We start from the raw sequence: 57203 nt of genomic DNA, 5'->3' as shown, positions 1-57203 counted from the left end.
TGATGCAGCCGATCCGCCACCAGGTGGTCCAGATATTTCTGTCCCACCATGCCATTGCCAATCACCACTAACCGTTCCTGTTTCATCACGACCTCCATCGGATCCGGTGTCTCAGCTCAGGCATTGCTGCCGGCGACCTGGGCGGACCGCTGCGTCAGCGCTTCCTGGTAAAGCTCTTCTTCACGGGCTTTGTGCGCGGCGGAGAAACGCACGGCGATGGCGCACAAGGCACTGACCAGCACCAAAGCGCCGAGGAGGAACAAGGTGTGCTGCACTTCCCCCACCCACAGCAGCAGGAAGCCGGCGGCCACCGCGCCGACGTTACCGCCGGCGCCGATAATGCCGGCCACGCCGCCGAGCGCCTGACGGTCGATGAACGGCACCAGGGCGTAGGTCGCGCCGCAGGCCATATGGGTGAACAGTCCGAAGGCCAGCATCGACAGCACCGCCAGTTGGAAACTGTCCATCAGCGAGAACAGCAGCAATCCCAGCCCCTCACCGACGATGAGCACGAACAGCACCAGGGCGCGCGCGTCCAGGCCTCCCCGGCGCGCCACCTGATCGGAAACCCAGCCGCCGAGCGCCCGGGCGAACAGGGCCAGCAAGCCAAAGCTGCCGGCCACCAGCCCGGCGGTTTTCAATGACAGGTCGAAGTTATCGAGAAAATAAATGGCGACCACGTTGTGCATGAAAATCTCAACGCCAAAGCACGCGCCGTAGGTGACGAACAACATCCATACCCGATAGTTGCCGGCGGCCAGTTTGAAGCTGTCCCACCCGCCCTTCTTGCCGGTGTCCGGCATGGTCCCGGCGGCACGCAGCTCGCTGTAGTTACCGTCCATGCAATCCTGGGTGAAACGCCAGTAAAGGAACGCCATCACCAGCATCAACACACCGGGCACCAGCAAGGCCAGGCGCCAACCAAACGCTTCACCAACGCCAAACATCAACACCGCGCCAAGCACCAGCGGCATGAGCGCCTGGGCGGCGCCACCACCGGCGTTGCCCCAGCCCGCCGCCGCCGCATTGGCGGTGCCCACCACATTGGGCGCGTACATGATCGAAGTGTGGTACTGGGTGATCACGAAGCTGGCGCCCACGGCGCCGATCAGCAGGCGGAAGAACAGGAAGCTCTCGTAGCTTTGCGCCGCCGCCACGCCGAACACCGGAATGGCACCGAGCAGCATCAAGCCGGTGTAGGTCTTGCGCGGCCCGTACCGGTCACAAAGAGGGCCGATGATGAGCCGGACCAGGATGGTGATCGCCACGGCGGCGATGTTGATGTTGGCGATCTGCTTGGTGGTCAGATCGAATTCACCGCGAATCACCGGCATCAACGGAGCGCAGGCGAACCACGCGAAGAAGCAGACGAAGAACGCCATCCAGGTCAGATGGAATACCCGGGTCTGTACCAGGCGCAGATCAAAAAGTTGCAATCGGGTTGCTTTATCAGTGTGCATGGTCTGAATTCCTCACCAGAACACACCGCAACTCGCAAGGACCATGCCACGGCCGCCAAGGGCCCCGGAGGATGGCGACGGGCGGCCGTCCACACGCCCCTGCTTTCAAAGCTTTTATTTATAAAACAAGGGATTAGATCGGCCGCATCGGCTACAGCCAACGCCGTCAAGGGCACATCGGGGACAGTCCGGCACCGCCGGTCCGTCCCGGACGATGCCCATATCGGGTGCAGATTTCATGCACCCGGTGCGTGCACCCGGTGCATCGCGGCGGGCTACGCCGCCGTCCGTGGCCGGCCAATGCCGGTAACCCGGCTGTAACCCAGCATCAGGAAGCCAAACAGGAACATCAGCACCCCGTACACCGCCGCCGGCACCGACATCGCCTCGGATTGCAACAGGGTCAAGGTGATCATCAGCCCCAGGGTGCCGTTCTTGATCCCCAGTTCGATCGCCACAGTAAACGCCTGGGGCCGGTCCAGCCCGATCAGCCGCCCTCCCAGCATGCCCAGCGCCAGGCCGATAACATTCAGCAGAATCACCGCCGCCCCGCCCTGTTTGAGCAATACCAGTGCTTCCCCGCCGAGATCAATCAGCAACAGCGCAATCACCACCACCAGCACCAGCAACCCGAACACGCTCACCAGTTTTTCGCCTTTCTCCGCCCAGTCACGACGGAAATGGCGCAAGGTCATGCCCAGGATCACCGGAACCAGGATGATGACGAACAGAGTGATGATGGTGCGCAGCACCGGTAGTTCCAGCACCCGCTCGCTGTCCTGAAAATGACCGAGCGCCCAGCTGGTGAACATCGGCAGAGTGACAATGGTGATCAGGCTCGCCGCCACCGTGAGGACAATGGACAGCGCCACGTCACCCCGGCCGAGAAAGGCAAACAGATTGGAAGTGGTGCCGCCGGGACAGGCCGCGATCACCACCAGCCCCACCGCCAGCGCCGGCGACAAATCCAACCACAGCGCCAGCCCCACGCCGATCATCGGCAACAACAGGATCTGGGCCGCCAATCCATACAAGGTGGCCCGGGGCGCCACCAGCACTTCGCGAAAATCCTTCGGGGTCAGGGTCAACCCCATGCCCACCATGATCAAAAACAGGGCCGCCGGCAGCCCCACCGCAATCAATGTTGCCTGATCCATGCGCTCGTCCTCTTGTCATTATTAGGACGATCGTACCTTTACCTCGCAAACATGGCCACGCCGGCTCATTTGACCGCGTGATTCTGCATCCGATATTCCCAGGTATCGTTGGCATGCGTTGCGAAACCGATCCAGCCGGCTGGCGGATTGCGCGCGTAACGGGGCTCGCCGGGATGCGGCGTCTCGCCGGGCGCGGTCAGCGCCACCGGTTGTGCGTCATTGAACTGGTACAACCAGGAGCTACCGACCGGGGGGCAGACTGCGTTCGACTTCGCGCAGCGCCGCCGGCGCCATCGGTTTACCGTCCTCGTCATGGACCACCAGATCGGCGCCGATGCGATAACGGCCCAGGAATTTACCCTCGTCATCATAGCGGATCACGGTGACCTCGCCGGTGTCCTCGTCCACCCGGAACCAGCGGCCCACCGGTTGATCGTCCCGGTAGAAGCCCTGTGCCAGCCAGGTGTCCCCGCGACGGCTGGAGGAAGCCCCATGCTGCTTACCCTTGCGGTAGTGGGACACCCGGCGCACGCCCTCGTCGGTGACAAAAATCTGCTCCCCATCTCGCTGGTAGTCGGGCAACAGATTCCGGTCCTGCCGTATCAGATCACCGTCTTCATTGAAGCGTTCCCGGAGCGACCAGGTTCCGGCCCGGTCGAAGGTGAGACGTTCCACCAAGTGACCGTTCTTGAGCGTCTCGCTGATCTGGACGTCATCATTGGCTTCCACGCGGGCAACGATGTTGCCCCGCGGGTCGTAGTTCAGCCGCACATCCGCCAGGCCGCCCTTTTCGGCGGGCCGGGTGTAGATGCGGGACCGTAGCGACCCGTCTTCCCGGTAGTACTTCGCCCGGTCGGTGCGTTCGCCCTTGTCCGGCAGCGCCTCCATGGCCAGGCTGCCGTCCTCATGGAAGGCCTTGACCACCTGGTAGCCCTCAGGCAAGTAGTCACGAATTTCCCGGGCATTGCCATTGTTCCAGTAGAAGATGGACTGGCCAGTGATTCTTCCCTGGTCATCATAGTGGCCTTCCAGTTCCACCTGGCCGTTAGCGTGGTAATAGGTGAAGGCGCCGCGACGGTTGCGGTTGTGAAGCAGGAGCACCGCTTCCGGATCAGCGACCTGGCTCTTGAAAAACAGGGTGCCGTCGGGCTTGTCGATCACCACCCGCCAGCCTGAGTCCGTTTGCTCAAGAGGCCAGTGCAACCGAAAGGCCGGCTCGCCGTCAGTAAAAAACCAGTCCCTGTCCAGGGCGCGGGTATCGGCGCTGGCCAACGCGCTCAGCAAGAGGGCCGGCAGACCGGCCAGCATCGCTAATCGGAGCATCATGGGTGTCCTTCCTTGAATCAGAACAGTCGGGATCGGGGAATCAGGGACGCACCTTGCCGCGCAACGCCTTGGTGTGGCCGTGCCGCGTTTTCTTGTCCATGCGTTTATTGCGCGCCGACTTCGACGGACGAGTGGGCCTGCGTTTCTTGTGCACCACGGTGGCGTCGAGAATCAATGCACGTAAGCGCTGCAGCGCATCGTCCAGATTCTTTTCCTGGGTCCGGTACCGCTGCGCCTTGATCACGATGACACCGTCGGCGGTGATGCGCTGGTCGCCCAAGGCAAGCAGCCGTTCCTTGTAAAACTCGGGCAGGGTCGACGACCGCACGTCGAAGCGCAAATGGATGGCGGAAGACACTTTGTTGACGTTCTGACCACCCGCGCCCTGGGCACGGATGGGATGCCATTCGATCTCCGCTTCGGGGATGGTCACGTTGTTGGAGATTTTCAGCATGGGAACGAGCTCTCAACGTGTTCGGGGGCGTGATCCTATAGCGCGGTGGCAAGAAAGCGATCCAAAGCGTTGGCGAACGCCTGGACCTGGCGCTTGTCCAGTGCGGAAGGGCCGCCGCTGGCGAGACCGGCGGAACGCATTTCTTCCATGAAGTCGCGACGGTTGAGATGCTCGCGCACCGTCTCCTTGGTGTAAAGGGTGCCGCGTGGGTTTAGGCCGATGGCGCCCGCCGCCACGATCCGGTCCGCCAGCGGCACGTCCGCGGTAATCACCAGATCACCGGGACTGACTTGTTCGGCGATGTAATCGTCGGCGGCATCAAAACCAGAGGGAACCTGGATCAGACGGATAAACGGGGAACGGGGCACGCGCATGGCATGGTTCGCCACCAGCCGGGTGTGCAGATGACGGCGCTGGGCGGCGCGAAACAACACCTCCTTGATCGCGCCGGGACAAGCGTCCGCGTCCACCCAGATACACGGCGCCGCCTCACTCACAGGCGCATCTCAATGCCGGCTTGCTGCATGTATTGCTTGGCTTCGGCAATGCTGTACTCGCCGAAGTGGAAGATCGACGCCGCCAGCACCGCATCGGCGCCGCCCTGGATCACGCCATCCACCAGGTGCTGCAGATTGCCGACACCGCCGGAGGCAATCACCGGCACCGGCACGGCATCGGCAATGGCCCGGGTCAGGGCGATATCAAAACCGTTTTTGGTGCCGTCGCGATCCATGCTGGTCAGCAGGATTTCACCGGCGCCGTAATCGGTCATGCGTCGCGCCCATTCCACCGCGTCAATACCGGTGGGCTTGCGGCCCCCGTGGGTGAAAATCTCCCAGCGATTGTTCTCGCTTTCGCCGCTGACTTTCTTGGCATCGATGGCCACCACGATGCACTGGGAGCCGAACCGCTGCGCGGCCTCATGGACGAATTCCGGATTCTTCACCGCCGCCGAATTGATACTGACTTTGTCGGCGCCGGCGTTGAGCAGATTGCGGATATCTTCCAGGGTGCGCACGCCACCGCCCACGGTGAGCGGGATGAACACCTGACTGGCCATGCGCTCCACGGTTTCCAGGGTGGTATCGCGCTCCTGGTGACTGGCGGTGATATCCAGGAAGGTAATCTCGTCCGCCCCGGCCTCGTTGTAGCGGCGCGCCACCTCCACCGGGTCACCGGCGTCGCGGATATCGACGAACTGGACGCCCTTGACCACGCGGCCGGCGTCCACGTCGAGGCAGGGGATGATGCGTTTGGCAAGGCTCATGGTTGTCTCCGCGCTCAGGCGCCGGTGAGCTGGTCGGACAGCGCCTGGCCTTCGGCGAAGTCCAGGGTGTTCTCATAAATGGCACGGCCGGTGATGGCGCCGCTGATGCCCTGGTCCGCCACCGCGCACAGGTTGCGCACGTCGTCCAGATTGGTGATACCACCGGAGGCGATCACCGGGATACTCATGGATTGGGCCAGCCGCACGGTCGCTTCCACGTTCACGCCCTGCAGCATGCCATCACGGCTGATGTCGGTGTAAACGATGGCGGAGACGCCGTCGTTCTCGAATTGCCGGGCCAGGTCGATCACATCCACATCGGTGACGTTGGCCCAGCCGTCGGTGGCCACCTTGCCGTCCTTGGCGTCCAGGCCGACGATGATGTGGCCGGGAAAGCGCTGGCACATTGCCTTGACGAAGGCCGGCTCGTTGACGGCCTTGGTACCGATGATCACCCACTGCACCCCGGCGTCCAGGTAGGCCTGGATGATTTCCGGGGTACGGATGCCGCCGCCAATCTGGATCGGCAGATCCGGGTGGGCCTTGGCGATGGCCTTGACGATCTCGCCGTTCACCGGCTCGCCGGCAAAGGCGCCGTTCAGATCCACCAGGTGCAAGCGGCGGGCACCGCGTTCCACCCAGTGAGTGGCGACGGCCACCGGGTCTTCGGAGAACACGGTGTCGTCTTCCATGCGCCCTTGTTTGAGGCGTACGCACTTACCGTCTTTAAGGTCGATGGCGGGAATCAGTTGCATCAAAGTCTCTTTCTATCAACGTGTATCGGCGTTTTGTCGGCACGGCGACGATCAGGGTTGCCAGCGCAGGAAGTTTTCCAACAGTTGCAGGCCGGCGTCGGCGCTTTTCTCCGGATGGAACTGCACCGCGAAGACATTTTTCTTGATCACCGCGGCGGCGAAATCGCGACCGTAGTGACACATTCCGGAAATATTTTCTTCCGGCACGTCCACGGCACAGTAGCTGTGCACGAAATAAAAACGGCTGTTGTCGGCGATGCCCGCCCACATCGGGTGCGGGTGCATCTGGCGCACCTCGTTCCAACCCATATGCGGCACTTTCAGGCGGTTTCCGGTTTCCCCGTACTGCTCACCGAAATGCGCCACCCGGCCGTTGAAGACGCCCAGGCAGTCGACGCCGTCGTTTTCCTCACTGTGATCCAGCAGCGCCTGCATGCCCACACAAACGCCGAGCAACGGCTTGCGCGCATCGATCACATCAAGAATGGCCCGGTCCAGCCCGGTCTCGGTGATCACCCGGATACAGTCACGAATGGCGCCGACACCGGGAAACACCACCCGGTCCGCGTGGCGGACCTGGTCCGGGTCACCGGTAACCACGATGCGTTGACCGGAAGCCACTTTCTCCAGCGCCTTGCCGGCGGAGTGCAGATTCCCCATGCCGTAATCGACCACGGCGACGGTTTCACTCATACCTGGGTTCCTCATTCGGTTTCCGTCAAGGTGCCCTTGGTGCTGGGAGTGATGTCACCCATGCGAGGATCCCTCTCCACCGCCACACGCAGCGCGCGGCCAAAGGCCTTGAACACGGTTTCCGCCTGGTGGTGAGCGTTCTTGCCGCGCAGGTTGTCCACGTGCACGGTGATCATGGCGTGGTTCACCAGGCCCTGGAAGAACTCGTGGAACAGATCCACGTCAAAGCCGCCGATCATGCCGCGAGTAAACGGCACGTGCATTTCCAGGCCGGGACGGCCGGACAGGTCGATCACCACCCGGGACAGGGCTTCGTCCAGGGGCACATAGGCGTGGCCATAACGGCGAATGCCTTTCTTGTCGCCCCAGGCCCGGGACAGCGCCTGCCCCAGGGTGATACCGATATCCTCCACAGTGTGGTGGGCATCGATATGCAAATCCCCGTTGGCGACGATATCCAGGTCGATCAGACCGTGGCGTGCCACCTGATCCAGCATGTGCTCCAGAAACGGCAGGCCGGTGTCCAGCTTACAGGCGCCGGTGCCATCCAGATTCACGGCGACCCGGATCTGGGTTTCCAGTGTGTTGCGCTCGACAGTGGCGCGACGTTCGCTCATCGGTACCTCCAATCTTGAGGCGGGTAGTATACTAGGGAACCGACCCTTTAGCCTACGTGGCCCGCCGAGACCGGCGGGGTACGGACGTTTTTTCATCGCCTCCGGGAGACCGCATGCCGATTCAACTCCAGATTCACGCCGCCAGTGACAGCGTCAACGACACTTTCGCCAAAACCCTGCGCGATGATCCCGACCACGCCCGGGCGCTGCGCCAAGCCATCGCCGCGGGGCACGCCATCGCCGGCGCCCATTTCAACGGCCAGCCGGTAGCGGTGGCCGCCCTGGACGGCGAGGCGCTGCTGTGGATGGTGGTGCATCCGTCCACCCGGGGACGTGGTGTTGGCAAGGATTTTCTGCGGCTGCTGGAACAGCACCAGGGCGCGCCCTTGTCACTGCCGCCGGAGTGCCGCCGGCCGGACTGAATCGCCGCCGCGGGACAGCGCTGAATTTGCTTGCCGAGACACCCGATTTGGCCCTATAAAATCGTCCGTTACGGCTGAATGGTGCTGTCCTGCGTTGAAACTGATCACCTTTGATCCCTTCCGCACCCTGGGGTTGGCTTCGGTTCGCTACATCAAACCGGAACACGCCGCCGCCCACGTGAGCGAGCTGAGTGACGCCGACTGGCTGCTGTTCCCGGCGTACTGGCAGTTGCACGGCCTGCACTACGTATTGCAGCGGCCGATTTTCCCCAGCCCGGCCTCCTATCATCTGGGCCACGACAAGATCGAAATGACCCGGGCCCTGGAACTGGCCTGTCCCCAGCATCTGCCGGCCACCGAGGTACTGCCCTCCGACAGCACTTCGGTGAGTCGGATCCTGGACACTTGGACGTTCCCGTTCGTGGGCAAACAGGTCCGTTCCAGCCGCGGCGAGGGCGTCTTCCTGATCGAGAACCGCCCGCAATTACAGGCGTTCGCCGCGCAAAACGATGTGCTCTACATCCAGAAGCTGCTGCCGATCGTGCGCGATCTGCGCGTGGTGGTGGTGGGCCGGAAGGTGATCGCCGCTTACTGGCGCGAGGGCGAGGGGTTCCTCAATAACGTGGCACGCGGCGGCCGTGTGCGTCATGACCTGCCAGTGCCGGAGGCCGCGGTGGAATTGGTGCACGACCTGGCCCTGCGCCTGGGTATCGATTACGCCGGCTTCGACGTGGCCTGGGTGGACGGCGATCCTTATGTGCTGGAGTTCAACCGCTTGTTCGGCAATCAGGGCATGCCCGATCTGCCGCAGCGCATCGCCTCGGCCATGAACGATTATCTGCTCGGCGAAACGCCGTCCTCGCCGGCTGGCCCGGAACCCAACCCGTCGCCCATCACCGCTTCCGCCTGACTGCGCAGCAGCGCCTGGTAGCGATAGGCCAATTGCTCCACCGGCTGTAGCCGCACCTGGCGCTCACCGGACATCACGGTCAGCGCCCGTTCCGGCTGGTACAGGGCTTTCACATCCAGCTCGCCACGGGTGAGCTGGCTTTCCGGCACCTGTAACCGGCCGGGCACACCGGCCACGCACAGCGCCCAGCTTTCCTCTTCACCGAAGTCATCACACACCAGCGCCTTGAACTCCAACGCCGGCGCCTGATGCGACTTGCGGCGCGGCCCCTGCAACCGCGCCAGGCGCAGGAACAGCAAGCCCGCGCACAGCGCGGCGAAGGAGGTGGACGACAACGGTTGCCCCGGGAAACGCACCAGCGCGCGGTCACCCAGTCCACGCTCCACCTGGCCGCCGTACAGGCGCGCCACTTCACTGAGCAGATGGTGATAGTCGTCCAGCAAGGCCCGCAGGGCATCGGCGGTATAGCGTTGCCGGAAGTGATCGAAATTGACGATGCTCAGACGCAGATCGCTGCCGCCCGGCCCGCCACTGCCTTGCGGACGCTGGAACACGATGGACGGTGGCGCGCCGTCCATCACTTCAGCATCGCCGCTGTCCAGCCCCGTTCCCGGCGTTTCGCCGTCGGCCCTGGCGGGCAGGCCCCGCTGAATTCGCCGCCACATAACTTCCCCGGCCACTCGCAGCAACAGCACGCCCAGCACCACCAGTACATAGCCGGATTCCAGCCCCTCGCGGGCGGCGCTCGGGCGGGCCGCCAGCACCAGGGCGCCGGCCGGCTCGCCATCCGCCAACGCCACCGGAACCTCCACTCTCACCGTGGCCGCCGACGGCAGCTCGCCGCCGGCCAGCGGCTGCCGGGCCACACTGAGGAAGCGCGCCTCACTGACCGTGTCCAGAGCGCGGGTCTCACGGGCGATGACATTGAGGCTGATAAGGTCGTCACCGACCATGGACTCGGCCGCGCGCAGGGCGGTCTGCCGAGCCAGGGAGGTCAGTTCCTGCCGCTGTTGCGCCTCCAGACGGGCGGAAAAGTGCTCAAGAAAGTAGACGCCGATCACCAGCGCCATCAGCAGCATGGTGGCCAGTTCCACCAGCAGAACGCGCTCCTGGCGCAGCCACGGGCGCCATCGTTGCCAAAGGGACATGATCCGTATTTCCTGTTGGGCGAATCGCGGGGCCGAGTATACCCGTTTAAAGAGCCGTCGGGCTTGCCTCTGGCGCCAAACCGGGCTGCCGCTGGCCGGCGCTTTTTGCTACGCTACGCCGACCTTTTACCCGGGTCCAAGGAACACAACTAGTGCGCGAGATCATTCTGATCCAGGTGTCCGGCAACGACCGGCCTGGCTTGACCGCGGCCTTCACCGCGATACTGGGCCGCTACCAGGTGAACGTACTGGATATCGGCCAGGCGGTGATCCACGACACCCTGTCCCTGGGCATTCTGGTGGAGGTACCACCGGAAGGGGAAGCGTCGCCGCTGCTCAAGGACCTGTTGTTCGAAGCCCACAAACGTAATATTTCGGTGCGGTTCCGTCCCATCGACGAGGACCGCTACGAGGAATGGGTGTCCGGCCAGGGCAAGGACCGTCATATCATCACCCTGCTGTCACGCAAGATCACCGCCGAGCAGTTGGCCGAGGTCACCACCGTGGTGGCCGACAATGGCCTCAACATCGACAGCATGACCCGTCTGTCCGGCCGGGTTCGCCTGGAAGGCGAGCTGGAAAACCCGGACACCCGCGCCTGCGTGGAAATTTCCGTGCGCGGCGAGCCCCGGGACGCGGCGGCCATGCGCGCCGCTTTTCTGTCCATCGCCAACGAACGCAACCTGGATATCGCCTTCCAGCGTGACAGTGCTTTCCGCCGCAATCGGCGGCTGGTGGTGTTCGACATGGACTCCACCCTGATCCGCTCGGAAGTGATCGATGAACTGGCCGCCGAGGCCGGCGTCGGCGAGCAGGTGGCCGCCATCACCGAACGGGCCATGCGCGGCGAGCTGGACTTCAATGAGAGCTTCCGCTCTCGCGTGGCCCTGCTCAAGGGGCTGGACGAAAGCGCTTTGGAACGGGTGCGCGACCGCCTGGAGCTGACCGAAGGGGCCCAGCGCCTGATCCCCACCCTCAAAGCCCTGGGCTACCGCACCGCCATTCTGTCCGGCGGCTTTACCTGGTTCGGCGAATGGCTCAAGCGCACTTTGAACATCGACTACGTTTACGCCAACGAACTGGAAATCGAGGACGGCAAGGTCACCGGCCGGGTGGTGGGCCAGATCGTCAACGGCGAACGCAAGGCGGAACTGCTCAAACAGATCGCCAAGCAGGAAAACATCAACCTGGAGCAGGTTATCGCCGTGGGCGACGGCGCCAACGATCTGCCCATGCTGGGCGCTGCCGGTCTCGGTATCGCCTTCCGTGCCAAGCCGCTGGTGAAGAAGAACGCCGAGCAATCCATCTCCACGCTGGGCCTGGACGGCATCCTCTATCTGATCGGGGTGCGCGACAAGGATCAGGCCGAACTACTGAACTGACCAGAACCCCGCCACACCGGTCGTGGCTCATGAGCCCCCCCACCGCGTCCCACGGCTGGGGCTACGAAGCCGCTGTAGGAGCTTGCCCTGCAAGCGAATTGAGCTCCCGGCCCGAGAGATTCGCTTGCAGGGCAAGCTCCTACAGCTACCTTGTAGTGCTCTCTGAGTCCACGCCCCGATGGGCGAGCACCCCGCAGCAATCCTTGTAATGAGACTGATTCGCGTTTAATGTATGTTTTCAACGCCTGTTCCCAGGCATCGCACTTTCGCCAATCACCTGTCTCTGCCCATGCCCGCCACCGACATCGATTCGTCCCATCTGGCCGAGCTGTATCGTGACCATCATGGCTGGCTACATCTTTGGTTGCGGCGCAAGCTGGGTTGCACCGAGCAGGCCGCCGATATTGCCCAGGACACCTTCGTGCGGGTGCTGGTGCGCGGAAAGCCGGTCACCGACGAAGCGCCGCGGGCTTTTCTCGGCACCATCGCCAAGGGGCTGGTGGTCGATTTCTGGCGCCGCGGCGCTCTGGAAAAAGCCTACCTGGAAGCCTTGGCACAGTTGCCTCGGGAATACGCGCCCTCCGCCGAAACCCGTAACGAGGCCCTGCAAATGCTGGAGCGGGTGGCGGCCATGCTGGACGGCCTGAAGACCCGGGTACGTCGAGCCTTCCTGCTTTATCAGCTGGGCGGCCAGAATCATCGCCAAGTGGCGGAGCAACTGGGCGTCTCCACCCGCACCGCCGAGCGTTATGTGGCCGAAGCCCTGATGCATTGCTACCGGCTGCGCTTCGAACAGGGCGGCGCCTGACCATGCCCCACGACCGGACCCTGCCGGAATCGGTGGTGCACACCGCCATCCAATGGCAATTGCGCCTGGATGGCACCGATGATCGCCAGGCCCTGCGGCGGAGCATCCGCGACTGGTGCGAACGCCATCCCGACCATGCTCTGGCCTGGGAACGTCTGTGCGATCTGCGTGGCGAATTCCGTTCACTGCTGGATACCCTGCCGGACAAGGACATGGCGTTGCCGGTACTGAACAACGCCGGTGCCGATCTGCATCGGCGCCGCGCACTGAAGAGTTTGCTTGCGCTGTTGGTCGGCGTGCCCGGCGGCTGGCTTGCCTACAAGCACTCTCCGCTACACGCCGACTACCGCACCGGGGCCGGTGAACAGCAGCGCCTGACTCTGGACGACGGCACCCACATCCAGCTCAATACCCGCTCGTCCCTGGATGTGCGCTACAGCGACAGCGAGCGGCGCCTGGTGCTGAATCACGGCGAAATGTGGGTGGAAAGCGGAGCGGACTCCGGCTATGCCCTGCCCCGCCCCCTGCGGGTGGAACATCGTTTCGGTCACTGCGAGGCCGGGCAGGCCCGGTTTCTGTTACGGGACCACCAGGGCGATTTCGCCACCCTCTGGGTGGAGCAGGGCGAGGTTATCGCCATCACCGCCACCGGCCAACAGCAGCGTTGCGCCTCCGGTGAGCGCTGGCGGCTGGGCGACTTCGCCATCACTCCGCTGGCCACACCGACGCAGCCGCCAACCGCCTGGACGCGCGGCATGCTGGTGGTGGACAACATGCGCCTGGAAGCATTCGTCGCCGAGCTGGCCCGTTACCGTAGCGGGCACACCGGTTGCGATCCAGCGGTGGCGGATTTACGCCTCTCCGGCGTGTTCCAGTTGGACCATCCCGACGCCTTGATGGATGACCTCGGCCGCCTGCTGCCGGTGGAAGTGGTCTGGCGTACGCCCTGGTGGGTCCGGGTGGTGGCCCGGGCATGACGCCAGGGCGCCATCGGGGGAATAAAAAAGTTTGTCGGTTTTTCCCCCGTCGTTCGGTTAACGGGATGACACGTCCTTAAACGACAACGGAACGACACCATGCTTTTCTCTTTTTCTCATCACTCCGGCGGCCGCCAATGGCGCCGGCACGCCCTGGCTTCCGCGTTTGCACTGGCCCTTTGCGGTCCGGCGCTGGCCGCTGAATCCGTCCAGACACCGGCCCCCGGCGCCCTAAGCGACGTCCGCATTGGCGCCGGCCCGCTGGCGCCCGCGCTGAGCCGGTTCGCCCAGCAGACCGGCATCACCCTCTCCTTTTCCCCGGACCTGGTCAAACAACGGCGCACCCAGGGCCTGCACCAGCCCGCCTCGGTGGCGGAAGCGCTGGCGCAGTTACTGGCCGGCACCGGGCTCACCGTGGAGCAGGGCCGCAGCGGTTATGTGGTGGTGCCTGTTCAACAAGATGCCCGGCCGCACTTACTGGAACCGGTCACCGTGCGGGGGCAACCCGGCGGCGCCAATGGCGTCGCTCCGGTGGACGGCTATCAGGCCCGCTACAGCCGTACCGCCAGCAAAACCGACACCCCTGTTCTGGAAACAGCGCAGAGTATCAGCGTGGTCACCGCCGACCAGATCGCCGACCGCAAAGCCACCAGTGTCGAGGAAGCGGTGGCTTACACCGCCGGGGTCAGTGTCGGCGGCTCCGGCCTGGATCCGCGTTTCGACCAGATCAATGTGCGCGGCTACCCGGCCACTACCAACGCCGACTTCCTGGACGGGCTGCGCCAGCCCAACACCGGCTGGCTGTCCTACTACACCAGTGAACCCTATGCGCTGGAGCGGGTGGAAATTCTCAAGGGCCCCGCTTCGGTGTTGTACGGCCAGATCAGCCCCGGCGGCATGGTCAACCGGGTCAGCAAAAGACCCAGCCTGTCGGCGCGCAAGGAAGTGGAATTGCAGGCCGGTAACAATGATCACCTGCAGGGCCAGTTCGATGTCGGCGGCAAGCTGGACCAGAACGCGGATGTGCTTTACCGGCTGGTCGGTGTCGCCCGTGACGCCGAAACCGATATCGAGCAAATAGACAATGACATCACCCTGCTGGCGCCATCCCTGAGCTGGCGCATCGACGATGACACCCACCTCACGCTGCTGGCGCAGTACAGCGACCGCCTCACCAGCGGCTCGCCGCGGCCCTACCAGCAAGGCGACACCCTGACCCGTTTCTGGCCCGGCGACGAGGATTTCGACAAGCTCGATCAGCAGCAATGGACGCTCGGCTATGAATTCGAGCACGCCTTCACCGATCACGTGCGCCTTCAACACAATCTGCGCTACGGCAACGTTGATACCATCAACCAGTATCTCGGTGTCACCGGCGTCGACAGCAGCGACCCGAATCTGCTGCAGCGATCCAGCTACGGCATTTACGAAACCATGGAGTCGGTGACTTCCGATACCCGTCTGGTCACCGAACTGAGCACCGGCCTGGTCCGGCATACCTTGCTCACCGGTGTCGACTACACCTGGCTGAATTACGACGTGGTCTACGCCTCCGGTCCGGCGCCCTCCATCGACATTGCCAACCCGGACTATCGCCAACCGGTGCCCAAGCCCACCACCGGCACGGTGTTTACCGATCAAACCGGGACCTCCCACCGCGGCGGTCTGTACCTGATGGATCAAATGGCGCTCGATAACTGGCGCCTGTCCGCCGGGATCCGCCAGGACTGGAGCGCCACCGACAAGAAAAACCATCTCGCCGGCAGCCACGACAAAAGCCACAACGACAAAACCACCGGTCAGGCCGGCGTCCTCTATCTGTTCGATTCCGGCGTTGCCCCCTACGCCAGCTACGCCCAGTCCTTCCTCCCCGAGAACGGCGCCAACCTCTACGGTGAGGACTACAAACCCACCGAGGGCGAACAGTTCGAACTGGGCGTGAAATACCAGCCGCCGGGCAGCCGCACCCTGCTCACCGCGTCGGTTTATCAACTCACCCAAACCAACGTGCTCACCCGTGATCCCGACAATGCACTGAATCATCTGCAAACCGGCGAGGAGCGTTCCCGGGGTGTCGAACTGGAAGCGGTTTCCGACATCAACGAGGCGCTGCGCATGACCGCGAGCTATGCGTTCAACGACGCCGAGGTGACCAAAAGCAATGACGGCGACGAAGGCAAGGATCCGATCAACCGGCCCCGCCATCTGGCCAGCCTGTGGCTGGAGTATCGCCAGTACGGCGGCGTTCTGGATGGCCTCGGCGTGGCCGGCGGCGCCCGCTATGTGGGCAGCAGCTACAGCGACAGCAATAACGACGACAAGAACGAGGCCTACACGCTGGTGGATCTCGGCGCCCACTATGATCTGCACGGCGCACTCGCTGGCTTCCGTATCGGCGTCAACGCCAAAAATGTGTTCGACAAACAATACATCGCCTGCGAGGCCGGCTACTGCTATCGCGGCGAAGGCCGCAGCGTGATCGGCAGCGTCAGCTATCGCTGGTAGGAGCACCCCATGTCTGTTGTTTTTATTCTCCGCGGTGGCTTGATCGCCCTGCTCTGCTGCACCGGGCTGGTAGCGTTAAACGCCTCCGCCGGCGACACTCCGGTAACCTTGAGCGGCACTCGGGAATGGCGGCTCACCAATACCGAGGGGCACCCGTACCGCATCATGATCAGCGAACCGGAAGGGGAACTGCCCTACACCGGCGGCTATCCGGTGCTGTATGTACTGGACGCCAACGCCTATTTCGCATCGCTGCACGAAGCAAAACGGGCGCAAAAGGCGTACCGGAAGGCCATCATTGTCGGCATCGGTTACCCCGGCGATAAACCGCTCAACTTCCTGCGCCGTTCCTATGATTTTTCACCACCGGTTCCCGAGGATCGCAATGACCCGCCCCAGGGCGGCCAGGATCAATTGCTGGATTTCATTGAGCGGACTCTGATGCCAAAAGTAGCGAAGCACTACACCGTGGACGAGGATCAACAAAGCCTCTATGGCCATTCATTTGGCGGCATGTTCGCGGTTTACGCGCTGTTCACCCGGCCGGGGCTGTTCGATCACATCGTTTCCGCCAGCCCCAGCCTGTGGTGGCACGATCAATATCTGTTGCCACCGGAGCGGCGTTTCATCAAACAGGTGATGGATCGAAAGATCGATGTCACGCATACCAGTCTGGCGTTGATCGTGGCGGAGCGGGATTCGCCTCAGGAAGTGCAAAACACCGTGGCGCTGCAAAAGCGATTGCAACCACTATCCGCGCAGGGGCTGCGCAGCAGCGTCACCGTGATCGAGAACGAGGATCACATGTCGGTGCCGTTCCGCATCGAGAACCGGGTGTTACGCGAAGTGCTGACCGCGCGGCGGCGGTAAGCGTTAAAACCTCTGTAGGAGCTTGCCTTGCAAGCGAATTCCCGGGGAGCTGGGGAGCGAACCAATTCGCTTGCAAGGCAAGCTCCTACAGCGGCTTCGTAGCCCTCTTTGTGGGAGTATCAGCTTCGCAGCATCGCCAGCAAACCACCACGACGGCGGCTGGCCGGGGCCGGCGAGAACTCCAGGGTGTCGTCATCGATGCGCCCGAACCGTAACGCCGGCAGATCCTTGAAGTAGTTGTTCAGCACCTGCCAGGGCGCCTTGCTGCCCTGGCGGGGCAGGCGATCGGCGGCGCGCTGCACATAGCCGGATTGCAGGCCGACGAAATTATCGTCGGTATCGCAGCCTTCCTCGTCACGCGCCGTCACCCGTTCAATACCATTGCGCGCCATATGGTTGAGCAGGCGGCACACGTACTCGCTGACCAGGTCCGCTTTCAGGGTCCAGGAGGAATTGGTGTAGCCGAACACCAGCGCCATGTTGGGCACGTCACGCAGCATCAGTCCGCGATACACCAGGGTGTCCTTGGGCACTACGTCTTCGCCGTCCACGGTCAGGCTGGCGCCGCCCAGCAGCTGCAGGTCCAGACCGGTGGCGGTGATGATGATGTCGGCTTCCAGTTCCTTGCCGGATTTCAGACGGATGCCGTTCTCGGTGAAGGTATCGATATGATCGGTCACCACGTCCGCCATGCCCTTGCGCAGCACCTTGAACAAATCGCCGTTGGGGACCGCGCACAGGCGTTCGTCCCAGGGGTTGTACTGGGGCTTGAAGTGGGTCATGTCGAACTCGGAGCCCAACTGACGGCGGGCGGCGGCCAGCAAGGCGCGACGCACCAGCCTCGGCCGCTGCTTGGACAGCTTGAACACCATGCGTTGCAGCGCGATATTGCGCGCCCGGGCCAGACGGTACACCGCCATTTCCGGCAGGAACCGGCGCAGATTGACGGAGATCGGGTCTTCCTGCGGTACCGTGGCCACGTAGGTGGGCGAGCGCTGCAGCATGGTGATGCTGCCCGCTTTCTCCGCCATCGCCGGTACCAGCGTCACGGCGGTGGCGCCACTGCCGATCACCACCACTTTCTTGCCGGAGTAATCCAGGTCCTCGGGCCATTTCTGCGGATGGATCAGTTGACCTTTGAAGTCGTCCACGCCGGGGAAGTCCGGGGTATAGCCGGCATCGTAGTTGTAGTAACCGGTGCAGCAATACAGGAACTGGCAGGTGACCTGCTCGGCACTGCCGTCTTCCTCGCGGACCAGGTCCACGGTCCAGCGGTTCCGTGATGAGGACCAGCGCGCGCCGGTCATCTTGCGGCCGTAGCGGATTTTGTCCTCGACCTTGTGTTCCTTGGCGGTGTCGACGATGTAGTTGCGGATCGACGGCCCGTCCGCCAGCACCTTGGCTTCGGTCCAGGGACGGAAGTTATAGCCCAGGGTGAACATGTCCGAGTCGGAACGGATCCCCGGATAACGAAACAGGTCCCAGGTGCCCCCCATGCGCTCACGACGCTCGATGATGGCGTAGCTGCGCTCCGGGCATTGGCGGCTCAAATGACAGGCGGCGCCGATACCGGACAGACCGGCGCCAATAATCAGAACATCGAAGTGGTTGTTGGACATGATTCTCTCCGCCGAATGGGCTGAGCCGTCCTCCTCGCGCGGGCGGGGCAGCGGCTCGTGACATTGGCCCATAATGCGGGTATCCCAAGGGGGACCGGAAGGTCGGATGGTGCCGAATCATCGGCGCTACGGCCAAGCGGGTGGCCCAATCGGGGCGCTGCGGCCAATGTCCATGACATTGGCCGATGTAAAGGATGTTTGCGCCATCAGGACGCCGGAACCGGACCGGCGCCGGAGTCATTCCGACCGCCGATCACCCCGGAGAAAGCTCAGGCGGGAAGGGAAAGTTGTTCCAGAGCCTGCCGCAGCATTTTCGGCTTCAGTTCAAACACACGGCGGGTACGCTGCCGGCACTCCGTCATCACCCTCTCTTCGCGACGGGCCGCCAGTTGGCGCGCACAGACCAAGGCTTCGCGGAGTTCCGCATCCCCGGTTTTCTTGAGGCGACGTTTGAGTTGATCTCCAAGCATATGCAGATCGTGCAAGTCACCGAGCTGGCTGCCCAACTTGCGGACCCGTTTTATATCCACCTCGGCGTCCGCCAGCGTGCCACCCAGCGGCTCCAGTTGATACTGCAGGTATTTCACGTCACGGCGCAGGCGGTGCCAGTCCTCGTCCTTGCCTTCGGACAGCGTCTCCAGAGCCTGCTGACGTAAATGCCGGTACAGAGTGACGTAACCCTTACGGATTACATCCTGATCATCCCCCTTGCGCTTAAGCGCCTGCCAGGCGTCCAGGTCTTCCTGGAACACCAGCGGCAGCGCGTCCGGAACCGGCGGCGCCACCGGATCGCTTTGCTCCTCCGCCAGCCAGGCAATCACCCGCTCCAGGGCTTCCAGCTCATAATCCCGCCGCGTGGTCTGCTTCAACGCGGTCAATGTCTCCTCGGTGACCTGGCGATCACGGGAAGCGGCCAGCAGCTTGGCGCCGGCACGCAGCGCCTTATCCTGTTTCTGCGCGCGCTTGCTCTCACCCTGGGTGGACATTAGTTGCCACAACGCGCGCTGCCGCTTGATCAGCACGCGCAGGGAATGGACCTGTTCCGGTGTCAATTGCTGTTGATCCATCAACGATGCAAGGGCCTGACAATCCTGGTCACAGGCCACGGCCACCAGCCGTTCCAACATGGGGGAACTCATGGATACCTCCGGGGAGTGCAAAAAGCCGCTCGATTATGGCAGGCCCCCGGCGGGATTACCGTGACAAGGAGATGACAGTGACCGCCGTACCTGCCAGCCAGTAGGTCACACTCTGCCCGCCAGTTTCTTGACCGTCATCAAAAGACCCGCCGCCCCGCCGCCCTAGGCTGAAGGGTCCAATCAGCGAGGAGCGCCCCATGGAGTTCGAATTCTCCGAATACAGCCGCCAGGTCCAGGACGTGATGCACCAGTTCATGCAACGCCGGGTGCTGCCCCGCAACGCGGAATGGCACCGGCTGGCCAACGCCGGAGAATACCCTCTCCCGGTGATTGATCCGCTCAAGCGCCAGGCCCGGGAAGACGGCCTGTGGAATCTGTTCCTGCCGGAACTGCGCGAGGAAGAATCCGGTACCCGTCTGGACAATCTGGACTACGCGCCGCTGGCGGAAATCATGGGACGCATCCCGTGGGCCGCGGAAGTGTTCAACTGCAGCGCTCCGGACACCGGCAACATGGAGTTACTGCACCGCTTCGCCACCCCGGCGCAGTACCACCGCTGGCTGCGCCCCCTGCTGGAAGGCGAGGTGCGATCCTGTTTCGCCATGAGCGAGCCGGACGTGGCCTCCTCCGACGCCACCAACATCGCCACCACTCTGCGCCGGGATGGCGATCACTATGTACTGGACGGCCGCAAATGGTTCATCACCGGCGCCGCCCACCCCCGCTGCGATTTCGCCATCGTACTGGCGCGCTGCGATGACCATGACGGCAGCGGCCCCCACCACCAGCATTCCATGATCATGGTGCCTCTCAATACCCCGGGCGTGAGCGTGGAACGCAACATTCCCATCCTGCAGCACCACTCCCCGGAAGGTCACTGCGAGTTGTTGTTTCGTCAGGTGCGGCTGCCCGCCGAGTTCCTGCTTGGCGAGCCCGGCGCCGGCTTCGCCATGGCCCAGGCCCGGCTCGGCCCGGGCCGCGTGCACCACTGCATGCGCACCATCGGGCAATGCGAACTGGCCCTGGAGATGATGTGCGAGCGGGCGCTGGAACGGCGCGCCTTCGGCAAGTTCCTGTGCGATTTCGACAACATCCGCGACTGGATCGCCGAGAGCCGGCTGGAGATCGACCAGGCCCGTTTGCTGGTTCTTCAGGCGGCCTGGCGGATGGACCGCCACGGCAACCCGGCCGCCAGGGTGGCGGTATCCGCCATCAAGGTGGTGGCCGCGCGCCTGCAGACCCGGGTACTGGACCGGGCCATGCAGATCTTCGGTGCCATGGGCCTCAGCCCCGATACACCGCTCGCCTATCTGTGGACCTGGGGCCGCGCCCTGCGCTTCATGGACGGCCCGGATGAAGTGCACCTGCGTACCGTGGCCCGGGAAGAACTGCGCCGGGCCCGGGAGAATCGCGGCGCCACGGCGGTGTATTTCACGCTGTGATGCCTGGCGACGGCAGAGCGCTCCGCGGTTAGCGGCTTGTATGCGCATTGTGGTGCGCATACACTTCGGGGACGTTACCCACAGCGCTCATGGAGGCTGCAATGCACGAAATCTACGACACCACGGCCCCCAAAAAAGCAGCCAATTTGTCCATCAACAGCGATCTTCTCAACAAGACCCGGGCCCTCAATATCAATCTGTCGGCCACTTTGGAGAGAGCACTCAGGGAGGAACTGGCCCGACACGAAAGCGCCCGCTGGGTCGAAGAGAACCGGGCAGCAATCACGAAGTATAACGAGAGCGTTGAACAGCACGGCTGTTTCGGAGACGAATTCCGGGAATTCTGATGGCCCAGTTCGATGTTTACCACAACCCGAACCATACCAGCAGAGCCCTCTACCCCTACCTGGTGGATATACAGAGTCCCATTCTGGCGGATCTGGCCACGCGTATCGTCATTCCGTTGGCCAAGCGCTCGGCCTTTGGCGACCAGCCCATGCGGGGACTGACCCCGGAAATCCATTTTGAAGATGAAGTGCTACTGTTGCTGACGCCCCAGATTTCTTCCCTGCCGGTGAGGCGTCTCGATGCCCCTGTCGGTTCCCTTGTGCATTTCAGGAACAGCATTATCGCGGCCCTGGATTTCGCGGTTACCGGTATTTAGCGTTAAACGTTAATGGGACATTCGAATCAGGTGAACTGGTCGATGTGCGTTTCCCGCCGACAATGGTGGCAGCGGAAGAACGAAATTTCCCGCAGGGATTCCGGAGCGCCGTCGTTCCTGAAATCACGGCGATAGGAGGTGGGCCCCCGATCCCAGGCGCGGGATTGCTCGTGGCGTTCGATCAGACTCCGATGGTTGTCCGCGCAACCGACCAACTCACACCAATCACCACAACACAGAGGCCAGTCGAACCCCTGCAGAAACAGCGGAATCTCCGGCAACTGCTGAAACTCCCGCCATAGCCGCCGCGAATCGGAGAGTATACGTAAACCGTTTATAGCCCTCGACCACACCTTGGCGAACCTCTGCGCCGATTCGCCGTGCCACAAACCTGGCGACAAGGCCGCTGTAGGAGCTTGCCCTGCAAGCGAATCTTTTAGCCGAGAACCCATTCGCTTGCAGGGCAAGCTCCTACAGCGGCTTCGTAGCTCAGGCAGAGGCGAAGCGAAGGGTTTCAGAGCTCGTGGAGAGCCGGCCTCAGTGTTCCAGGACCGTGCTTCTCCCGTGTCCTGGAACGCTGACCGCCGGCTCTCCCTCCCTGATAAGAGTCCCCCGCCTCACGCGCTCCCGGTTTGCGGCACCCGCCGATAGTGCTGATCCACGAACCGGGCCATCTGACGGCGGTACTGGCTGGCGAAGCCCGGGTACATGGTGGCGTTATAGCCATCTTCCGTCAGGTACCAGCTTTTACACCCGGAGTTCCAGTTGGTCCTGGCCAGCCGCTTTTGCAAATGGCGATTATGGCGCTGCTGAACACTCTCGCGCACGTCCAGGATCTTCAGGTCATGGTCGAGAATGCGGCGAATTCCCGCCACCGCATAGTCCAGTTGCGCTTCCATATAAACCAGCGCCGAATTATGACCGGGACCGGAGTTGGGTCCGAAGGTAAAGAACAGGTTCGGATAGCCGGCCACACTGACGCTCTTGTAGGCCCGCGCGCCGCCGGACCACTCCTCTCCCAGCTCACGGCCATTGAGACCGCGGATCGGGAACGGCGTGCCGCTCTTGGGCACATCAAAACCGGTGGCGAAGACGATGCAATCGAATTGGTGTTCGATGCCGTCACAGGTGCGGACACCGTTCTCGGCGATGCGGGCGATGGGCCAGGTGATCAGATCCACATTGTCCCGTTGCAGGGCCGGATAGTAATCGTTGGAGAGCAAAACCCGTTTGCAGCCGATGCGGAAATCCGGCGTCAATTGCCGGCGCATCCAGTCGTCCTTCACCTGGCTACGCAGGTGCATCAGGCTGAGCCGCTCCGCCAGGCGCGTCAGCGGCGAATTCCAGATTACCGCCAGCGCCATGGTTTCATGCGTCCAGTACAGCGCCTGGCGCATGGCCTTACGAGTCAGCGGCAGTTTCTCGAACAGCGCTTTGTTCCAGTCCGGAGTGGCGTAATCCGGGCGCGGAATCACCCAGGCCGGAGTGCGTTGAAACACCTTCAGGGAACCGGCGGTTTTCGCCAGTTCCGGAACGATCTGCACGGCGCTGGCACCGGTGCCGATCACCGCCACCCGCTTGCCGGAGAAATCGTAATCGTGATCCCAGCGGGCACTGTGGAGGCGCTTGCCTTTAAAGTCGCTCAGACCTTCGATGTCCGGGAAGCTGGCATTGGACAGCGGCCCCTGGGCCATGACCACCGCCCGCGCCTGCCAGACATCACCCTGGCGGGTATCCACACGCCATTGGCCTTTTGTTTCATCGAAGCGCGCATCGGTAACGTCCTGCTGAAAGCGGATCTTGTCACGCAAGCCGTACTGTTTCACCAGGTGCTCGATGTAACCCAGGATCTCGTCACTGCCGGAAAAATGCCGAGACCAATGCGGATTCGGCGCGAAGGAGTAGGAATACAGGTGAGAAGGAATGTCGCAGGCGGCGCCCGGATAGGTGTTGTCGCGCCAGGTGCCGCCCACCGTGTCGGCACGCTCCAACAGCACGAAATCATCCACGCCGGCCTGACGAAGCCGAATGGCCATGCCCAGACCGGCGAAACCGGCACCCACGATCACCACGGATGCCTTCTTCACCGTAACGCGTTTGGTTTTGGCGGCGCTGCGGCGGCTGGATTTGGCGGCCGTGGCTTTCTTCCTTGCCGTGGTTTTACGCTTCACGGCGGCTTTCTTCGCCGCCGGCCTGGCCGCCGTCTTGCGAGTGGCGACCTTTTTCTTTTTCGCCGCTGGAGCCGGCGCGGTAGTGTCCTGATTCTGCTGGTTCTCGTTGCTCATGACGATCCGTTTAATGTGTCAGACAATCGGATAGTGGATAGCCCATCGGGGCTCAGGCGGTGGGCCGGTAGCTGATGCCCTTGACCCAGGTGGGCACTCGCGAGGGCATGAGCCGCTCGGGAATGTAATCCGTCAACCGGACCATCAGATCCACCGGTGCGTGATAAGCACGGTTTTCACGGTTCACCACCATACGGCCGTGGCGACTGATGATCTGATACCAGGGGTTGCGGCGCCCCTGAGCGGTGCGTCCGCCGATGCGCTCGAACTTTTTCATGCAGGCGTAGAGCTTTTCTTCGCTCAGCCCCATGGCCACCACGTTGTCACGCATGCGATTCAGCAGCGGCACATAGGACGCGATGCCGAGAATCAGACGTGGATCGAGCACCGTGGCCACGGTTTTCAATGCCTTGATATAGAGATCGCCACGCCCCTGCATTTCCAGAACGTGGAAGCCGACGCCCAGATGCCGGGATTCATCATCGTTGATGCGGGCAAACGCCTGATGACATACCGGATCGTCCACGGTATCCAGCAGGAAGGTGCACAGCGCGCCGTCCAGGGCGATCTCCAGCATCGGGATCACCGACCCCAGTACTTCCAGCGGCATGTCATCGCTGTATTTATCCAGCCACTGGATCACCAGCTTCAGGTTCTTGTTCGGTTCCGGCAGTTCATCACCATCCAGCATGCCCCACCGTTTCATCAGTGCCATTTCCGCGTTGGCGTGGCGCTGCTCCTCGGCGTGGAAATAGGTATAGATTTGCTTGAGGGTGTCATCGGGCGCCTTCTTGGCCATGGCGGCGAAACCGCGGGCGCCGACGTGCTCGATCCACATCAGGTCGGCCATGAACGCTTTCAGTTTCGGCCACTGCTCTTCGGTGATCAGATCCGCGCCAGGGGCGTCCCAGTCGATGTCCGCCAGTGCCCATTGGTTGCTCTTCACCTTGGCCAGCATTTTGTCCAGATCGATATTCGCCATCTTGGATCTCCTATGACTAAGTACGCCGGTTATTGGGCGGGTTTTGCCTTGAGCTTTTCGCTGGCCAGCCTGCCGAGCAGGCTGGCGCCACGGGTGTAGGTCACCGGCAGGAAGCGTTTGGCACGCCAGATCAGCCGGGCGTCGAATTGCGGCATGACGTAGAAGCGCCCTCGATCAAGGGCCTTCAGAGTGGTGGCCGCCACGCTCTCGGCGGAGACACCGGTGAGCGAGACAATCCGGTCCATGAACGGGGTAAGTGCCTGGTCGATGCGACCGGCGCTGAAGATGTTGGTTTTCACCACGGTGGGACACAGAGCGGTCACGCGCAGACCGCTGCCGGCGTTTTCCGCCGCCAGGGTTTCCGATAGCGCCAGTACCGCGGCCTTGCTGGTGTTGTAGGCGCCCATGCGCGGCGCGGCGGCGAAGCTGGCGGTGGAACAGACATTGATGATCCCCGCCTCCGGCAACTCACGTAGAAGCGGCGTGAACACGTGGCAGCCGTGGATCACACCCCACATATTCACATCCAGCACCCACTTCCAGTCCGCCATCAACATATCGCCGATGGCCTTGCCGCCGGCGCCGACACCGGCGTTGTTGATCACCAGATTGGGAGACTCGCCGAACCAGTCGACGGCCTCGGCGGCAAGACGTTCCACCGCGGCCAGATCGGACACGTCGCAGGACACGGCCAGACCGTGACCGCCGGCCCGCTCGATGACCGCCACGGTATCCTCGGCGGCGGCCACATTCAGATCGGCGCAGACCACGCGTCCTCCGCGCTCAGCCAAGGCCAGCGCGAACGCACGACCAATGCCGCTACCCGCTCCGGTTACCACCGCGCGGGCGCCATGGGATAAATGTTGTTGGGGCATGCCGGCTCCTCGCGACAACGATGACAAATTGACCGTCACATTCAGTAATGGCAAATTAAACCGACTGTTTGTTCGGATTCAATTCGGATTCCCGCCGCTACCGCCAATAAGGAGCTCAGATGCCACGCACGCCCCGCCAGCCGCGCGCCAAAGCCACCGCCAATGCCATTGTCGAGGCCGGCTTCCTGTCCTTGTCGGAGCACGGTGTGCAAGGCACCACCACCCGCCATATCGCGGATCTGGCGGGAGTGAGCGTTGGCTCACTTTATGAATACTTCGCCAATAAGGAGGAGGTACTCGAAGCCATGCATCACCACATGGTGGCGGAGGTGGTGGCCATGGTGGAGCCGATGACGCCGACGCTGGTGAAGATGGAAATCCGCGACCTGATCAAGGAACTGTTGTTCGGGTTCCGGGACCTGCTGGAAAAAAACGACGGCCGCTACCTGCGTTACATGAGCTACGCCGCCTACTTCGCGCCCCGCAATCACATGGAGCCGATCCAGCGGCTGCTGATGAACCTGCTACTGCAGTATGTGATTCATCACCCGCAACTGGCGCGTCTGGGCAATCTGCCGGCGATGGGCTACATCATGATCAATGGCGGTGTCTTCACGGTGCTGCGCTATCTGAGCGAACCCAATCCCACCATCGGTTTCGAGGAGCTGGTCAAAGGGCTGGGCGACATGGTCGCGCACTTCGTGGAAGGGGAATTGAGGAAGGAGGGTTAACCGGAGTACGAAGCCGCTGTAGGAGCCAGCCCTGCTGGCGAATAGGGCCAGGAGAAAAATTCGCCAGCAGGGCTGGCTCCTACAGCTACTAAAGATCCGAGCACTACTGCAGGAATTCCTTCTGCACGTGCGGCGCGCTTTCATCGATGCGCTGCCAGGTCTGGCTGCGGCCAAGCAGGCTGACGCCAATGTAACCGCGCACCTTCAGGGTATCCTGATCCTTCAGTTCAGCACTCAGATCGTAGGTTTTGCCGTTATCCGGCGAATAGACCTTACCATCGTCCCAACGGTCGTCGCCGTCGTACTTCAGCCCGGTGACCACATCCACGCCGAGCAGGCGGCGGCCACGCAATTTCTCATCGGGGTTCTCGTTGTCGTAACGGTGCACGCCGTCCCGGGAACCCACCGCGGTACCCACCCAGGTGTCGCCTTGCTGGTGAATATAGACGTAGCCGCCGTCTTCCGTTTCCCAAATACCCTGGATCGCATCAGCGCCGGCGTAGGCATACACACTCATGAGCAGCAAAACACTGCTGGCCAGGACTTTCAGCATAGTGGAACCTCCGCACGCGTATACAAAGTGCGAGAAAGGGTATACCAATTACGCCAACTTGTCCTTGCGCGACATCATGATTACCGCATCGGATCGTTAAATGTTGTCCAACGCCTCGGCCAAACGCCGCACCGCCCGGTCCACATCGCCCAGTTTGTCCAGGCCGAACAGGCCCACGCGGAAGGTCTTGAACCCGGCCGGTTCATCACACATCAGCGGCACACCGGCGGCGGTCTGCAAGCCCTCGGCGATGAACTTGCTGCCGTTATGCATCCCGTCGTCCTCGGTGTAGCACACCACCACACCCGGCGCTTCGAATCCCGGCGCCGCCACGCTGGTCAGTCCCCGTTCCGCGAACAGCTCCCGCACCCGGCGTCCCAGCTCCCACTGTTTCTCGCGGACCGCCTCAAAGCCGGCGTCCCGGGTTTCCAGCATGGCATCGCGGAATTTGCGCAAGGCGTCGGTGGGCATGGTGGCATGGTAGGCGTGTCCGCCGTTTTCATAGGCTTCCATGATCCGCCGCCATTTGAGCAAATCCATGGCGAAGCTGGTGCTTTGTGTCTCCTCCAGACGTCTGGCCGCCTCTTCACCGAACATCACCAGGGCGCTGCACGGCGAGGAGCTCCAGCCTTTTTGCGGCGCGCTGATCAGGATGTCGACACCGTTGGCGGCCATATCCACCCACAAAGTCCCCGAGGCAATGCAGTCCAGGACAAACAGGCCGCCATGCTCGTGCACCGCGGCGGCCACGGCTTGCAGGTAGTCATCCGGTAACAGCAAGCCAGCGGCGGTTTCCACGTGAGGGGCGAACACCAGATCCGGCTTTTCGCCGCGAATACGCGCCACCACTTCGTCAATGGGGGGCGGGGCGAACGGCGCCTGGGGCTGATCGGACACCATCCGCGCCTTCATCACGATCTCCTCGGCGGGAATCGCGCCCATCTCGAAGATCTGGCTCCAGCGATAGCTGAAAAATCCGTTCCGGATTACCAGCACCTTCTTGCCGGTGGCGAATTGACGGGCCACTGACTCCATGCCGTAACTTCCCCCTCCGGGCACCACCGCCACCGAGGCGGCGTTGTAGACCTGCCGCAGGGTCCCGGAAATATCCCGCATGACCGCCTGGAAGGCCTGGGACATATGGTTCAGGGAGCGGTCGGTGAAGACCACGGAATACTCCAGCAAGCCCTCCGGGTCGACCTCGTCTGCCCGCTCTGCTCTCCGTTCCGCTCCCCGTTCTGATATGGGCCGTTCAGACACAAGCTCTCTCCGCTATCGTTATGCAACAGCCCCTCGTTATAGAGCATTCGGCGGGCGGACGGAACCTTTGATCCTTTCCCCAGGACCGGTTCGCCCGCGCTGTACCCGATCCCCACTTCCCCTACAATGGAAACCCTCTTGTCCTATTGCCGCCAAAGGGAAACCATCATGACCACTCTGGACATCAAGACCCTTGCCCTGCCCACCTCCTGGCATATGGATACCGTGCAGGATGTGGCGGGACCGTTACGGCTGGTGAAGTGGGACCTGCGCGACGACCCACCGATACCGGCTCGGGAGATCGACGCGGTGGTGTTCCATCATCCCGCCGGCAAGGCCGGGCTGGCACGGCTGGGGCAACTCCCCAATCTGAAACTGGTACAGACTCAATCCACCGGATATGACGGCTTCGTCGAGGCCGCCGGCGGCGCCACCGTGGCCAACGCCTATGGCCTGCACGCGGAAGCCACCGCCGAACTGGCGTTGGGCCTGATCCTGGCGGGCCAGCGGTCACTCTTTGATTTTGCCGTGGATCAAAAAGCCCATCGCTGGGCACCGAAACAAACACCGGGACTGGTGGACCGCACCGTGCTGATCATCGGCGCTGGCGGTATCGGCCGCGCCATCGCCGAACGACTGCTGCCATTCGGTGTGACGTTGCTGCGGGTGGGACAGAGAGCCCGGGAAGACGATCTGGGCGTCATCCGGTCCAACAGCGAACTGCCGGCACTGCTGCCGCAAGCGGACATCGTGGTGCTGATCACCCCGCTCAACGACGCCACCCACCATCTGGTGAACGCCGATTTTCTGGCGCGGCTACCCGATGGCGCACTGGTGGTGAATGTGGCACGAGGCCCGGTGGTGGACACCGATGCCCTGCTGGCGGAACTGCAAAGCGGACGGCTGCGCGCCGCCCTGGATGTGGTGGAGCCGGAGCCCCTGCCCGGGGATCATCCTCTGTGGGACGCGCCGAACACCCTGATCACACCGCACGTGGGGGGGCGCAGCGAGGCACTGAAACCCCGGCTGTCGGCGTTCCTGCGCGACCAGGTGGGGCGGATCGCGCGGGGTGAGCCACTGTTGAATATAGTGAGTTGAAGATAAAGACGCTGGCACGCGTGCACGCAACACGCTGGCACGCGAAAACATCAACACCAAAGTCGATGGATCGCATGCCAGCGTACCCGGGCAAAGACTTGTGGTTGCCCAGCGTTGCCGAGCAGTGTGGCGTTTCCGGGCTCCGCTCATATTCGTTGCAAGTATGGCGTGCCAGCGAGCAAGCGTGTTGCGTGCCAGCGCTTCTTTTTACCAGGTATCAATCATCGGCCGCCGCTTGCCGGCGATCGGCGCCATGCCTTCCGGCGGTTGCGCGCGCAGGCCGCGCATCACCCAGGCACGGGTATCCACCGGATCGATCACGGCATCGATTTCCAGCGCCGCGGCCATGCTCAGCGCCTGTCCCTTCTCATACAGCTGAGCCACCAGTTTCTCGTACAGCGCCTGACGTTCTTCCGGTGTTTCCTGGGCATCCAGTTCCTTGCGGTACGCCAGGTTCACCGCCCCTTCCAGCCCCATGCCGCCAAATTCGCCGGTGGGCCAGGAAGCGCAATAGAACGGCGCATGGAAGGAACCGCCCGTCATGCCCTGGGCGCCCAATCCATACCCCTTGCGCAGCACGATGGAGAACAGCGGCACGGAAAGACTGGCGGCGGTGACGAACATGCGGCAAGTGTGGCGCACGGTGGCGGTCTTTTCTTCATCAGGACCAACCATGAATCCGGGGGTATCGCACAGGCTCAGCATCGGGATGGCAAAGGCATCGCACAATTGCATGAAGCGGGACGCCTTGTCCGCCCCCGGCGCGTCGATGGCACCACCCAGCACTTTCGGGTCGTTGGCGATCAGCCCCAACGGACGCCCTTCGATGCGGATAAAGGCGGTGATCATGCCCGGCGCGAAGTCCGGCCGCAGTTCCAGGTAGGAATCGCTGTCCACCAGAGTGCGGATCAGCGAGCGTACGTCGTAGGCGTGCAGCCGGTTTTCCGGAATGGCCCGGCGCAACCAGCGCTGATCCTCGCAGTCCCAGTTGGCCACCGGCCCCTGGAAGTAGCCCATCAGCTTCTTCGCCAGGGCGGCGCCTTCTTCCTCATCCTTGACCACGCAGTCGATCACACCGTTGTGGCGCTGCACCGACACCGGCCCCACTTCCTCGGGGCGGAAGGAACCGAGGCCACCGCCTTCGATCATCGCCGGGCCGGCCATACCGATGCAGGCGTTCTCGGTGGCGATCATCAGATCACTACAGCCGGCGAACACCGCGTTGCCGGCGAAGCAGCGTCCGGACACCACGGCAATGCGCGGCACCAGACCGCTGAGGCGGGCGTATTGCAGGAAGCTGGGGCCATCCAGACCCGCCACCTTGGTGGCGTTGTCGGTATCACCGGGACGGCCGCCGCCGCCTTCGGCGAAGAAGATCACCGGCAGCCGGTGCTTCTCCGCCACCTCCAGAATACGGTCGGTTTTCTTGTGGTTCATGGTGCCCTGGGTACCGGCCAGCACGGTGTAATCGTAGGCCAGCACCACGCAGCGGCTGTTGCTGTCGTCGAACAGATCGCCGTTCACCGAACCGATGCCGGTGACCATGCCGTCCGCCGGGGTGTTCTTGATCAGATCCTCGACACTGCGGCGGGCCTTCTGGGCGGCGATGGTCAGCCCGCCGTATTCGATGAAGCTGTCCGCATCACAAATCGCCGCCACGTTTTCGCGGGCGGTACGCTGTCCGGTGCGACGGCGCTTGGCCACCGCGTCGGGACGGTTCTCATCCTCCAGCAGCGCCAGCCGCTGTTTCAGCCGCGCCAGGTCGGGGCGGATGTAATCCAGATCGATGTCCTCTTCCTCGATCCCCTGCTCGCCGCCCACTTCCGCCGGCTCCACGAACAACAGCGGTTCGTCCTTGCCAACCGCGTCGCCCACGTCCAACGCGCACAGGCGCACGATGCCGCTCATCGAGGCCACCACCTGGTGCTGCATCTTCATTGCCTCGACGAAGGCCACCGGCTGACCTTCACGCACGGTATCGCCTTCCGCCACCATGTATTCCACCAGCACGCCCTGCATCGGCGTGATCACCGGCTCGGTGCCCGCGGGTCCCTGTACCCGCTGAGTGGTGGCGGCCTGCTCCTCGGCACCGCTGCTGAAATGCAGCCGCCGATGTTCGCCATCGCCCACCAGTTCCGCCATATGCTGATCCACGAAACGGGTGTGCAGCGTATTGCTCACCACTTCATCCCGTTGCAGCAGGTTCTGCAGAAAACCGATGTTGGTTTCCACGCCTTCAATACGGAACTGACACAAAGCCCGATAAGCGCGGCCCACGGCGTCGGCATAGTCGGCGCTACGGCTGTGCACGATCAGCTTCGCCAGCAGGGAATCGTAGTGGGGGCTGGTGCGGTAGCCGCGATAACCGAAGGTGTCCACGCGCACGCCGGGGCCACCCGGCGCCTCGAAGGTGGTCAGCGTGCCGCCGCTGGGCTGGGTGTCGCCGTTGGCGCTCATGGTTTCCATGTTGATACGCAGCTGGATCGCGTATCCCGCCGGCGCCGGCTCGCGCCCGGATACCAGCCCCATTTCAGCCAGGGAGCAACCCCCGAACAGGCGCAGTTGCGTCTGCACCAGGTCCACGCCGGTGACTTCCTCGGTGACGGTATGTTCCACCTGTAAGCGCGGGTTCGCTTCGATGAAAGCAAAGCGCGATTCATCCGCGTCAACCAGAAACTCGAAGGTGCCGAGGCCGCGATAACCGACCTTGGCGGCGATGCGCCGGGCCGCGTCCAGCAGTTGCTGGCGCATGCCTTCCGAAAGGGTGGGGCTCGGCGCGATTTCCAGCAGCTTCTGATTGCGGCGCTGCACACTGCATTCGCGCTCCCACAAATGCACCGGCTCGGCCCCGCCATCACCAACGATCTGCACTTCAATATGACGGGCCCGCGCCACGAAGCGCTCCACATAGACCGCGTCGTTGCCGAATGAGGAGGCGGCCTCCGCCTGACAACGGCGATAGGCTTCGTCGAGATCGTCTTCCGGGCCGACGATGCGCATGCCACGCCCGCCGCCACCGGCGATGGCCTTGACGATCACCGTGCCCTCCTCGCCCAGTTGCGCCCGGAAAGCCCGGGCCTGTTCCAGCGAGGTGACGCCATTGGTGCCAGGCACCACCGGCACCTCGCATTCCTGCGCCAGCTCCCGGGCCCGGGCCTTGTCCCCCAACAGGGACAGGGTTTCCGAGGAGGGGCCGACGAAAGTCATGCCGGCCTGCTCGCACAAGGCGGCGAAGGTGGGGCTTTCGCTGAGGAAGCCATAGCCGGGGTGGACTGCGTCACAGCCGTGTTCCCTGGCCACCCGCAACAGTTGCTCACCATCCAGGTACGCCGCCACGCCACGTCCTTCCAGAGCCACCGCCTGATCCGCCAGGCGTGTGTGCAGGGAAGTGGCGTCGTCCTCGGGGTACACCGCCACGGTGGCGATATTCAGATCGGCGGCGGCTCGGGCTATGCGTACCGCCACCTCTCCACGGTTGGCAATCAGCAGTCTGGCAATGGTCATGGGGCTGGTCCGTCCTGTTATTCGAATGGGTGCCTACATCAGGGAGCACCGGTCACGGGGTACGACGATAGCGATTTATTTACTTACACGTCAATTAGTATTGACAGGGTTTTTATTTACTTGCAGATTAGGAATCCAATTTGGACCAGTCGGAGATCGCCCCGTGGGACGCCCGGAAAAAAAAGCACGACTCGGCCAGCCGCCCATGAAGACACAGATCAAACAGGCGGCCCGGGATCTGTTTATCCAGCGCGGCATCGGTGACGTCAGCTACGGCGATATCGCCGAGGTGGTGAATACCACCCGGGCCAACCTGCACTACCACTTCGGCAACAAGGAAGCGCTGATCGAAGCGGTGTTCCAGGAGACCTTCGACAGCGTCGAGAACACCTTCCAGGAGATCTGGGCCAAGCCCGGCCTGACCCTAGATCAGCGCATCGAACTGACCGCGAAGGACAGCGCGGAGCGCTTTTACCAGTTCAACGATGACGAAAAAGGCCGCCGCCCCTGGAGCCTTTCCGCCCAGGCCCGTTTCACCAGCCAGCATATTTCGCCCAAGGTGCAGGCCGGCATTTCCAATATGTCCCGCCGTTTCGAGGACTACGTGACCCATGCGGTGAAGTTGGCCATCGGCAACGGCGAGCTGCGCCACGACGCGCCGGTCCGCACCATCGTTCTGATGATCTCGCCGATATGGAATTTCGGTTCGCTGCTGACCCAACACAGCGGCCTGAAAAAACTGATGGACCATTATGCCGCGGTGCGCACCACCATCAACGCGGCCTATGGCGCACCTGACGACGCGTAACCCCACGCGCGACAGGGCCCAGCACACATTCAGATAACAACAGGCCCGCGACAACACAGCACGCGGGCCAGTGCCGGAGGCAAACATGGCGCAAACATCGGAAGCGCGCACCGACAGTCCGCTGTTGGAAGTGCGTGATCTGAGTATTTCCTTCGCCCGACCCGGTGGCGAAACGTCGATTACTCGCAACGTGTCGTTCGATGTGAACGCCAGCGAACGGGTCGGCGTAGTCGGCGAAAGCGGTTGCGGCAAGACCGTCACGGGCCTCGCCCTGCTGGGCCTGCTGCCGCGCCGCACCGCCCGGATTCGCGGCCGGATTCTGTTTCAGGGCCGGGATTTGCTGACCATGCCGGCGCGGGAACTCCGGCGCCTGCGCGGCCGTGACATCAGCATGATCTTCCAGGAACCGATGAGCGCCCTGGATCCGGTGTTCACGGTCGGCGAACAGCTCACCGAGACACTGCGCAGCCACGAAAAAGTCAGCCGTGCGGAGGCCCGCGAGCGGGCCATCGCCGCTCTGGAGGAGGTGGGCATTCCGTCTCCCCATACTCGCATCGACGAGTACCCCTATCAGTTTTCCGGCGGCATGCGGCAACGGGTGATGATCGCCATGGCGCTGATCTGCCGGCCGAAGCTGGTCATCGCCGATGAACCCACCACCGCCCTGGACGTCACCGTGCAGGCGCAAATCATCGACCTGCTGCGCTCGCTCAGTGACAGCCACGGCACCGCCCTGCTGTTCATCACCCACGATCTTGGCGTGGTGGCGGAAACCTGTTCCCGGCTGCTGACCATGTACGCCGGCGAGGTGGTGGAGAATGCTCCGGTGGACGATGTCTTGCTGCGCCCGGGCCACCCTTATTCCTCGGGCCTGCTGCGCTCCCTGCCCGGACTGAGCGAGCGCGGCAGCCGCCTGCCTTCGATTCCCGGCCGGGTTCCGGCGCCGGATCAGATGCCGGCGGGCTGTCGCTTCCAACAGCGTTGCCCGCACGCCGCCCCCTTGTGTGAACAGCATCCGCAGTTGGAGCCATTCCAGGGCCTGCGGGAAGTGCGCTGCTGGCGCAAGGATGAACTGACGCTGACGGGAGCGGTATGAGTATGAACGCTTTGGCTTCCAATCCCATCGCCGACCGTGACAACGCCATCTCGGTGGACGATCTGGTGATTCACTTTCACACTCGCGCCGGCACCGTGAAGGCGGTAGACGGTGTCAGCTTCGATATTCGCCCCGGGGAGACCTTCGGCATCATCGGCGAATCCGGTTCCGGCAAAACCACCCTGGGCCGGGCCCTGGCCGGTTTGCTCAAAGCCACCGACGGCCACATCCGCTATCAGGGTCGGGAACCGGCGGCATTGTCCAAGGCCGAGCAGCGCCAGATCCGCCGGGATTACCAGATTATTTTTCAGGACCCGCATGCCGCTCTGAACCCGCGCATGACCATTCTGCAATCGGTGATGGAACCGATGGAGATCCTGCGCGACGGCGACGCCCGTCAGCGCCAGCGGGTCGCCAAGGAAGCGCTGGAACGGGTGGGCCTGCCGGCGGAAATCGGCAGGCGTTATCCTCACGAGTTGTCCGGCGGCCAGAAACAACGGGTGAACATCGCCCGCACTCTGACCTTGAAGCCCCGTTTCATTGTTTGCGATGAAGTGGTGGCGGCACTGGACGTGTCCATTCGCGGCTCGGTGTTGAATCTGTTCGCCGATCTGCAGAAAGAGCTGGGCATCACCTACGCCTTCATTACCCACGACATCTCGGTGGTATCCCACGTCAGTGATCGCGTTGGCGTGTTGTATCTGGGCCGCTTGATGGAAGTGGGCCCGGCGGCGGCGGTCACCGAAAAACCCATTCACCCCTACACCCAGGCACTGTTGTCGGCGGAGCCTCTGCCGCTGCCCAGCGACCAGCGCGACCAACGCCGCGCCATCCGCCTGCAAGGGGAAATTCCCAGTCCGTTGGCGCCACCCTCCGGATGCCGCTTCCGCACCCGCTGTCCGGCGGCCCAGTCCCGTTGCGCCGAGCAGGAGCCGGCCTGGCGGGAAGTCGCGCCCGAACATTGGGTGGCCTGTCATTTCGCCGACAGTGAAGGCGGTCCACTGGACCGGGAACAATCCATTCAGCACAACAACAACAGGTAGGGCCTCATGAACCATCACGACAACCATTATCACAACGACGACGACGATCTGATCATCAACGGCGTGCCCATGGGACGCCGTGCTTTTCTCGGTATGCTGTCCGGCGCGGTGGCGGCCGGCACCCTGATGTCGCCCTCATGGAGTTGGGCACAGGCAGGAGGACAAGCCACTCTGACCGTGAGCGCACCGGCCAACCCCTCCAGCCTGGATCCCGCCACCGGCGGCTCCGGCTCCGATCATGTGTTGCTGTTCCCGATGTACGACACTCTGGTCAACTGGAATCCGGCCACTCTCAGCGCCACCCCTGGATTGGCGCAGAAATGGTCCTTCCCGGACCCCAAAACCCTCGTGCTGGAACTGCGCCCGGGCGTGACCTTCCATGACGGCACGCCGTTCAATGCCGAAGCGGTGAAAACCAATATCGACCGCAGCCGTACCGCCGAGTTTTCCAACATCCGCCAGGATCTGAGCTCCGTGGATCAGGTCGAGGTCAGCGGCGAGCATGTGGTGACCCTGCATCTGAAGAACCCGGACAGCGCCCTGCCACTGATTCTTTCCGACCGGGCCGGCATGATGGTCAGCCCCAAGGCTCTGGCCGACAACAATAACCGGGTGGACCGCAATCCGGTGGGCGCCGGTTTCATGCGCTTCCAGAAGTGGGACGACGGCAGTGAAGTGGCGATGACCCGTTACGCCGACTACAACGGCCCCAATAAACTCGCGGTGGGCGCCATCAGCTTCAAGATCATCACCGACAGCGCCACCCGCCTGCGCTCGGTGATGTCCGGCCAGGCCCAGATGGCCTACCACCTGGACGGCCGGCAGAAACAGATGATCGAGCGACTGCCCACCCTGCAGGGCTTCGCCGATCCCACCATCTACTGCTATCAGTTCTACATGAACATGGCGCGCAAGCCTCTGGATGACGTACGGGTGCGGCAGGCGATCAACTACGCTGTGGATCGCGAGACCTTCGTCCGCGTCGCCATGGCCGGTGCCGGCGAACCAGCCTATATGAACCTGCCGAAAAGCCATTGGGCCTATGATCCGGAAACCGCCAAGCTCTATTCCCATGATCCGGACAAGGCACGGGCGCTGCTCAAGGAAGCCGGCCACGCCGACGGCATCGAGCTGGACCTGCGCGGCTACAACGATCAGTCCTCGGTACAAATGCAGGAAGTGCTGATGGAGCAATTCTCCAAGGTCGGCATCCGTGGCCGCTTCCGTACCGGCACCATCGCAGATATGTCCGCCGCTTACTTTGGCCAGGAAAAAGCCGGCCATATGCTGCTGTCCGCCTGGACCGGCCGCCCCGATCCCAGCCTGAGCTACAGCCTGCTCTATAGCGGCACCTCCTACTTCAACGCCGGCCAGGTCAAGCCGCCGGAAGGTTTCGACCAAGCGTTGCTGGACTCACGCAGTAGCGATGACCAGAGCCAGCGGCAGCAGGCCCTGGCCCGGGTACAGCGTATCGTCATGGAGAACGCCCTGGTGGTGCCGCTGGCGTTCCGTCAGAGCATCGTTGCCACCACCGCTCAGGTGCAGGGGTTCGAAAACAACCTGCTGGGCAAACCCAAGTTCAACAACGTTTCCCTGAAAGCCTGACGTCCGTAACGCGCCCTCCGGGGCGCGTTGCCGGGCGGGAGTTGTTCCCATGGTCACTCGTGTAAAACAACGGATGGTGATATCGCGCCTGCTGCAGGCGCTGCCTATCCTGGTGCTGGCCACCTTTATTGTGTTCTGCCTGATGCAGTTGATCCCCGGTGACGTGGCCGTCACTCTGGCCGGCGAAAATGCCTCGGTGGAACGGATCGCCGAGATTCGTCAGGCCTATGGTCTGGATCAGCCGTTCTTCGTGCAATACGGCCAATGGTTGTGGCAAGCCGCCAGCGGCGATCTTGGCACGGCGCTGCTGTCTGGTGAGCCGGTGGCGCAAACCATTGCCCGGACCTTCCCCAACACTCTGCTGGTGGCCGTATACGCTACCCTGCTGTCGATAGTGATCGGCGTACCACTGGGCATACTCGCCGCCACCCGCTCCGGTTCCAAACTGGATGGCGGCATCATGGGCGCCGCCTCGCTCGGCGTGGCCCTGCCCAATTTCTGGTTCGGCATGATCCTGGTGCTGTTCTTCGCGCTGACCCTGCGCTGGTTCCCGGCCACCGGCTTCGTTTCTCCGTTTGAGGACTTTAGCCAGGCGCTGTGGTACGCCACTCTGCCGGCCCTGGCCTTGTGCACCAATGGCATCGCCGAGGTGGCGCGACAACTCCGCAGCTCCCTGGTGGAAATCCAGTCCTCCCAACATGTACGCACCCTGCACGCCAAGGGTTTGAGCCCGGCGCGTATCCTCTGGCTGCATGGTTTGAAGAACGTCAGCGTCAATCTGCTCACCGTGGTCGGGCTGCTGTTCAACAAAATCCTCGCCGCCACCGTGGTGGTGGAAGCGGTGTTCGCCATCCCCGGCATCGGCAGCAGCATCGTCAACGCGGTACTGCAGGGTGATTTCCCGGTGGTGCAGGGCGCGGTACTGGCCATGGTGGTCACCGTCATCGTGGTCAACCTGTTGACCGACCTGCTGTGCACTCTTCTTGACCCGAGGATTAACGCATCATGACCAATCTGACGCTATCCGAAGCCGAAGCGGAACCTTTGCCGCACTGGGAAGAGCCGGCGTTGCCAGTTCGCCTGCTGCGCTGGCTGCGTCGCGATCCCCGCGCCGCCATCAGCCTCGGTATTCTGGTGATCATTCTTGGCGCCGCTTTGCTGGCGCCGTGGATCGCCCCCTATTCACCCACGGATCAGAACGACGAACTGATACTGGCCGGTCCCAGCGCCGCGCACTGGCTCGGCACCGACGACCTCGGCCGTGATGTGTTAAGCCGTCTGATCCATGGTGGCGCCAATTCTCTCTATGCGGCGCTCCTGGCGGTTTCCGTGGCGCTGGCTATCGGCCTGCCGCTGGGACTGATCGCCGGCTTCACCGGCGGCTGGGTGGATTCCGCCATCAGTCGCCTGGTCGATACCTTCCTGTCGTTCCCGGCCATCATCCTGGCCGTGGCGGTGACCGGCGCCATGGGAATCGGCCTGACCAACGCCATGTTTTCCGTGGGACTGGTGTTCGCGCCGCAGATAGCCCGCCTGATTCGCGCCCGCACCCTGGTGGTACGACAGGAACTTTATGTCGACGCGGCCCGCTGCTTCGGCGCCTCTCCGGCACGGCTGCTGATCAAACACGTACTGCCCAATGCGGTACAGCCGGTGATCGTGCAGAGCACCCTACTGCTGGCCGTGGCCCTGCTGGCCGAAGCGAGCCTGAGTTTTCTTGGCCTCGGCGTGCAGCTGCCCGAGGTGAGTTGGGGCTCGATGATCGCCCGTGGCTACCTGTACATGTCCATCGTGCCTGAGCAAATGTACGCCCCCGGGGTATTGATCATGATCACCGCGGTGGCCTTCAACGCCCTCGGCGAGTCCCTGCGATCGGCCCTCGACCCAACCACCCAGGGCCACGGATAACCCCTTTTATGACCGCCGTCCATGGCGGTCACCCATAGGGCCGTCGCTGAAGCGACGTTAAAAATGGCTCCCGGCCATTTTTTAGCGCCCCGCCGTCAGAGGCAGGTCGGGGCGCTCTTTGTATTGATCGAGGCCGATGAGGCCGATAAGGAGAGCAAGCAGATGTCCAGCCAGACCCAAGCCGAATTCAATCCAGTAGCGGTCCCCGGTTCCGCCTGGGCCGGGGAAACCGTGGAATACCTGCGCGGTGAAAAGCCATTGCATGAATACCTGCAACAGCACGCCGAGGAAGTGCCCGATCGCCGCGCCTACATCTATTACGGCACCGAACTGACCTGGGGAGAGGTCGGTGACAAGGTACGGCGCCTTGCCGCCTACCTGAGCCAGCAAGGCATTGGCAAAGGTGACCGGGTAGCGCTGTACATGCAGAACTGCCCGCAGTACATCATTGCTCACTACGCGGTGCAGAGCCTGGGCGGCATCGTGACACCGGTGAACCCGCAGTACAAAGCGGCGGAAATCGCCTACCAGTTGAGCAATGCCGAGGTTTGCGCGCTGATCGCCGCGCGCAATCTGTACCCGAACGTGGCACAGGCACGGGACCAGGTCCCGACCCTGAACACCATCCTGACTCTCGCCTATGGTGATTACCTGCCGGCGGCGCCCACCCTGGAGATTCCCGGAGAGCTGCTGGACGAACCGGACCAGGCGCCGGCGGATACCGTGGACCTGAGCCAGGTACTGCGCGACACCGCGCCGCTGGCCGAACTGCCGGCCGCCGATCTGTGGAACGGCATCGGCCTGATGACCTTCACCTCCGGCACCACCGGCCGCCCCAAGGGCGCCATGCTCAGCTACGGCAGCAGCCTGTTCAAAATGGCGGCGTCGTTCCAGGCCAACCGCCTGAAGGCGGATGGCATTGGTCTCGCCATCGCGCCGTTATGCCACATTGCCGGCATGAACATGGGGGTGTACATGCCGGTATACGCCCGACGCACCACCGTGATCCTGGCGCGCTTCGATCCGGAAACCACCGCCAAGGCGTTGCACCAATACCGTTGCGACATGTGGTACTCCATCGCGCCGATGAACCGGGCGCTGCTGGACATGCCCAACATCGGCGACTACGACCTGAGCAGCCTGAGCAATAACCCGGCCACCAGCTTCGGCATGCCGGTAACGGAAAAGCTGGCCGGGGAATGGAAGGCGCTGACTGGATGTCAGATGCACGAAGCCGCCTATGGCCTGAGCGAAACCCACACGTCCGACACCTTCATGCCCAAGGACCGCATCAAGTGGGGCAGTTGCGGTGTACCGGTGGCGGGCAACGAGATCCGCATTCTCGATATGGAAAGCAAAGCGCCACTGGGGCCCAACCAGAGCGGCGAGATCGTGGTGCGTAACCCGGCGGTGTTCAAAGGCTACTGGAAGCGGGACGAAGCCACCGCGGAGACGCTGCGTGACGGCTGGGTGCACACCGGCGATGTCGGCTACCTGGACGAGGACGGCTACCTGTTCTTCACCGGCCGGGTGAAGGAAATGATCAAGTGCTCGGGCTACAGCGTGTTCCCCGAGGATGTGGAAGCGCTGATGCAGGACCACCCCGCCATCGCCCAGAGCGCCGCCATCGGTATCCCCGATGACAAACGCGGCGAGACGGTAAAGCTGTTCGTGGTGCTCAAGCCCGATCACAAAGGCAAGGTCAGCGAGCAGGACATGATCAACTGGGCCAAGGAGCACATGGCGGCGTATAAATACCCGCGTCACATTGCCTTTATCGACAGCCTGCCGGCCACCCCCGCCGGCAAGGTACTGCGCCGTCTACTGAAGGATTAAGAGCCCGTTCGCAGTGGCCGCCGTCATACGGCGGTCACCGTTTCGTCACGCCATTGTCATCGCCGTTCTGTACACCCCAAGGGCGACCAAAATGACAACTGGAGACGATTCATGGCGACTTGGCGACTTCTGGCCACCACCACGGTACTGGCCGCCGCCCTCAGTGCCTGTGGGGGAGACAGCGACAACGACCCGACACCGGTGGATCCGCCGGTAACCACCCCGGAAAGCATCAGCCTGGAACTGCTTGGCCGCTACAAGAGCGGACAATTCGACGCCAGCGCAGCCGAAATCACCGCCTATCATGCCGGCACCAAGCGGGCCTTCGTGGTCAACGCACAGAAAGGCGCGGTGGATGTGCTGGATCTGAGTGATCCGGCCAACCCGGCTCACGCCGACACCCTGACCACCGAAAACATTGGCGAGGGCACCGTGGTCAACAGCGTCGCCGTACATGGCGATCTGGTAGCTCTGGCGGTGGAGGCCCCCACCAAGACCGATCCCGGCCATCTGGCGCTGTATGACGCCAACACCCTCGAGCTGATCTCCACCACATCGGTTGGCGCTCAACCGGACATGGTGACCTTCACTCCGAACGGCCGGTACGTTCTGCTCGCCAACGAAGGCGAACCCAGCGACGACTACAGCGTCGATCCGGAAGGCTCCATCAGTGTTGTGGACATCACCGACCCGGCCAGCCCGCAGCCCGACACCGCGGATTTCACCGACTTTGATGATCGCAAGGACGAGCTGCTGGCTGCCGGCGTGCGCATCTTCGGCCCTAACGCCTCCGTGGCCATGGATCTGGAGCCGGAATACATCGCGGTTTCCACCGACAGCGGCAAGGCCTGGGTCACCCTGCAGGAAAACAACGCTCTGGCGATTGTCGATATCGCCAACGCCAAAGTCATCGACATCGTAGCGCTGGGCACCAAGGACCATGGTGAAGACGGCAACGGGCTCGACGTCTCCGACGACGACGGCGTCATCAACATCACCACCTGGCCTGGTGTCAAAGGCCTGTACCTGCCGGATTCCATCGCCGCCTACCCATCCGGTGGCGCCACCTATCTGGTCACCGCCAACGAAGGTGACGCCCGTGCCTGGGGCGAGGACAATGCTGCCTACTTCGGCACCGAGGACGCCGCGCCCTGCGACGGCGACGTCACCCAGGGCTTCGTCGAAGAATGGCGCGTCAAACATCTGGTGCACGCCAACGGCTTCGACCGCCGCTGCGGCGACGATCTGCCGGCCCACCTGCGCGCCCTGGCCGCCGGAGCACTGCTGAATCCGGAAACCTTCAGCTACTGCAACGCCACCGCCGGCGACCCCGGTGACTGCCGTGAGGACGAGCAACTCGGCCGCCTCAACATCACCTGGACCGAAGGCTATCGCACCGACGAGGCTGGCAACCCGGTCATGTTCAACGAGCAGGGCCTGGAAGACGCCAACGGCGACCGCCTCATGTACGACAACCTGTACGCCTTTGGCGGCCGCTCGTTCTCCATCTGGGACGAAGAAGGCGCTCTGGTATGGGATTCCGGCGACGCCATCGAACAGTTCCTGGCCGGCGAGGAGTGCATGCTGGGCAGCAATCGCGATATTCCGTGCAAGGACTTCTTCAACAGCAATCACGACGAAGGCAACGCCCTGGAAAGCCGCAGTGACAACAAGGGACCGGAGCCGGAAGGTCTGACCATCGGCCAGATCGGCGAAAAGCACTTCCTGTTCCTGGGCCTGGAGCGCATGGGCGGCATTCTGGTGTACGACATCACCGACCCCACCACGCCGATCTTCCAGGACTATCTGAACACCCGTGAAGACTGGACAACGGAAGACCCGTCCACTGTGGAAGCCGGCGATCTGGGCCCGGAAGGGCTGACATTCATCCCCGCCGAGCAGTCTCCCAACGAAGAGGCACTGCTGATCGTGGGCAACGAGGTGAGCGGCACCACCGCCATCTACCGGGTAGAGTCCGAACTGGCGGACTAATACCCGATCCTGCCTGGGGCGACCGCCGGTTCCCACCGGCGTCGCCCCCTATTTCTACCCGCGCACTTCATTAACATCGTATTATTTACTTGTCCGCGCGCGCCACCGACTCATCTTTTAGCCCCAACCGGGTTGCATAATACCCCCAAGAAAGTCAATCATTCTGACCAATGACCCTCAGCCAATCGAGACAGTGAGTCGATGATGACAGAGAGCCTTTCCCCCGAAGACCTGGACGCCACCCTGGAGACCCTCCATTTCGCCTTTCGCGGCCTGGTCGCGGAACCGGACGCCATCCTCAAGACCTATGGCCTGTCCCGCATCCATCACCGTCTGCTGTTCTTCATCAACCGCTACAACGACCTCAGCGTCAATGAACTGGTGGAAACCATGCGCCTGACCAAGCAGGCCATCCATAAACCTCTGAAGACCCTGGCCGAGCAGGGTTACGTGGACGTGCGCCGGGACGACAACGACAAACGCATCAAACGCCTGTCCCTCACCGAGCAAGGCAAGGCCCTGCAGGCCCATCTCACCGGCATCCAGCACCAGTTGCTGAGGGAATCCTTCGCCGAGACCGGCGATGATCACGAAGGCTGGCGCCGTGTCATGGAGGCCATGGCGCGGCGGCTGGGCGGCTGAGCCGGAAACGGCATAAAACGCTCAGGGACGGGATGCCTTACACGGTATACATCAAACTCGCCGAGGACGCAGGTTTGGAACAGAAAGAGCCGTACCGGTTCGCGGAGGTGCTCAAGGCAGCGACGGACCTGTTCGAGGGAGACAAAGCCCGGGCCCGGCAATGGTTACTCAATCCCGTTCGTGGCCTCGGTGGGCGCCGTCCGATCGAGATGCTCGCCACCTCGGCGGGAGCAGAGGCGGTACTGAATCTGATCGGTCGTCTGGAACACGGCGTGGCCGTATGAGTTCGATTCCAGCCTATCGCCTGGTAAAGAAACAGTGGCGGACAACGGCCTTCGACGGCGAGGGGCGATCTTGCGTCTACCTGGCGTGAAACAACTCCGGGGGGTCAGGTCTTGCCCGGCGCCTCCCAGCCCAATCTCCCCCAACCCCTGAGTTCATGGGCTCTAACCATGAGATCATATTGGGTTATCTGAAGCGTGGCTCGAAAAGATTGTAATCACATGGCCGGCAGGCTCGCGAACGGTGAACATTTCATGATCGATTTTAGGGCGTGCTTCGATTCTTGATGGATTTAGACCCAGTTCTTTGAATTTCCGATGGGACGCATGCAGATCATCGACCATCAGGTCAAACGAGGCTTCCTTCGCATCAACCTCATCTTTCAACATCAGTATTAGGTGAGTGCCGCCCCGCATTTCATAAACGGAAATCGGTGACCCTTCGAAGATCGGGCGCATTCCTATAGTCCGCATGAATTGAGCGGACTCTTCCATACGGTCAGTTTCCAGAACGACATGCGCGACTCCAATAGGAGGCCGGGGTTCCTTCTTTGTCATATGTCTATCACCTCTTCGATTTTGGCGCCCAACGCCCCTGTGCAGCGGCGAGCGTAGCGAGTCAGGCGCGAACTGCCACGAATTGTTATTTTTTCACAAGAAAGAGGGAACATTGCCAGTATGAATAATCTTATAACTTGACGCCCTTCCTCTTGGGGTAAATAGCGCATTACTTATGCCACGTTTCGCAATAAACACATCTTGTATCTGCCTTTCTATCGGTTCTATGTCAGATACTTGAATTCGAGGATCTGTAACGACGGAAGCAAAAGCAGGCTGGCCTAGAGGCGTGCTCGATCCAAAAATAGCCATAGACCTATCAACATAGTGCTTCTGGTATCGCTGGGCCAAGCCTTTCATGCCACCTCGACCACCAACCGAACCAATGTAACAGTGATGGTTTTCTCCAATCACATAGAACAGCCCAGGCTTCTTCTTTAGCTGGTTACAAAGATCAAAGAAATCTTGAAACCCAGTCCATACCAAATTCAATGAGAACCCTCCCAAAAAAACATAACAGGCATTAGGACGCCTCCTCGGATATACAATCAACGCGCCAGCGCCCATCACCTTGCTTTTTTTAGTATCGCCAAATAAGGCCAGAAAACTCGATAAGTTACAAACTCGATCCGTTGCCTGCCCCCAATCGCTTGGCCTTTTCCTTTCCCAGTGATCATGACACTGCACATATGAACAGACTCCACGGTGTAGCCGTGCACACGGATAGTAACTGGCGCTCGAGACTTCCGATCAATTTCGCCAAGCGATTCGAGTGCGTCAATACAGCCCGCAGACCGAGAAGAGCGATTGGTATTGGATTCGTTATTTCCTTCGGCTCCATAAACTACGCCAATCCAGTGAAATGTCGGAGCCAGAGGTTTCGGGCTGCGGGGGCTTCTGGCTCCGCCCCTTCCCGCAGCATCAGAAGTGCGCCCGTGCCAGGCGCACAAAAAAAGGGCGCCATCCGGCGCCCTGAAAATGAGGGTAGTTACTTTTATGGTTATCTCTGGTTATACAACCACTCGTCCCGTCCCAAGGCGCGGTTGTTAATACGGATCTCGGCGATATCGCCGGCGAACAGATTGCCGGGGTTGCCCTGCCAGCTGTTCACGCCGATGGACCAGGGCTGGCCCGGCTCCACCAGCAGACCCTGTTGCTCATCGACACCGGTGCGCATGACCAGCGAGCCGTCCACGTACATCTGCACCCGCTCTCCGTCGTTGACCAGCGCGATGTGATACCAGTACTCGTTGCTCACTTCCCAGGACCAGTTGTCCTGGCCCTTGCCGTTCTGGGAGGTGCTCACCCACTGGAACTCTTTCAGGGAAGAGACGTTCAGGCCCAGGGAGGCGTCGCTGCCTGAGCAGGAGACGGAGTGATAGTTACACACCTGGGTGATGCCCGGTTGGTGATTGAGGATACCGGACCACTGATTGTTCTCGGGCGTCCAGCCTTCCGGCAGACGCACGATGGCTTCGATGGTGTACTGCGGCAGGAAGCCCGGCTGGCCGGCGGCGCTCTGCTCGAAGGTCAGGCCCGGGCCGTCGGTGGTCAGGTAATAGCCGCCGATTTCGTTGCGCCCCGTGAAGCGGGCACTGCCGGTGGCGTAGCCGAACGCGGGAGCGTCCGTGGTGACCTGGAAGAAATTGGAGAGATCGCCTTGCGGATCGTTATAGGACACCAGTGTCATGGTGTTGCCGTTGCCGGACGCATCCATGAACTTGACGCTGTTGTCGGTGGCGGTGATCTGGTGCTCCGAATCCAGAATCCAGTAGGCCTGGGTGCCCTCGATGCTGCCCGGCGCCACGATCCCCTCGCCCTGGTTGAGGTCGGCGAAGCGCTGCTCGAAGTCCATCGGCACGCTGAATTCCCAGCGCGACAATTCGTCCTGGGGCTGACGGCTGGCTTCGTCGATGGCCGCCACCCAGGGTGAGTAGGACATGAAATCCAGTTCGTCGTTGGTGAGGTCGAACGTCACCAGCTGCATCATGCCATTACCGCCCCAGAAACCGGATTGGTAATCCACCACCACCATGACCACATCACGGCCGTAGTCGTTCTTGCCCACCATCATCGCTTCACCGTGGTGGTGACCGTTGAAAGTCAGGAAAATCTGATCGTGGCTGCGAATCAGTTGCTCCCACAAACGGGCGCCATGCTCGGTGAAAATAGCGGTTTCGCCATCACCGGCGATGTTGAGCAACTGGTGCGTGGTCAGAATGGTGGGGACATCCGGATGCTCGTCCAGCACACCACGGGCCCACTCCAGCGACTGATCGGACACACGCCAGTCCAGAGCCAGCACCAGATACTCACGTCCTTCGGCTTCGAAGATGTGATAGCTGTTGAAGCCAGTGTCATCCGCACCCTGGAAAGTGGAGAAGTTGCCGGCCTGGCGTGCCGCGGAGAAGTACCGAGGGAAGGGTTCGGCGGCCAGGTCCCGGTCCGCGTCCCACTGCCCGCTGTTCAGCACATCGTGGTTGCCAGCGAGAATGCTGTACGGCGTTTCCGGATTGACGTCGAGAATCTGCATGGCCTCCATCGCCGCGGCCCATTCGGAATCCGCGCGGGGCAGGTCCACCACATCCCCCAGATGCAAGGTGAAAGGAATGTTGTATTCCTGGTAATTGTCCGCGATCCACTGCGTCTGGACGATGTAACGCTCTGGCGAATAACGGGAATACTTCTGGGTATCCGGGATCACCGCCACGGTGAAGCTCTGACTGGTGTCCCCACCGCCATCACCGCCGTTATCCCCACCACCGTCTCCGTCACCACCATCATCGCCGTTCCCGCTATCCGGCGGCGTGGGGTCGCCTCCGGAATGGCTGCTACTGTCACCACCACAGGCGGTCAGGAATAAAGACAAAAGAATAACGAGCCAGGTGGCACGCCACCCGACGGGTCTCAAGGCATTCATCGGCAAGCTCCGCAATCACGATAAGGACAAGGTGCGTACTTTAGAAAACGGAGGTGACCAGCCAATGACGATGAAATGTCATTTCAATAACAGAAGTGCCAATACCGACAGGTATGCCCATCGGTATTGGCGATCAGGCGGGCGATGCTCAGGCGGTGGCTTCCTGTTTATCGAAGGTCTTTTTGTACAGGGAGCGTTTCGGCTTTTCCATTACTCGTCGCAGCATCGGCTCGAAGAACGACAGAGGCAGAGTTTCCGCGTCCGGATCGAAGGCGGCGCCGTCGTATTTCGCGCAAAACTCCACGGTACGTTCGAAGCACGGGTGGTCCCGGAACTGGTCACGCAGATTACGATCCAGCCCCAGATGATGAAAGAAATAGTAGCCCTGGAAAATGGCGTGGTGTTTCACCATCCAGTAATTTTCCTCACTGACAAACGGCTCCAGCAGGGAGGCGGCGATGTCGGCGTGGTTGTACGGACCAAGGGTGTCGCCAATGTCATGCAGCAGCGCGCACACCACATACTCCTCATCCTTGCCGTCCTGATGAGCCAGGGTGGCGGTTTGCAAGCAATGGGTGAGACGGTCCACCGGGAAGCCGCCGCAATCGCCTTCCAACAGACGCAGGTGTTCGATCACCCGGTCCGGCAATTCCCGGGCGAAACCGCCAAAGGCATCGGAAATGATCTGCCAGTCTTCGGCCTTGCCGTCTTCCATATGGGTGAAGCTGGCTCTGCGTTCGTCGTGCTGACCTTGCATGATGTGGTTCTCCCGAACCCCGGCGCGGGGGGCCACCGATGACACGGCCCGGAGAGCGGGTCGCGGTGGCGGCGGGCTGGCGCGACGGGTCATTGTTGAACGTTATTTAGGGCCTGTTCACACTATTTCCATCGCGCCTGCTGGATGGAAATAGTGTGAACAGGCCCTGCTATCGGTCCGTGCCACGGCGGGCGCCAAACAATGGAACCGTGGGTTCAGTCTAGGTCCGGGGGCGGCGACAAACTGTCAATTTCTTTACACTTGGGAGATGACAAAAGAAAAGGCGGAAAGAATGGCAAGAGAGCGACGGGGAAACGACCATGAGTGACCGGGCCCTGGCCATTCTGCGCAGCTGTTCCTTACTCTCCGGATTACCCGAATCGGCCTTGCGGGAAGCCGCCACGGCGGCCCGCATCCGGCCGTTCCGGACCGGCCAGGTGCTGTACGAGCGGGGTGAGGTGCAATCGACCCTGTCGGTGGTGGGCACCGGTAATGTGCGGATCAGTTCCACCAATCCCGAGGGGCGCGAAGTCATCCTGACCCTGTTCCAGGCCGGCGCCTGGTTCGGCGACACCGTGTTCTCACCGGGTATGCCCCGGGTGTTCGGCGCCACCGCCCACAGCGATGGCGAACTGCTGGAAATCCCCGGCCAGGATTATCGGGCTCTGCTGAGCCGCTATCCAGAGGCCTATCCCCGTACTCTGGATATGCTCAGCCGTCGTCTGTGGTCGGCCATTTCCGTGATCGAGGACAACGCTCTGCGCGATATGCCGGGCCGGCTTGGCCGGCGCCTGTTGTTTCTGGCGGAAACCCTGGACGGCCACGCCCTCACCGAGCCGGTGACCTTCAAGCTGACCCGGGAGCATATCGCCAGCATGCTGGGCATGAGCCGCCAGGGCGTGCACGGGGTGCTCAAGCAGCTGGAGAGGGAAGGGCTGGTCCGGTTCGGCTACGGCACCGTTACCCTGCCCGATCCCCAGGCCCTGCGGCATTACCTGGATGGGCACTAGTGTGACTTTCTGATTAGACACAGTTAACACTTTAGCATTAATCGTGATAGCATTTCGCCACCAAATCATTATTGGCGGAACACGGAATAAAGAACCGCCACGGACATTCAAGGACGGCTTGCTGTGGGGCACCGCCGTTGTTTTCCGATTTCTTGCCTGACCTGACCTTGCCCGTCCTGCCTCCAGGCTGGACCGAAATCACGCCACCGGACTGGTTGGCGGCGCCGCTGGCGGTGGTGGTGGTGATCAGCGCGCTGCTGTGGAGCGGACGCATCCGTCAGACCGTGGTGGTGAATTTCCTGGTGCTGGGGCTGATGTTGCCGGCGTTGAATCTGTGCCTGTTCGGCATGGCCTTTCATCTCAGCCACGACTCTATGACCCAACAGCTTATAGAGCTGCTGCCACCCTGGCTGAGCTGAAAGCCCGCGCTACTGGTCGGCCTCCGGCGCGGCCGGCTCATCACTCGGAGCCAGAATCCGCCGCAGGAAGGCCAATTGCTCCCGCAGACTGCGCTCCTGGTGTTCGCCCTGATAGATGTCGAAATGTCCGATGGAATAGCGGCGCACCGTCGCGTCCGGCATCCGGGCGATTGCCCGGTCCGCGTCCCGCGCCGGCGCCACCGTGTCCTCATCGCAGACCAGCACCAGCGCCGGGCATTGCACCCGGTCGGCCACGGTCACCGGGCGAAACAGCGGCAGGCTGAACGCGATCCGCGCCGCCACCTGGTTAGGGACGCCGTCCGCCAACAAGGCGGTGTAGCCCTGATAAGCGTCTTCGCTGCTCATCGCCGCCACCTCACCGGGTTGGCCGGCGCTGGCCACATAGTACGGCGACAACCCCACCGCGCCGCGCACCGCGTCGAGAGCCCCCAGGGCGGTAAGCTTCAGCCCCTGCACGAGCCCGGCGTAGCGGATCACTTCCAATACCGCGTTGAAGCCGTCCATCATCGGGCACTGGCTGATGATGCCGGCCACCCGTTCACGGGCCGCCACCGCGGTGACCAGACCGCCGGAAAACGACGTTCCCCACAGGACGATGCGATCCGGATCCACTTGCGGATGGCCCCGCACGGTGTGCAACGCCGCCTGCCAGTCCGCCACCTGACGGGCCGGTGACAACAGTTGCCGGGGTATGCCTTCACTGTCGCCGAAATGCCGGTAATCAAACCAGAACACCGCGTAACCGGCGGCCAGGAAAGCGTCCCGGAACGGCGCCAGCCCGCACTCCCGGGTCAAACCAAAGCCGTGCGCCATGATCAGGGTGGCGAAGGGCCCGTCCCCTTCCGGCAGGAACAAATCACCACAACAGGACTGACCGGCGCTGACGAATCGGATGGCTTCGCTTTGACTCATGGTTACTCCAGGGCAGGGGCGATGAACCGCCAGCTGTCCACCGCCTGGCCGAGCACCAGAAAGTGGGGATTGAGGATGTCCGGTTTATTGTAGACCAACGGCTCAAAGGCGGTGTTCACCACCACGCCACCGGCGGCGGACACCACCGCATGGGCGGCGGCGGTGTCCCATTCGCTGGTGGGCGCCAGACGCGGATAGAGGTCCGCCTTGCCTTCCGCCACCAGGCACAGTTTCAGCGAGGAGCCCATGGAGGTGCGCTCCACGTCGCCGACTTCCTCGCGAATGAAGGCCTCCAGTTTCTCCACCGCTTCACCGCCATGGCTGCGGCTGGCCACCATCACCACCGGTGTGGTGCGTTCACGGCATTGGATGGCGCCGCGCTCGCCGCTCTCCTCCTTGAAGGCGCCGACACCGTGTCCGCCCAGGTACAGCACCCCGGTGACCGGCACATAGACCACGCCCAGCACCGGCGTATCGCCTTCGATCAGCGCGATGTTCACGGTGAACTCGCCGTTACGCTTGATGAATTCCTTGGTCCCGTCCAGCGGGTCCACCAGCCAGAATCGCGGCCAGTCCTTGCGGGTGGCGTAGTCGATATCCCCGGATTCCTCGGAGTACACCGGAATCTCCGGCGTCAGCGTCTCAAGGCCGGCGACAATGATGTCGTGGGCGGCTTTATCCGCCTCGGTGATCGGCGATTTGTCGTCTTTGGTTTCCACGCCCAGATCATCCCGCTCATACACTGTCAGAATGGCGCTGCCCGCGTCACGGGCGATCTTGGAGAGGGAGTCCAGCAGGGCATTAAAGTCAGTCATTACGGCTTTCCGCTTTTCGTTGGTCAAGAATGGCGTTGGTCGAGAATGCGTTGCGTCATATACAGCGCGGCGATGACCCGCGCTTCGGTCACATCGTCCCGCTCGATCAGACGATCCAGCTCGGACAGTTTCCAGGGGACCACTTCCAGCGGCTCCGGTTCATCGCCGGGCAGCGATTCCTCATAAAGTTCCTCCGCCAGCACCACACCGATATGGTGGCCCATATAGCCGGGAGACAAGGACATGCGCTTCAGGAAGGTCAGCTTGCGGGCACCGTGGCCGGCTTCTTCCTTCAACTCGCGATTGGCCGCCTCGCGCCAGTCCTCGCCGTGCTCATAGGCGCCCTTGGGCAGGGTCAGCAGATATTCCTCGACGCCGGCGCCGTATTCCCGGATCAGCAACACCGTGTCCTGGTCCAACATTGGCACGCACATGACACCGGCCAACGGCGGCGTGCGCATGCGTTCGTAGGTTCTCTCCTCGCCGTTGGAGAAGCGGAGATGCATCTCTTCGATGCCGAACAGGCGGCTTTGCGCCACCAGGCGGGTATCCAGAATGCGCGGCTTTTTTTCGTCCATGGGGGCTCCTGTTCAGAGGCCCCAAGCGTAACGGGATTGAGCGGTGAAAGGTAGACGGGGCGCCCGGCCGGGCGCCCCGGATGAGAATCAGGGCCGGCCCTGATCCGGTTGGCTGTAGTCACATACCCCTTGCGGGAAGATGGCGTTGAGTTCGGCGATCTGCTCCGCCGAAGGCGCCCAATCGCCGTAAGTTCCGTCTTGCAGCGCCGTGCTGACGGGTTTCAGCGCGCATTTGAAGACATCGCCCTGATAGGGCGCGCCGGCGACGATGCGCGATGTGGAATAGAGCGGGAATGTCTCGGTACAGGCCCCATCCGCTTGCTCATCGAGCACGCCGTTCCACACATCATCACCACGGGCGATCAGGCTGCCATCTGTGGCGAAGCAGGCATCCCGGGCACGCTCCGGCCGGCTTTGGGCCACCGACGCTTGCGGGTCGGCCAGCAGGTTGGCCATCCATTCATCCACCACTTCCAATGCCAGCGCCACCTGGTCCGGCCCTTCCTCGGGACGGGCGTCGCTGAACCAGATCACCTGATTGTCCGCGTTGCCGGCGAAGTCGATCATGCGCTGGCGCACGGCGAAGGACTGGTGGGCATTGTGCATATCCAGTTCCTCCTCCAGATACGGGCGCCAGTCGATCACCGGAATGTCGATCTCACCGTGGAACACGATACCCGCGTCATAGGCGGCGCGAATCGCCTCCAGATTACCCTCGGTACGCGGCGCCGGCGTGGACGGATCCTCGCTGAGGGTCATGTTGCGGCTGCTCCAGGGATCGAACGTGCTTGGGTCCGCCAACACGTCGTCCTGGGTGCCGATGAACGGGAAGCCTTCCTGCACCATGTCCTTCTGCGGTTTCCAGCCGCCGACAGTGGCGTTCAGTTTGAGGAACTCCTCGTCGCTGATGTGACCGTCCAGCAAGGATTGCAGGCCGTACTGCACGCCAACATTGTCGAACAGGCGGCGGGGATAACCCTCACCGTCCATCCCGTACACGTTGCGCAGATCGTCGTAATGGCTCCAGTTCACCGAGTCCATGATCCCCGGCGGCTGCATCTGCTCCTGGTTGCGGGCCTGGCCGTAATGCGGGTTCATGGTCAGCGGCGTCAGCCCGCGCCAGGACTCCACGCACTCGGTGGAGCCGGGCGCGGTGCCATACTCCAACTGAGCCTTGGCCCCCGCCAGCGGGTCCGGCACCGCATCGGTGGCATTGAGCCCCACCAGCCAGGTGCGGTTCTTGGTGGTGTGCCATTTGTCGTTAGTGCGGTCGGTGGCGTCCATGAAGTACTCCAGCAATTCACAGTCGCCGATATGGATGGTCTGGGTGACCATGTCCGGATAGCTTTGCACCGGAATCGCCGCGTCGATCAAGCCGGGGTGGTTCTGCCCGTACATGTACTGCTGGATGGCGCCGCCGGAGGCACCCAGGCCAACGGTATAGAGCGGCTGGCCATACAGCTCGACAAAACGCTCCTTGACCATCAACGCGGTCTCGCCGCCCACCTGCACATTGTAGTGCTCGGACATACGGTTACCGGTGGAATAGATGATGGCGTAGCCCTTGCCCAGAACGTCCGGCTGCAACGCCCGGCGGTCAACGTCCATGCGCCCCTGGGTGTGGCCGATACCGACGCCGCCCTGGAAGCGGTACATGAGCCGTCCGTTCCAAAGGCCGGTGTCCAGCGAATCCGCTTCCTCCCCGGCTTCCGCCAGCATGGCGATGGAGTAGAGGAAACGGTTGATGGTGCCGCGTTCCCAGCGCACCACGAAATCCACCTCGCGGCCGTCCAGCAGCGTGGTGGTGGCGATGTCCGCCGGCCGGGAACCGTCCTCGGGCATCGGCTTGTAGCTGCCGTCGGTGCCGCGGTAAACGTATTCCACGAACGGCTCCAGACCGCAGTCCCGGCTCAGGCCGATCTGTTGCCCGCCTTCGTCGTATACAGGGAAGCCCTCGTCACCGTCGGTATCCACCAACGGCTGCTTACCGAATTCAGATACCGTGGTGCACACGAACGGGTACTGATGCGGCCCGGAGAACATGGGCCCTTCCTGCGGGTGGTTGGTGAGCGTGAGCGTGCTCAGAACGCCACCTTCCGAGTCACTCACGGTCAGCTCGTTATCGCCCAGAGCCAGACCAGAGATTACCCCTTCCAGACCATTCTCTTTTTCTGACAGGCTGTCGGCTGTCACCGGCTCACCGTTCAAAGCCAGGGTCGCGCCTTCCGGCGCCCCTTCGATACGAATGCGCGCATCACCACCGCTGACCCATTGCGGGTCGCTGGACAGCACGCTCAGGAATACTTCCGGGGCGCGATCGCGGGAGCTCGAACCGCCCCCACAAGCACTCAGCGCCAGGGCCGCGCCAACCAGCAAAGCGCCGGCCACCCCCTGCTTCCATCCGTTGTTGTCTGACCCGTTACTGTCCGACTCTCTGTCGCCCGACCGTCTATAGCCCGACAACGCGCGCGCGCCCGATCCTGTCACGGACATCATGTCTCTCCTCGATGTTGTTGTTATCGGTTTAGAAGGTAGGCATGGCGGCATCGCCAAAACAGACACAGTTCCGGCAAAGTTGCTGACACAGTATCGCCATCGGAAGTGGCCGGATCAGGCTATGCAACTGTTTCAGCCAAATGGCGGCAACTGTATCTGTTATGCCGCCGCGCGAGACGGTTAGATAACCGCCGAGGTCGTTAGCTATTAGTGAGCGCTCTCGGGAGAGCTATTAACGTCCTTACCTTTTGCACTGCCTCACCACGCCGGCGTCAGCCGGCGTTTTTTATCGCGTCCCCCCTATTTTCCCAAGCCGGTCCGCGGCTACCCGGCGGCTTCAAATCCAGGATTTTCCCCACTGTTCCAGCCGCTTCTTCCAAACTGTGCCTTTCATCAAAGGCCCCGGTGATGGCTAGATAAAAAGGCCAACAACAACAAAATGTCGTTCTGGAGAATGATTCATGTTTAGTATCCGACATCCTCGCCTGGCCATTGCCGGTGCGGCATGCTCCTTCCTTTTGCTCACCGCCTGCGGGGGCTCCGGCTCATCGTCCGGTCCCGCCACCGGGGAGCCGCCCCCCGACCTGTCCGATCTGGACCTGTCCAGCGCCGAATACTGCGATCTGACCGTCACCGCTCGTTGTCTGTACCCGTTTCCGAACAACTACTTCACCAAAGCCGATGCGGCCACACCAACCGGCCTCCGGGTCAATTTCCAGCGGCAGGCGATGCCCATCGCCCAGCCGGTCGCCATCGACGCCAACCCCTATGCCCCAACCGGAGTACATACCACCGAGGCCACGCCAGTGGATCCCGCCGAGTGGAACCGGAACGATGGTTTCTCGCCCGGCGCCATGATCCAGACCTGGACCGGAAACGTGGATCTTGAGGCCAGCGGCGCCGTCACTATCGACGATCTGTCCAAGGCGATGGACACGGACGCCCCGGTACTGCTGCTCGACGCGGAAACCGGTGAGCGGCAACTGATCTGGGTGGAGATGGACGCCAATGCCTCCAGCACGGAAGGCCGCGCCCTGCTCATCCGGCCCGCCCGGAATTTGCTGGAAGGACGGACCTACATCGTGGCCCTGCGCAACCTGGTTGATGACCAGGGGGAAGCCCTTGAAGCGTCCGCGCTCTTCAAAGCCTACCGGGATGGTCAAGATACCGGGGAGCCGGTGCTGGAAGCCCGCCGGGAAAGCATGAACACCCTGTTTGCATCCCTGGAAAGCCACGGTATCGCACGGCGGGACCTGATACAGGCATGGACCTTTACCGTCGCCAGCCAGAAAAACCTGACCGAGCGGCTCCTTCATATCCGCGATCAGGCCTTCGCCAATCTGGGAGGAGGCGCCCCCGCGTTCACCATTGATCAGGTCGGCACGGATATTGAGGGCAAACCCCGCTCCGGCCTTAGCCGTGGCATCACCGGCACCTTCGAAGTCCCCAACTTTCTGAATAAAACTGGAGGCGTTCCCGGTGCCAGCTTCAACTATTCCGGGAGCAACGCACCGGACGCTCTGCCGGAACAGTGGAACGGCGATGACACCCTTACCGCCCGCTTTCGCTGCCAGGTCCCGGACTCCACGGTGCAGGATTTCTCCGATCCGGACAGCCCGGTGACTCCCGCCCGGCCCGCGCTTTACGGCCATGGTCTGTTTGGCGAAGGCCCTGGCGGTGAGTTCCGCTCCGGAAACGTGCGCGCCATGCAAACGGAGCACAACATCCTGTTTTGCGCCACCGACTGGATAGGCATGGCTCAAGAGGATTTTATCGCCGGCGTGATCCATCACATCCTCGCTGACATCTCTCTGTTACCGCGCCAACTCGACCGTAGCCAACAGGGCCTGCTCAATGCCATGTTCCTGGCCGAGCTTCTGCGCCATCCCGATGGCTTCGCCTCCGACCCGGCGTTCCACCATGGCCCGGACAACACCCTGATCTACGACCCCACCGAGGTGTTCTACGACGGCAACAGCCAGGGCGGCATCCTGGGCGGCGCCCTCATTGCCACCGCCCCGAATCTGCATCGTGGTGTCCTGGGCGTGCCCGGCAGCAACTACAGCCTTTTGCTGCGCCGGTACGGCCCTTTCAATGAACGGTTCGGCGTCATTCTCAACCAGGCTTACCCGAACGAACTGGATCGCAGCCTGGTGCTGGGATTGATGCAAATGCTCTGGGACAGAGCGGAAAACAACGGCTACCTCAGCCATCTTGCCGGCCGTTCCCTGCCCGGCACCCCCACCGGCAAGCGCGTTCTTCTTCACCCCGCCCTGGGTGATCACCTGGTCACCACCTGGAGCGCGGAAATCATGGCTCGCACCATCGGCGCGGCCATGCATGAGCCGACCGCCCGATTGGGAGAGCACCCGGACACCGTGCCCTATGTCGATATTGAGCGCATCCAGCAGTACCCCTATCACGGCCATGCCCTGATGGTCTGGGACAGCGGCGCCCATGACCCGGACAGTGGCCACGGCACGCCCTATGCTCCGCTGACCAATACCGGCCCAAGCGCCGGCGAGGATCCTCACGAGTCACCGCGCAACACAGTGAGCGCACGGCAACAGAAATCAGCGTTCCTGGAACAGTTCGGTTCGGTG

General features: G+C 62.4%; 55 protein-coding genes (2 of these 55 cut by a window edge). 26 read left to right on the top strand and 29 right to left on the bottom strand.

Annotation, left to right across the window (positions count from 1 at the left end; genetic code table 11):
- The 11 genes from nirB to hisB form a co-directional block, all read right to left on the bottom strand.
- On the bottom strand, positions 1-86 hold the beginning of the coding sequence (gene nirB / locus B5T_RS02940; RefSeq protein ID WP_014992967.1) for a nitrite reductase large subunit NirB. Its footprint begins 1381 nt before the window's first position; 86 of the gene's 1467 nt are visible here — the first part of the coding sequence; it begins with the start codon at positions 84-86; the stop codon falls past the left edge of the window.
- A gap of 30 nt (positions 87-116) precedes the next feature.
- Entirely contained in the window at positions 117-1460 is a 1344-nt protein-coding gene (locus B5T_RS02935) for an MFS transporter (protein ID WP_014992966.1), read from the bottom strand.
- A 275-nt stretch (positions 1461-1735) separates the two neighbouring features.
- A complete protein-coding gene (locus B5T_RS02930; protein ID WP_014992964.1) occupies positions 1736-2617 on the bottom strand; it encodes a bile acid:sodium symporter family protein in 882 nt (293 codons plus the stop codon).
- 65 nt (positions 2618-2682) lie between these two features.
- The gene (locus B5T_RS23345; RefSeq protein ID WP_014992963.1) at positions 2683-2850 is read right to left on the bottom strand and encodes a hypothetical protein; all 168 of its coding nucleotides are present in this window, start codon (positions 2848-2850) and stop codon (positions 2683-2685) included.
- A gap of 7 nt (positions 2851-2857) precedes the next feature.
- A complete protein-coding gene (locus B5T_RS22165; RefSeq protein ID WP_014992962.1) occupies positions 2858-3943 on the bottom strand; it encodes a toxin-antitoxin system YwqK family antitoxin in 1086 nt (361 codons plus the stop codon).
- Between the two features lie 40 nt (positions 3944-3983).
- Positions 3984-4397, bottom strand: a complete 414-nt coding sequence (gene arfB / locus B5T_RS02920; protein WP_014992961.1) for an alternative ribosome rescue aminoacyl-tRNA hydrolase ArfB — start codon at positions 4395-4397, stop codon at positions 3984-3986.
- Positions 4398-4432: 35 nt separating this feature from the next.
- The gene (locus tag B5T_RS02915; RefSeq protein ID WP_014992960.1) at positions 4433-4894 is read right to left on the bottom strand and encodes a YaiI/YqxD family protein; all 462 of its coding nucleotides are present in this window, start codon (positions 4892-4894) and stop codon (positions 4433-4435) included.
- Positions 4891-5664: an imidazole glycerol phosphate synthase subunit HisF gene (gene hisF, locus B5T_RS02910; protein ID WP_014992959.1), complete on the bottom strand. Its 774-nt coding sequence runs from the start codon at positions 5662-5664 to the stop codon at positions 4891-4893. Before hisF ends, B5T_RS02915 begins: the two co-directional genes overlap by 4 nt.
- A 14-nt stretch (positions 5665-5678) precedes the next feature.
- The gene (gene hisA, locus B5T_RS02905; protein WP_014992958.1) at positions 5679-6419 is read right to left on the bottom strand and encodes a 1-(5-phosphoribosyl)-5-[(5-phosphoribosylamino)methylideneamino]imidazole-4-carboxamide isomerase; all 741 of its coding nucleotides are present in this window, start codon (positions 6417-6419) and stop codon (positions 5679-5681) included.
- Positions 6420-6470: 51 nt separating this feature from the next.
- Positions 6471-7112, bottom strand: coding sequence for an imidazole glycerol phosphate synthase subunit HisH (gene hisH, locus B5T_RS02900; protein ID WP_014992957.1), 642 nt, complete (start codon positions 7110-7112; stop codon positions 6471-6473).
- Between the two features lie 11 nt (positions 7113-7123).
- Positions 7124-7729, bottom strand: coding sequence for an imidazoleglycerol-phosphate dehydratase HisB (gene hisB / locus B5T_RS02895; protein ID WP_014992956.1), 606 nt, complete (start codon positions 7727-7729; stop codon positions 7124-7126).
- Between the two features lie 113 nt (positions 7730-7842).
- Here hisB and B5T_RS02890 point away from each other — a divergent pair, with 113 nt between their 5' ends.
- Positions 7843-8151 carry a GNAT family N-acetyltransferase gene (locus B5T_RS02890; protein WP_014992955.1) on the top strand — a complete coding sequence of 103 codons (309 nt, stop codon included), beginning with the start codon at positions 7843-7845 and terminating at the stop codon, positions 8149-8151.
- A gap of 94 nt (positions 8152-8245) precedes the next feature.
- Positions 8246-9061: an ATP-grasp domain-containing protein gene (locus tag B5T_RS02885; RefSeq protein WP_041716770.1), complete on the top strand. Its 816-nt coding sequence runs from the start codon at positions 8246-8248 to the stop codon at positions 9059-9061.
- Here B5T_RS02885 and B5T_RS02880 read toward each other — a convergent pair.
- Positions 8986-10209, bottom strand: a complete 1224-nt coding sequence (locus B5T_RS02880; RefSeq protein WP_014992953.1) for a nucleotidyl cyclase domain-containing protein — start codon at positions 10207-10209, stop codon at positions 8986-8988. The genes B5T_RS02885 and B5T_RS02880 overlap by 76 nt on opposite strands.
- Positions 10210-10361: 152 nt before the next feature.
- Here B5T_RS02880 and serB point away from each other — a divergent pair, with 152 nt between their 5' ends.
- The 5 genes from serB to B5T_RS02855 all read left to right on the top strand — a co-directional run bounded on the left by serB (position 10362) and on the right by B5T_RS02855 (position 16751).
- Positions 10362-11591: a phosphoserine phosphatase SerB gene (serB, locus tag B5T_RS02875; RefSeq protein WP_014992952.1), complete on the top strand. Its 1230-nt coding sequence runs from the start codon at positions 10362-10364 to the stop codon at positions 11589-11591.
- 232 nt (positions 11592-11823) lie between these two features.
- The gene (locus B5T_RS02870; protein WP_014992951.1) at positions 11824-12399 is read left to right on the top strand and encodes a sigma-70 family RNA polymerase sigma factor; all 576 of its coding nucleotides are present in this window, start codon (positions 11824-11826) and stop codon (positions 12397-12399) included.
- Between the two features lie 2 nt (positions 12400-12401).
- Complete coding sequence (locus B5T_RS02865) at positions 12402-13376, top strand: FecR domain-containing protein (RefSeq protein WP_014992950.1); 975 nt, start codon at positions 12402-12404, stop codon at positions 13374-13376.
- Between the two features lie 99 nt (positions 13377-13475).
- On the top strand, positions 13476-15881 hold the full coding sequence (locus B5T_RS02860; protein WP_014992949.1) for a TonB-dependent siderophore receptor: 2406 nt from the start codon (positions 13476-13478) through the stop codon (positions 15879-15881).
- Between the two features lie 9 nt (positions 15882-15890).
- Complete coding sequence (locus B5T_RS02855; RefSeq protein WP_014992948.1) at positions 15891-16751, top strand: alpha/beta hydrolase; 861 nt, start codon at positions 15891-15893, stop codon at positions 16749-16751.
- 119 nt (positions 16752-16870) lie between these two features.
- On the opposite strand, the gene B5T_RS02850 is transcribed toward B5T_RS02855, so the two are convergent.
- Both B5T_RS02850 and B5T_RS02845 read right to left on the bottom strand, forming a co-directional pair.
- Positions 16871-18370 carry a flavin-containing monooxygenase gene (locus B5T_RS02850; RefSeq protein WP_014992947.1) on the bottom strand — a complete coding sequence of 500 codons (1500 nt, stop codon included), beginning with the start codon at positions 18368-18370 and terminating at the stop codon, positions 16871-16873.
- Positions 18371-18639: 269 nt separating this feature from the next.
- Complete coding sequence (locus tag B5T_RS02845; protein WP_014992946.1) at positions 18640-19509, bottom strand: CHAD domain-containing protein; 870 nt, start codon at positions 19507-19509, stop codon at positions 18640-18642.
- Positions 19510-19706: 197 nt separating this feature from the next.
- On the opposite strand from B5T_RS02845, the gene B5T_RS02840 reads away from it, so the two are divergent.
- The 3 genes from B5T_RS02840 to B5T_RS02830 all read left to right on the top strand — a co-directional run bounded on the left by B5T_RS02840 (position 19707) and on the right by B5T_RS02830 (position 21615).
- Positions 19707-20951, top strand: a complete 1245-nt coding sequence (locus B5T_RS02840) for an acyl-CoA dehydrogenase family protein (RefSeq protein ID WP_014992945.1) — start codon at positions 19707-19709, stop codon at positions 20949-20951.
- Between the two features lie 101 nt (positions 20952-21052).
- Entirely contained in the window at positions 21053-21298 is a 246-nt protein-coding gene (locus tag B5T_RS02835) for a type II toxin-antitoxin system CcdA family antitoxin (RefSeq protein ID WP_014992944.1), read from the top strand.
- Positions 21298-21615 (top strand): CcdB family protein, encoded by a 318-nt coding sequence (locus B5T_RS02830; protein ID WP_014992943.1) that lies wholly within the window; start codon positions 21298-21300, stop codon positions 21613-21615. The genes B5T_RS02835 and B5T_RS02830 overlap by 1 nt, the downstream gene beginning before the upstream one ends.
- Positions 21616-21641: 26 nt before the next feature.
- On the opposite strand, the gene B5T_RS02825 is transcribed toward B5T_RS02830, so the two are convergent.
- The 4 genes from B5T_RS02825 to B5T_RS02810 all read right to left on the bottom strand — a co-directional run bounded on the left by B5T_RS02825 (position 21642) and on the right by B5T_RS02810 (position 25757).
- Complete coding sequence (locus B5T_RS02825; protein ID WP_014992942.1) at positions 21642-21896, bottom strand: hypothetical protein; 255 nt, start codon at positions 21894-21896, stop codon at positions 21642-21644.
- Between the two features lie 336 nt (positions 21897-22232).
- Complete coding sequence (locus B5T_RS02820) at positions 22233-23900, bottom strand: flavin-containing monooxygenase (RefSeq protein WP_014992941.1); 1668 nt, start codon at positions 23898-23900, stop codon at positions 22233-22235.
- A gap of 52 nt (positions 23901-23952) precedes the next feature.
- Positions 23953-24882 carry a hypothetical protein gene (locus B5T_RS02815; protein ID WP_014992940.1) on the bottom strand — a complete coding sequence of 310 codons (930 nt, stop codon included), beginning with the start codon at positions 24880-24882 and terminating at the stop codon, positions 23953-23955.
- Between the two features lie 29 nt (positions 24883-24911).
- Complete coding sequence (locus tag B5T_RS02810) at positions 24912-25757, bottom strand: SDR family NAD(P)-dependent oxidoreductase (protein WP_014992939.1); 846 nt, start codon at positions 25755-25757, stop codon at positions 24912-24914.
- A gap of 119 nt (positions 25758-25876) precedes the next feature.
- On the opposite strand from B5T_RS02810, the gene B5T_RS02805 reads away from it, so the two are divergent.
- Complete coding sequence (locus tag B5T_RS02805) at positions 25877-26488, top strand: TetR/AcrR family transcriptional regulator (protein WP_014992938.1); 612 nt, start codon at positions 25877-25879, stop codon at positions 26486-26488.
- 103 nt (positions 26489-26591) lie between these two features.
- Here the strand turns inward: B5T_RS02805 and B5T_RS02800 are convergent, their stop codons facing one another.
- Together B5T_RS02800 and B5T_RS02795 are read right to left on the bottom strand one after the other, a co-directional pair.
- Positions 26592-27041, bottom strand: a complete 450-nt coding sequence (locus tag B5T_RS02800; RefSeq protein ID WP_014992937.1) for a DUF2147 domain-containing protein — start codon at positions 27039-27041, stop codon at positions 26592-26594.
- A 96-nt stretch (positions 27042-27137) separates the two neighbouring features.
- Entirely contained in the window at positions 27138-28226 is a 1089-nt protein-coding gene (locus B5T_RS02795; RefSeq protein ID WP_014992936.1) for an aminotransferase class V-fold PLP-dependent enzyme, read from the bottom strand.
- Positions 28227-28469: 243 nt separating this feature from the next.
- Between B5T_RS02795 and B5T_RS02790 the strand changes: the two genes are divergently transcribed.
- Complete coding sequence (locus B5T_RS02790; protein ID WP_041716763.1) at positions 28470-29399, top strand: 2-hydroxyacid dehydrogenase; 930 nt, start codon at positions 28470-28472, stop codon at positions 29397-29399.
- Positions 29400-29606: 207 nt separating this feature from the next.
- On the opposite strand, the gene B5T_RS02785 is transcribed toward B5T_RS02790, so the two are convergent.
- Positions 29607-32903 (bottom strand): carboxyl transferase domain-containing protein, encoded by a 3297-nt coding sequence (locus tag B5T_RS02785; protein WP_014992934.1) that lies wholly within the window; start codon positions 32901-32903, stop codon positions 29607-29609.
- A gap of 163 nt (positions 32904-33066) precedes the next feature.
- On the opposite strand from B5T_RS02785, the gene B5T_RS02780 reads away from it, so the two are divergent.
- The 10 genes from B5T_RS02780 to B5T_RS02735 all read left to right on the top strand — a co-directional run bounded on the left by B5T_RS02780 (position 33067) and on the right by B5T_RS02735 (position 44117).
- Complete coding sequence (locus tag B5T_RS02780) at positions 33067-33711, top strand: TetR/AcrR family transcriptional regulator (RefSeq protein ID WP_014992933.1); 645 nt, start codon at positions 33067-33069, stop codon at positions 33709-33711.
- Positions 33712-33796: 85 nt separating this feature from the next.
- On the top strand, positions 33797-34807 hold the full coding sequence (locus B5T_RS02775) for an ABC transporter ATP-binding protein (protein WP_014992932.1): 1011 nt from the start codon (positions 33797-33799) through the stop codon (positions 34805-34807).
- Positions 34804-35850 (top strand): ABC transporter ATP-binding protein, encoded by a 1047-nt coding sequence (locus B5T_RS02770; RefSeq protein WP_202803030.1) that lies wholly within the window; start codon positions 34804-34806, stop codon positions 35848-35850. The genes B5T_RS02775 and B5T_RS02770 overlap by 4 nt, the downstream gene beginning before the upstream one ends.
- 6 nt (positions 35851-35856) lie before the next feature.
- Positions 35857-37455, top strand: a complete 1599-nt coding sequence (locus B5T_RS02765) for an ABC transporter substrate-binding protein (RefSeq protein WP_014992930.1) — start codon at positions 35857-35859, stop codon at positions 37453-37455.
- A 49-nt stretch (positions 37456-37504) separates the two neighbouring features.
- On the top strand, positions 37505-38464 hold the full coding sequence (locus B5T_RS02760; protein ID WP_014992929.1) for an ABC transporter permease: 960 nt from the start codon (positions 37505-37507) through the stop codon (positions 38462-38464).
- Positions 38461-39363 (top strand): ABC transporter permease, encoded by a 903-nt coding sequence (locus B5T_RS02755; RefSeq protein WP_014992928.1) that lies wholly within the window; start codon positions 38461-38463, stop codon positions 39361-39363. The genes B5T_RS02760 and B5T_RS02755 overlap by 4 nt, the downstream gene beginning before the upstream one ends.
- Positions 39364-39525: 162 nt before the next feature.
- The gene (locus B5T_RS02750; protein ID WP_081586816.1) at positions 39526-41199 is read left to right on the top strand and encodes an AMP-binding protein; all 1674 of its coding nucleotides are present in this window, start codon (positions 39526-39528) and stop codon (positions 41197-41199) included.
- 111 nt (positions 41200-41310) lie between these two features.
- Positions 41311-43191 (top strand): choice-of-anchor I family protein, encoded by a 1881-nt coding sequence (locus B5T_RS02745; protein WP_014992926.1) that lies wholly within the window; start codon positions 41311-41313, stop codon positions 43189-43191.
- A 201-nt stretch (positions 43192-43392) separates the two neighbouring features.
- On the top strand, positions 43393-43833 hold the full coding sequence (locus tag B5T_RS02740) for a MarR family winged helix-turn-helix transcriptional regulator (RefSeq protein ID WP_014992925.1): 441 nt from the start codon (positions 43393-43395) through the stop codon (positions 43831-43833).
- Positions 43834-43865: 32 nt separating this feature from the next.
- Positions 43866-44117, top strand: coding sequence for an antitoxin Xre/MbcA/ParS toxin-binding domain-containing protein (locus tag B5T_RS02735; RefSeq protein WP_014992924.1), 252 nt, complete (start codon positions 43866-43868; stop codon positions 44115-44117).
- 174 nt (positions 44118-44291) lie between these two features.
- Here B5T_RS02735 and B5T_RS02730 read toward each other — a convergent pair whose 3' ends face one another.
- On the bottom strand, positions 44292-44672 hold the full coding sequence (locus B5T_RS02730; protein ID WP_014992923.1) for a VOC family protein: 381 nt from the start codon (positions 44670-44672) through the stop codon (positions 44292-44294).
- Positions 44673-44765: 93 nt separating this feature from the next.
- Positions 44766-45359 (bottom strand): hypothetical protein, encoded by a 594-nt coding sequence (locus tag B5T_RS22950; RefSeq protein WP_148279193.1) that lies wholly within the window; start codon positions 45357-45359, stop codon positions 44766-44768.
- Positions 45360-45402: 43 nt separating this feature from the next.
- Between B5T_RS22950 and B5T_RS23815 the strand changes: the two genes are divergently transcribed.
- Positions 45403-45648, top strand: a complete 246-nt coding sequence (locus tag B5T_RS23815; RefSeq protein ID WP_081586815.1) for a phage integrase N-terminal SAM-like domain-containing protein — start codon at positions 45403-45405, stop codon at positions 45646-45648.
- A gap of 24 nt (positions 45649-45672) precedes the next feature.
- Here the strand turns inward: B5T_RS23815 and B5T_RS02725 are convergent, their stop codons facing one another.
- Together B5T_RS02725 and B5T_RS02720 are read right to left on the bottom strand one after the other, a co-directional pair.
- Positions 45673-47592 carry a LamG-like jellyroll fold domain-containing protein gene (locus tag B5T_RS02725; RefSeq protein ID WP_014992922.1) on the bottom strand — a complete coding sequence of 640 codons (1920 nt, stop codon included), beginning with the start codon at positions 47590-47592 and terminating at the stop codon, positions 45673-45675.
- 148 nt (positions 47593-47740) lie between these two features.
- Positions 47741-48349 carry an HD domain-containing protein gene (locus B5T_RS02720; RefSeq protein ID WP_014992921.1) on the bottom strand — a complete coding sequence of 203 codons (609 nt, stop codon included), beginning with the start codon at positions 48347-48349 and terminating at the stop codon, positions 47741-47743.
- A 320-nt stretch (positions 48350-48669) separates the two neighbouring features.
- On the opposite strand from B5T_RS02720, the gene B5T_RS02715 reads away from it, so the two are divergent.
- Together B5T_RS02715 and B5T_RS02710 are read left to right on the top strand one after the other, a co-directional pair.
- Positions 48670-49359 (top strand): Crp/Fnr family transcriptional regulator, encoded by a 690-nt coding sequence (locus B5T_RS02715; protein WP_014992920.1) that lies wholly within the window; start codon positions 48670-48672, stop codon positions 49357-49359.
- A gap of 137 nt (positions 49360-49496) precedes the next feature.
- The gene (locus tag B5T_RS02710; protein ID WP_014992919.1) at positions 49497-49778 is read left to right on the top strand and encodes a hypothetical protein; all 282 of its coding nucleotides are present in this window, start codon (positions 49497-49499) and stop codon (positions 49776-49778) included.
- A gap of 9 nt (positions 49779-49787) precedes the next feature.
- On the opposite strand, the gene B5T_RS02705 is transcribed toward B5T_RS02710, so the two are convergent.
- The 4 genes from B5T_RS02705 to B5T_RS02690 all read right to left on the bottom strand — a co-directional run bounded on the left by B5T_RS02705 (position 49788) and on the right by B5T_RS02690 (position 54492).
- Positions 49788-50711: an alpha/beta hydrolase gene (locus tag B5T_RS02705; protein ID WP_014992918.1), complete on the bottom strand. Its 924-nt coding sequence runs from the start codon at positions 50709-50711 to the stop codon at positions 49788-49790.
- A 2-nt stretch (positions 50712-50713) separates the two neighbouring features.
- Positions 50714-51526, bottom strand: coding sequence for a 3'(2'),5'-bisphosphate nucleotidase CysQ (gene cysQ / locus B5T_RS02700; RefSeq protein WP_014992917.1), 813 nt, complete (start codon positions 51524-51526; stop codon positions 50714-50716).
- Between the two features lie 23 nt (positions 51527-51549).
- Positions 51550-52104 (bottom strand): ADP compounds hydrolase NudE, encoded by a 555-nt coding sequence (gene nudE / locus B5T_RS02695; protein WP_014992916.1) that lies wholly within the window; start codon positions 52102-52104, stop codon positions 51550-51552.
- An 87-nt stretch (positions 52105-52191) separates the two neighbouring features.
- On the bottom strand, positions 52192-54492 hold the full coding sequence (locus tag B5T_RS02690; protein WP_014992915.1) for a DUF6351 family protein: 2301 nt from the start codon (positions 54490-54492) through the stop codon (positions 52192-52194).
- A gap of 569 nt (positions 54493-55061) precedes the next feature.
- Between B5T_RS02690 and B5T_RS02685 the strand changes: the two genes are divergently transcribed.
- On the top strand, positions 55062-57203 hold the 5' portion of the coding sequence (locus B5T_RS02685) for a hypothetical protein (protein ID WP_014992914.1). 63 nt of this gene lie beyond the right edge of the window; only the first 2142 of its 2205 coding nucleotides appear in the window; its start codon is at positions 55062-55064; the stop codon falls past the right edge of the window.

This window comes from Alloalcanivorax dieselolei B5, assembly GCF_000300005.1.
GTDB classification, from domain to species: Bacteria; Pseudomonadota; Gammaproteobacteria; order Pseudomonadales; family Alcanivoracaceae; genus Alloalcanivorax; species Alloalcanivorax dieselolei.
The sequence above is the reverse complement of the archived record's forward strand: the minus strand, read 5'-3'. Positions and strand labels throughout refer to the sequence as shown.

What these genes read in the sequence shown, in the direction of transcription:
- hisA (WP_014992958.1), bottom strand. Translation starts at nt 6,419, where the DNA reads ATGCAACTGATTCCCGCCATCGACCTTAAAGACGGTAAGTGCGTACGC.
- B5T_RS02810 (WP_014992939.1), bottom strand. Translation starts at nt 25,757, where the DNA reads ATGCCCCAACAACATTTATCCCATGGCGCCCGCGCGGTGGTAACCGGA.
- B5T_RS02705 (WP_014992918.1), bottom strand. Translation starts at nt 50,711, where the DNA reads ATGAGTCAAAGCGAAGCCATCCGATTCGTCAGCGCCGGTCAGTCCTGT.
- B5T_RS02865 (WP_014992950.1), top strand. Translation starts at nt 12,402, where the DNA reads ATGCCCCACGACCGGACCCTGCCGGAATCGGTGGTGCACACCGCCATC.
- hisB (WP_014992956.1), bottom strand. Translation starts at nt 7,729, where the DNA reads ATGAGCGAACGTCGCGCCACTGTCGAGCGCAACACACTGGAAACCCAG.
- B5T_RS02775 (WP_014992932.1), top strand. Translation starts at nt 33,797, where the DNA reads ATGGCGCAAACATCGGAAGCGCGCACCGACAGTCCGCTGTTGGAAGTG.
- nudE (WP_014992916.1), bottom strand. Translation starts at nt 52,104, where the DNA reads ATGGACGAAAAAAAGCCGCGCATTCTGGATACCCGCCTGGTGGCGCAA.
- B5T_RS02820 (WP_014992941.1), bottom strand. Translation starts at nt 23,900, where the DNA reads ATGAGCAACGAGAACCAGCAGAATCAGGACACTACCGCGCCGGCTCCA.
- B5T_RS22165 (WP_014992962.1), bottom strand. Translation starts at nt 3,943, where the DNA reads ATGATGCTCCGATTAGCGATGCTGGCCGGTCTGCCGGCCCTCTTGCTG.
- B5T_RS02880 (WP_014992953.1), bottom strand. Translation starts at nt 10,209, where the DNA reads ATGTCCCTTTGGCAACGATGGCGCCCGTGGCTGCGCCAGGAGCGCGTT.
- B5T_RS02770 (WP_202803030.1), top strand. Translation starts at nt 34,804, where the DNA reads ATGAGTATGAACGCTTTGGCTTCCAATCCCATCGCCGACCGTGACAAC.
- hisH (WP_014992957.1), bottom strand. Translation starts at nt 7,112, where the DNA reads ATGAGTGAAACCGTCGCCGTGGTCGATTACGGCATGGGGAATCTGCAC.
- B5T_RS02835 (WP_014992944.1), top strand. Translation starts at nt 21,053, where the DNA reads ATGCACGAAATCTACGACACCACGGCCCCCAAAAAAGCAGCCAATTTG.
- B5T_RS02755 (WP_014992928.1), top strand. Translation starts at nt 38,461, where the DNA reads ATGACCAATCTGACGCTATCCGAAGCCGAAGCGGAACCTTTGCCGCAC.
- B5T_RS02805 (WP_014992938.1), top strand. Translation starts at nt 25,877, where the DNA reads ATGCCACGCACGCCCCGCCAGCCGCGCGCCAAAGCCACCGCCAATGCC.
- B5T_RS02830 (WP_014992943.1), top strand. Translation starts at nt 21,298, where the DNA reads ATGGCCCAGTTCGATGTTTACCACAACCCGAACCATACCAGCAGAGCC.
- B5T_RS02725 (WP_014992922.1), bottom strand. Translation starts at nt 47,592, where the DNA reads ATGAATGCCTTGAGACCCGTCGGGTGGCGTGCCACCTGGCTCGTTATT.
- B5T_RS02860 (WP_014992949.1), top strand. Translation starts at nt 13,476, where the DNA reads ATGCTTTTCTCTTTTTCTCATCACTCCGGCGGCCGCCAATGGCGCCGG.
- B5T_RS02750 (WP_081586816.1), top strand. Translation starts at nt 39,526, where the DNA reads ATGTCCAGCCAGACCCAAGCCGAATTCAATCCAGTAGCGGTCCCCGGT.
- B5T_RS02850 (WP_014992947.1), bottom strand. Translation starts at nt 18,370, where the DNA reads ATGTCCAACAACCACTTCGATGTTCTGATTATTGGCGCCGGTCTGTCC.
- B5T_RS02845 (WP_014992946.1), bottom strand. Translation starts at nt 19,509, where the DNA reads ATGAGTTCCCCCATGTTGGAACGGCTGGTGGCCGTGGCCTGTGACCAG.
- B5T_RS02930 (WP_014992964.1), bottom strand. Translation starts at nt 2,617, where the DNA reads ATGGATCAGGCAACATTGATTGCGGTGGGGCTGCCGGCGGCCCTGTTT.
- B5T_RS02720 (WP_014992921.1), bottom strand. Translation starts at nt 48,349, where the DNA reads ATGCAAGGTCAGCACGACGAACGCAGAGCCAGCTTCACCCATATGGAA.
- B5T_RS02760 (WP_014992929.1), top strand. Translation starts at nt 37,505, where the DNA reads ATGGTCACTCGTGTAAAACAACGGATGGTGATATCGCGCCTGCTGCAG.
- B5T_RS02935 (WP_014992966.1), bottom strand. Translation starts at nt 1,460, where the DNA reads ATGCACACTGATAAAGCAACCCGATTGCAACTTTTTGATCTGCGCCTG.
- B5T_RS02870 (WP_014992951.1), top strand. Translation starts at nt 11,824, where the DNA reads ATGTTTTCAACGCCTGTTCCCAGGCATCGCACTTTCGCCAATCACCTG.
- B5T_RS02815 (WP_014992940.1), bottom strand. Translation starts at nt 24,882, where the DNA reads ATGGCGAATATCGATCTGGACAAAATGCTGGCCAAGGTGAAGAGCAAC.
- B5T_RS02890 (WP_014992955.1), top strand. Translation starts at nt 7,843, where the DNA reads ATGCCGATTCAACTCCAGATTCACGCCGCCAGTGACAGCGTCAACGAC.
- B5T_RS02715 (WP_014992920.1), top strand. Translation starts at nt 48,670, where the DNA reads ATGAGTGACCGGGCCCTGGCCATTCTGCGCAGCTGTTCCTTACTCTCC.
- B5T_RS02790 (WP_041716763.1), top strand. Translation starts at nt 28,470, where the DNA reads ATGACCACTCTGGACATCAAGACCCTTGCCCTGCCCACCTCCTGGCAT.
- hisF (WP_014992959.1), bottom strand. Translation starts at nt 5,664, where the DNA reads ATGAGCCTTGCCAAACGCATCATCCCCTGCCTCGACGTGGACGCCGGC.
- arfB (WP_014992961.1), bottom strand. Translation starts at nt 4,397, where the DNA reads ATGCTGAAAATCTCCAACAACGTGACCATCCCCGAAGCGGAGATCGAA.
- B5T_RS02740 (WP_014992925.1), top strand. Translation starts at nt 43,393, where the DNA reads ATGATGACAGAGAGCCTTTCCCCCGAAGACCTGGACGCCACCCTGGAG.
- B5T_RS02785 (WP_014992934.1), bottom strand. Translation starts at nt 32,903, where the DNA reads ATGACCATTGCCAGACTGCTGATTGCCAACCGTGGAGAGGTGGCGGTA.
- B5T_RS02855 (WP_014992948.1), top strand. Translation starts at nt 15,891, where the DNA reads ATGTCTGTTGTTTTTATTCTCCGCGGTGGCTTGATCGCCCTGCTCTGC.
- B5T_RS02840 (WP_014992945.1), top strand. Translation starts at nt 19,707, where the DNA reads ATGGAGTTCGAATTCTCCGAATACAGCCGCCAGGTCCAGGACGTGATG.
- B5T_RS02745 (WP_014992926.1), top strand. Translation starts at nt 41,311, where the DNA reads ATGGCGACTTGGCGACTTCTGGCCACCACCACGGTACTGGCCGCCGCC.
- B5T_RS02735 (WP_014992924.1), top strand. Translation starts at nt 43,866, where the DNA reads ATGCCTTACACGGTATACATCAAACTCGCCGAGGACGCAGGTTTGGAA.
- B5T_RS02730 (WP_014992923.1), bottom strand. Translation starts at nt 44,672, where the DNA reads ATGACAAAGAAGGAACCCCGGCCTCCTATTGGAGTCGCGCATGTCGTT.
- cysQ (WP_014992917.1), bottom strand. Translation starts at nt 51,526, where the DNA reads ATGACTGACTTTAATGCCCTGCTGGACTCCCTCTCCAAGATCGCCCGT.
- B5T_RS02765 (WP_014992930.1), top strand. Translation starts at nt 35,857, where the DNA reads ATGAACCATCACGACAACCATTATCACAACGACGACGACGATCTGATC.
- B5T_RS02800 (WP_014992937.1), bottom strand. Translation starts at nt 27,041, where the DNA reads ATGCTGAAAGTCCTGGCCAGCAGTGTTTTGCTGCTCATGAGTGTGTAT.